Consider the following 55904-nt stretch of genomic DNA (forward strand, 5'->3'; position numbering starts at 1 on the left):
AGCGCGAGTGGGAGGAGACCGAGCTGAAGGCGTCCCGGCTGGTCGCGATAGCGTCGGGCGTCCACGAACCAGGCGCCCCCGAGGCGACCGGAAAGGCCATTTCCCGATGAAACTCTGGGTCAACGGCGGGCTGCACGACGCGGAGACCGCCCGGGTCTCCGTACTGGACCACGGACTGACCGTCGGCGACGGCATCTTCGAGACGGTCAAGGCGGAGCGCGGCGAAACGTTCGCCCTCACCCTCCACCTGGAGCGCCTCACCCGCTCGGCCCGGGGACTCGGCCTGCCCGACCCGGACCTCGACGAGGTCCGCCGCGCCTGCGCCGCCGTCCTGGAGGCCAACCCGATGGAGCTCGGCCGGCTCCGCATCACGTACACCGGCGGTCTCTCCCCGCTCGGTTCGGAGCGCGGCGACGCCGGGGCCAGCCTCGTCGTCGCCCTCGGCGGGACGGGCCGCCGCCCCGACTCCACCGCCGTGATCACCGTGCCCTGGACCCGCAACGAGCGCGGCGCCCTCACCGGGCTCAAGACCACCTCGTACGCCGAGAACGTCGTCGCCCTCGCCAGGGCGCGCGAGCAGGGGGCCTCCGAGGCGCTCTTCGCCAACACGGTGGGGCAGCTCTGCGAGGGCACCGGCTCCAACGTCTTCGTCGTGGTCGACGGCCGGATCCTCACCCCGCCCGTCTCCTCCGGCTGCCTCGCGGGCATCACCCGCGCCCTCGCCGTGCGGTGGACCGGCGCGGAGGAGGCCGATCTGCCGCTGGACGTCCTGGAGAGCGCCGACGAGGTCTTCCTGACCTCCACCCTCCGCGACGTGCAGGCCGTGCACCGGGTCGACGGGCGCGAACTGGCGCCCGCACCCGGCCCGGTCACCGCCAAGGCCATGCGGACCTTCGACGAGCACGCGGCCCGCGACCGCGACCCGCGCCTCGGGTAACGCCCGCCGGACCGCCGCAAAACCCGATGACGGACGGCCCCGGGGTGGGTAGAACACCTCTGATGACCACCACCCTGCGGCCGGTCGAGCCGCTTCAGCAGCTGCCCGACGGCGGCCGTTCCCGCACCTACGACGTGTGTGTGAACAGCCGCCGCGTCGGCTCCGTCCACCTCGCCACCGACCCCGCCTTCGGCGCGGCCTCGGGAGTGATCCAGGACCTCCGGATCGACGGACCGGACCGGGGGAGGGGCCGGGGCACGGTCGCCGCGCTCGCCTCCGAGGAGGTGCTGCGGAGCTGGGGCTGCGTCCAGGTGCGCGTGTCCGTGCCCGCCGACGCCGCGCCCGCGCTGCGCATGGTCCGCTCGCTCGGCTACGTCGAGCGCAGCCGGAACATGGTCAAGGAACTGCCCGACGCCCCTTCCGGCCTGCCCGGGGGCGTCGAGGTCCGGCCGATGACCGGCGCCGAGTACGAGGAGTGGGCGGTACGGGCCCGGGAGGGCTTCGCGCGGGACTGGACCGAGCGGGGCGTCCCCGAGGACCAGGCGCGCGCGAAGGCCGAGAACAGCCACCGCACCCTGCTGCCCGGGGGCCTCGCCACCCCCGGCGCCGCGTTCCACGTGCTGGTCCGGGACGGGCGGTCCGCCGGCGTCCTGTGGACTGGCCGGACCGAGCTCGAACCAGGGCGGTCGGCCGCCTACGTGTACGACATCGAGGTGGACGAGGAGCAGCGCGGGCGCGGCTACGGGCGGGCGCTCATGCTGCTCGCCGAACGGGTCGCGCGGGAGGCCGGGGAGACCCTGCTCGGACTGCACGTCTTCGCGGACAACACCCCGGCGGTCCGGCTCTACGAGTCGCTCGGCTACCGCACGACCCACGTCAACGGCGCCAAGCCGCTGCTGTAGGACCGTCCGGCCGGGCGGATCAGCCCGCGAGGAGGCGGTCGGCGATCGCCTCGATCCGCTCCCGCAGCCCCTCCTGGCTCTGGCCGCCGTCCAGGCGCTCGCCGTCGATGACGTAGGTCGGCGTGCCGGTGACCTTGATCGCCTTGCCCTCGGCCTCGTCCGCGTCGACGGTCAGCAGGTGTCGGCCGTCGATCAGGGCGGTGTCGAACTCCTCGGCGTCCAGGCCCAGTTCGGCCGCCAGCTCCAGGAGGACCGGCTCGCCCCGCTCGCCGAGCTCGGCGGTCCTGGCGAGCAGCGCCTCCGCGTACGGCCAGCCCCGGCCCTGCTCGGTCGCCTCCTCGGCGGCCTGGGCGGCGGCGTACGCGTGCTTGTGCTTCGCCAGCGGGAAGTGGCGCAGCTGCACGTCGAGCCGGTCGCCGTACTTCTCGCGGAGCGCGCGGACGTCGTCGAGGGCCCGGAGGCAGTCGGGGCACTGGAGGTCGAACCAGGCCTCCAGGACGACGGGGGAGACGGGTGCGGTGGTGGAGTCGCTCATGCCAGCAGTCTCCCTCACCGGGACCGGGGGTTCACCGGGACCGGGCGGGGGACCCCTGCCGGGACGACCCGGAGATCTCCCTGAGACCGGCCCGGGGGCATGGCCCGGGCGGAGACGCGGGTGCAGGATGGAAGGGACGCATCACCCGGGGACCTGGAGGACCGCATGCTCGCCGAGACCATCTGCTCCGCGGTGTCCGCGGCGGGCCTGGGCATCGCCGCGATCACGGCGTACCGGAAGCGCTTCCTGTCCGCCGCCCGGATCGCCGCCTACGCCCTGGTGCCCCTCGGCCTGGTGATGACGGGGGCCGTCGCCTGGCTCGCGGACACGGCGTTCAGCCCGATGGCCTGGGCCGGCTTCGGCGTGCTCGGTCTCGCCTGGGTGCTCTTCCTGTCCACCCGGGCCGTGGAGCGGCGCCGGGCCGGTCGCGGGCGGCCCGCCGCCGAGGAGACCGCCCCGAGAGCCGCGGCTCCGGGCGCCCCGGCGGCCCCGCGTGCGGTGACGGGGAAGCCGCGGACCGCCGAGCCCGCGGGCGACGACTTCAGCGACATCGAGGCGATTCTGAAGAAGCACGGAATCTGACCGCTTCTGGCGATTCCGCCGACCGTCCCGGTTCGGCGATCCACGGAAAGGGGTGAACCACCCGGTCAGAAGGCGTTTTCCGTGATGCCGGGCGCACCGCGTGCGCGATCATCCCCCCGAGATGCTGGATACCTCGCGGGACCCCGTCCCCGCCCCCACCGACGCTCCCGCCCACGCCCCCGGCGACATCCCCGGAGAAGAACGGCGCGGCTGTCTGTACGCGCTCTCCCAGCCGCCGCTGATGATCTTCCTCGGCGTCATCGGCTGTCTGCTGCTCCTGGCCGCCGTGCACGACCTCTTCATGCTGTGACGGCCCCGGTCCGGGGCCGTCAGCCCGCCGCCTCCTTGCGACGCGCCCGGTACGCGGCCACGTGCAGCCGGTTGCCGCAGGTCCGGCTGTCGCAGTAGCGGCGCGAGCGGTTGCGGGAGAGGTCGACGAAGGCCCGACCGCAGTCCGGCGCCTCGCAGCGCCGCAGCCGCTCCTGCTCACCCGCCACGACGATGAACGCCAGGGCCATGCCGCAGTCGGCCGCGAGGTGGTCCGCCACCGAGGCGCCCGGCGCGAAGTAGTGCACGTGCCAGTCGTAGCCGTCGTGGTCGGTGAGCTGCGGAGTGGTGCCCGCGCCCGCCACGAGCTGGTTGATCAGGGGGGCCGCGATCCGGGCCTCGGGCGCGGAGAAGACCGCCGCGAACTTCTCGCGCACCCCGCGCACGGCCCGCAGGTCGTCGGCGTCGAGGACGCCCACGTCGCTGATCTTGTGCGCGTGCACGAAGGCGTGGAGGCCCTGGAGGTCGGCGAGCGCGTCGGGGCGGTCGCCCTGGGCCGCGGTGTTCATCAGATCGACGACGGTGTCGAGGGCGATCCGGGTGTCGTGAGGGATCAGCACGATTCGCTCCCTGGCCGGCCGCGGGCGGGCGCCCGCGGAATGGCGCTGACTTTAGCGCGCCCCGGACATGACACCGGCGCCCACCACCGCGCCGGCTGCGCGGTGGTGGGCGCCGGATGACGTGCCTGTGTGGCTGCCCGCGCGGCGCCGTCTCCCCGAGTCGGACGGCGCCGTGCGGATCTCGGCCTGGCTCAGCTGTCGGCCAGGATGTGGGAAAGCTCGGTGTCGAGGTCGAAGTGCCGGTGCTCGGTGCCCGGTGGCACGGCGGCGTCGGTCCGCTTCAGGAACGACTCCAGGGCCCTCGCCGGGGCCTCGAGCAGGGCTTCTCCCTCGGGAGAGCTCAACGCGATGCAGACGACTCCCTGACCGTGACTGCGGGACGGCCAGACGCGGACGTCGCCCGTGCCGGTGGGCCGGTGCAGCCCCTCGGCGAGAAGGTCGCGGGCGAAGACCCACTCGACCGTCTCCTCGGCTCCGGTGTGGAAGGTGGCGTGCACGGCATACGGATCGGCCGTGTCATACCGCAGGCCCGCGGGTACAGGCAGTGAGGACTCGCTCGACACAACGAGGCGCAGGTGCAGCTCGCAGCTGACCGTGGTGTTCATAAGCGCCAGGGCCTTTCGCTCAGTGTGCGCTCGGGGATTCGCACGTCGGCGAAATCGACATGCCACCTACGGTGCCGTTGTAAACCCCTCTGTCGGTTTTGTGGTCGTTCAGGTCCCTCGTACGGACCCGTGTAACTTTGGGTAATACGGCCATTCCGGTGTCGGTCCGTCGTCCGGTAGGTTGGGATCATGAATGCGGAGAGTGACGAGCGCACCGGGGAGTCCGCCGCCGGCCAGGAAGCCGAACTGGGATCCCGCGCGCCGGAGTTCATCAAGTCCCGCCGGACCCTGCACCTGAGCTGGCAGGTCGGCGTCTTCGTCGTGGGACTCGCCGTGGTCGGCGCCGGGGTGGTCATGCTGCCGCTCCCCGGGCCCGGCTGGCTGGTCATCTTCGCCGGCATGGCGATCTGGGCGACCGAGTTCGTCTGGGCGCAGCTCGTGCTCCGCTGGACCAAGCGCAAGGTCACCGAGGCCGCCCAGCGCGCCCTCGACCCCAAGGTCCGCCGCCGCAACATCGTCCTCACCGCCGTCGGCCTGGTGATCATCGCCGCCCTGCTCGGCGTCTACCTCTGGAAGTTCGGCCTCGTCATGCCGTGGAAGATCGACGAGTGACCTCCGCGTGGTGCGGAAGCCCCGCTGACATGGGGTAATGTGTGCGGTGCACCGGGCGATTAGCTCAGCGGGAGAGCACTTCGTTCACACCGAAGGGGTCACTGGTTCGATCCCAGTATCGCCCACCACCCGGACCGAGGGCCCGGAGACGACCACCGTCTCCGGGCCCTCGGCGTTCCCGCGCCGGGCGGCCTCACCGCATCCGCGCCAGCCGCTCCCGCAGCCTGCGGGCGTCCCGCCGCCGCTGCTCGTACGTGGCGCCCACCGCGAGCAGCAGCAGTCCGGCGAGGGCCGGCGGCAGCCAGCGCGGCAGCACGCCCACCACCTGCACCACGTACGGCGCCAGCTCGTGCAGCCCGTCCAGGGCGAGCACCGTGCCACCGAGCAGCAGCAGGGCCTGGAGCCGGAACCGCGCCCCGAGCAGCGTCACCGCGAGGGCCGCCACCCCCAGGACCAGCGGCCGCACCCACTCCGGGTCCGTCCAGGCCGCGCCCAGGCTCGGCACCAGCGTCACCGCGAGACCGGGGCCGTACGCCGTCCAGGACGAGGCCTCCGGGTCCCGGCGCCGCCGCAGGAACCCGACGACGAGCGCCGGAACCGTCACCGGCAGCGTGTACGCCTCCGGGGTCGTCACGCCCCAGGCCCCGAGCCGCACCCAGGCGGCGAGGAGGAACAGCCCCGCCGCCACCCAGGAGGCGAACGGGCGCCGCTCCGGCCGGACCGCCGTCGCCGCCGCGATCACCCCGCCGAGCGCCAGGGTGAGCGCGAGGAACGCGGGCCGCGAACCGGCGAGCCCGAGGGCGCAGAGCCCCACGGCCGCGCCGGTGACCTCGACCGGCAGCGCCACCGGACGCGCCGTGGCGCCGACGGCCGCCGTCGCCGCCGGGACGAGCAGCAGGGCGAGCGCCGTCCAGTGCTCCTCCAGACCGGCCGCCGCCGCTCCCGCGAGCACCAGGCCCGCCGCCGCGAGCACCGCCCCGCAGGCCGACACCGTCCGCCGCGCGCCCGCGCCGAGGACCGCGACGCCCGCGAAGAGCCCGAGGACCACCCCGAGCGCGGCGAACGTGGCCCCCCGCACGTCCAGGGCGAGGGCGACCGCGCCCACGGCGGACAGCAGCCCGCCGGCGTACGCGACCCACCCGAGGACGGCCCCGGGCTCCGCCGCGGGAACCCGCGGCCGGACCGGCGAGGGCGCCCAGCCGGACCAGGGGGCACCGAAACCGGCCGCCGGGACCTGCGGCGGGGCCGAGGGCGGCGCCGGGACGGAACCGGGGGCCGACCGCCCGGTCGGGGCGGCGGTCGTCTTCGTGCCCCGCGCGGTTTCCGCAGCGGTTCCCGCAGGCGTCGCCGGGCCCGGCTCGGCGGTTGCTCCGGACGCCTCCGGGCGGGGCAGGCCGCGGGTCAGCGGGTCCGGGCGGACGGCGGTCCACAGGGCCGCCGCCGTCGTCAGGAGCTGGAGGGCGAGCGTCGCCGCGTACGGCAGGCGCAGGGAGACCGGCAGGGCCGTGAGGAGCGCCCAGGCCAGGACCAGGGTTCCGCAGCGGGCCCACGGTCGGGGGACGGAGGCGAGCGCGGCGGCGGTCGCCGCGAGGACCAGGAGGGCCGTCGCGGGGTACGCGGCCAGGACGGGCCCGGCGTGCTCGCCCGACCAGACCTCCGTCGTCCGGGTCAGCGGCCCCAGCGCGCCCGCCGCGACCGGCGGCAGCGCCCACAGGAGTCCCAGCGCCGCCACCGACGCCCCCGCGCCCGCGAGACCCGCCCGGATCCCGCGCGGCAGCCGGGCGCCCGCGCCCACCCGCCACACCGAGGCCAGGAGCAGCCCGCACAGCACGTATCCCGGAACCGCCCAGTCGACGGGGAGCACCGACCGCGACGGACCGCCGACGGCCGCCACCGCCGCCAGACCCGCGACCGCCGAGACGGCCACCGCCGAAGCGGGCGTCCGCCATGCCACGTACAGGCACGCCGCCGCACCCGCCAGGAGCAGCGGCGCGCCGCTCCACGGCGAGGAGAGGGAGAGCCAGACCCCCGTCAGGAGCGCCCAGCCGCCCAGGGCCACCGCGCCGGCGCCCGCCGTGATCCGCACCGGCAGCGGACGCGCCCACAGGACCGCCGCGCCGTCCGCCGCGGCCGTGACGAGCGCCGCCCACGCGAAGGCCGTCGGCCCGCCCCCGGCCGCGAGCACGCCCAGCGGCAGCGGCAACTGCGCCGCGACCACGGCCGCCGGCGGCGGGACGCGCAGCCGCGACAGCGCCGAGCCGTACGCCGCCCACGTCCCCGCCAGGACCGCCGAGGCCACCGCCGCGTACCCGAGGCCGTCCGTGTCCGACAGCGCCACCCGGTGCAGCGCGTACGCGTCGAGCACCGTCAGGACGAGCCCCAGGACCCCCACCGACTCGGCCGTCGACACGAGGCCTCTGCGCAGCAGCGCCACCGGCGCCGCGAGCGCCGCGCCGGTCACCGCGCACAGCACCGCCGCGCGGCCGCCGATCCCCATGGAGCCCCAGCTCACCAGGGTGAACGCGACCGCCGCGATCGTCAGCAGCGTGCCGCCGAGCGTGAGGAGCACGTTCTGCGCGCTCCGCGGCGTCGAGTCCGTCACCGGCACCGCCGTCCGCGGCGGTGGCGCCGCCGCCCGGGCCGGCTGGTACAGGACCTGGACCAGCCAGGCCCGCCGGGCCAGCAACCGGGTCCGGTGCGCGTCGAGTCGGGCCAGCTCGCGGTCGACGAGCACCAGTTCGTCCGCGGGCGGCAGGGAGTTGTCCATATGCGGAGTGTCGTCCCGGCCCCGGCCGCCGGGAATGGGTGCCCGTACTCAGATTCCCGCCTGAGTACACCCACACTGGGCCCATGGACTGGTACCGGTACCGCTTCCGCTGCGTCTGGCGGCTCGCCGCCCCGCCCGACCGCGTCTACGCCGTCCTCGAACGGGCCGAGGACTACCCCCGCTGGTGGCCCCAGGTCCGCGAGGTCGTCCCCCACGACGAGGCCTCCGGCACCGCCCGCTTCCGCTCCCTCCTCCCGTACGACCTCCTCGTCACCGTCCGCGCCCTGCGCCGCGACCCCGCGGCCCGGGTCCTGGAGATCGGCCTCGGCGGGGACCTGGAGGGCCGGGCCCGCTGGACCCTCGCCCCGGAGGGGGCCGGCACCCGCGTCCTGTACGAGCAGGAGGTCGAGGTCCGCGCCCGGCTCCTGAGGGTCCTCGCCGTCCCCGGCAGGCCCGTCTTCCGCGCCAACCACGCCCTGATGATGCGGGGCGGGCGGCGGGGGCTCGCCGCCCACCTGCGACCGGTTTGAAGGAAGGGCGGAAAGGGCTGTATGGTTCAACCCGTTCCCGGGCGATTAGCTCAGCGGGAGAGCACTTCGTTCACACCGAAGGGGTCACTGGTTCGATCCCAGTATCGCCCACCGGGAGAGGCCGGTCCGTCGAGAGACGGACCGGCCTCTGTCATTGCGCGCACTCCCACGCGTCACGCCGCCGTGCGCAGCTCAGGGCGCAGCGGCCACGACGGGTCCACCGTCTCCGGCGTCCCCTGCCGCGCGAACCACGCCTGGAGCCCCCGGGCCTGGGCCGCGTGCCACACCGCCTGGAGCGTGTGCAGCTCCGCCGGCGTCAGCCGTTCGAGCCGGGACGAGAAGCGCCGCGCCACCGCCCGTACGACGTCCATCGCCGCCGTCGCGTCCGCCGCCGCGTCGTGCGCCCCCGTCAGCTCCACCTCGTAGTGGGCGCACAGGTCCGTCAGCGTCCTGCGCCCCTTGCGGTAGCGGTCCAGGTGCTTGTCCAGGACCCGCGGGTCGAGCACGCACAGGGGCGTGCCCGCCAGGTAGTCGCCCAGCGTCGAGGCCCGGTGCCGCCGCAGCTCCCGGTCCAGGAGCGTCAGGTCGAACGGCGCGTTCATCACCACCAGCGGGCGCCCGGCGGCGGTCTGCTCGGACAGCGCCCGCGCCACCTCCTCCATCACCGGGGACGGCCACCGGCCGTTCCGCTGGAGGTGATCGTCCGTCAGGCCGTGCACGGCGGTGGCCTCCGCGGGCACCGGTATGCCCGGGTTCACCAGCCAGCGCGTCACCCGCGGACGTGCCCCGGCCGTGTCCTGCACGACCAGGGCGGCCGAGACGATCCGGTCGCCCTCGACGTCGATTCCCGTCGTCTCCGTGTCGAAAGCCGCCAGGGGCCCTTCGTACCAGTGCATCGTCATCCCCGAACTCCCTGCACACGTGCGGCAGATGGCCAACCCCCTGCCCCGAAACGGTGATACCCGGACTGTTTGCGCCGTACGCGGACCGGTCACAACAGAAGGGACGGGGAAGGAAGAAGACATGGCGCTCGCCCAGCCCGAGTCGGGAGGGCTGCCGCCCCAGCGGGCAGCACCGACGCGCGGCTCACTCGCCACCACCGCCTGCATGGAGACCCTCCAGGTGGGATACCTGCACGCCGTCGCGGCCGCGGCGGGCTGCTCGCTGTCCCAGCCCTTTCCGGACAACGGCATCGACTGGCACGTGAGCCACAGCGCTCCCGGCCACACCGTCGACGACGAGGTGACCATCAAGGTGCAGCTCAAGTGCACCTACCAGATACCGCCGCGCCCGCAGGGGAGCACGTTCTCCTTCACCCTGGACAACGACCACCTGGTGAAGCTCGCCCGGACCCCCGTGTCCGTGCACAAGATCCTGGTCGTGATGCTCGTCCCGAGGTCGCGCGACGACTGGCTGAGGGCGGGTCACGACCGGCTCGACCTGCGGCACTGCTGCTACTGGACCAACCTGGCCGGACACCCGGTCACGGGACGGCGCCGGACCACGGTGCGCATCCCGACGACACGGATCTTCGACGACCGGGCGCTCTGCGAGATCATGACCCGGGTCGGGGTGGGAGGGAGACCTTGATGCACCGACCGATCGACGACCCCGGATTCGGGGGAGAGGGGGACGGCGCCGGGTACGGTCCCGTCCCCCCGCCCTACCGGCCCCACCCGGCCCCCGGCGACCCCTCGGGGCCCCGGAGTGATGCCTCCGGGTCCCGGAACGGTGCTTCCGGATCCCGGGCCGGCGCCCCCGCGCCCCGGTCCGGGATCCCCGGTCCGTCCGCCGGGCCCTGGACCGGCGCCCACGACGCGCCCGACCCCGGCCGCGTCGACCCCCGGGTCCTCGGCGCCCTGCTCGCCCGCCACGGCTGGCGGCGGCGCGGCGGGGCGGCCGGCCGCTACAGCCGCTGGACCCCGCCCGGCACCGGTGCCGGCACGAGCCTCCTCGTCCCCGAGAGCCGCGCCTTCCCGGACTGCGAGGACCTGCTCGGCGAGGCCCTCGCCGCCCTCGCCCACAGCGCCACGCCCTCCGCCCGCGAGGTCCTCACCGGCCTCGCCGTGCCCAGCGACGAGATCCGCTGGTGGCGCGACGTGCCCCCCGGCCCCGCCGGCACCGTCCCCTGGACCGTGCGGGAACAGCTCGGGTCGGCCGCCCGCCAGCTCCTCCTCGCCGGCGCGCTCGCCGTGCGCGGCCGGGCCGGCTACTACGGCGCCCGGCACCGGCGCCCCGCGCAGGCCTCCCTGGAGAGCGTCCTCGTCGGCGCGTCCCCCGACGGGCGCGGCCTCACCGCCTTCCTGCCCGTCGACCCGGGCCGCCCGATCGCCGTCCGGCTCTACCACGCGCTCCACGCGGCCCGCGAGGCCGTCGACTACCGGCGGGCCACCGGCGGCACCGAGGCCTTCGACGCCGCCGTCGAGGCGGGCGTCAGCCGCGAGCTCACCGAGGCCCTCGTCGCCCTCGTCCGGGGCACCGAGGGCGCCCGCGTCGCCCTGGAGTGGGCCCCGGCCGCCGGACCGCCCGAGGGGTGCGCCGCCCGGCCCGAACCGGTCGAGTTCTCGCCCGGCGACCTGCCCGCCCTGCGCGAGGCGAGCGCCCGCTACCGGACCGGCGAGCCCTCCGTGCCGGTCCGCCTCACCGGCGCCGTCGTCCGCATGCGCCGCTCCGGGCCCCGGGGCGCGGGCACCGTCCGGCTCCGCGTCCTCGGCGGGGCCGAGGTCCCGCACGTCCGCGTCACCCTCGACGAGGAGGCGTACCGCACCGCCGGCCACGCCCATCTCGTCGGACTGCCGATCCGGGTCTCCGGCCGGCTGGAGAGCCGGGGCGGCTTCCGGCGCCTCACCGACGCCTCCGAGGTCGTCCCCGTCCAGGTCGACGAGACGGAGCGGGACCGCCTGATGAAGGCGCTCCACGAGAACCTCGACTTCTTCGAGGAGGCGTGCGGGCCGGAGGACTGAGGCCGGACCGGGCGCGGGCCGGGCCCGGAAACGCCGAGGACGGGCGCCCGGCGGAGCCCGTAAGATCGACGGTGCGCGGCACCTCGTCTCTGTCGCGCACCGCTGACGCCGGCACCTCGTGTCTGCCGGCGCCCCGATGTATGGAGCACCAGTGTCTGATGTCCGTGTGACCGTCCAGTCCGCCTCGGAAGCAGAGGAGAGGGCGGTGAGCGCGGGCACCACCGCCGGCGCCCTGTTCGCCGACGACCGTACGATCGTGGCCGCCCGCGTCGGCGGTGAGCTCAAGGACCTGTCGTACGAGCTCGCCGACGGCGACGTCGTCGAGGGCGTCGAGATCTCCTCCCCGGACGGTCTCGACATCCTGCGCCACTCGACCGCCCACGTCATGGCCCAGGCCGTGCAGGAGCTCTTCCCCGAGGCCAAGCTGGGCATCGGCCCGCCGGTCCGGGACGGCTTCTACTACGACTTCGACGTCGAGCGGCCCTTCACTCCCGAGGACCTCAAGGTCATCGAGAAGAAGATGCAGGAGATCCAGAAGCGCGGGCAGCGCTTCGCCCGCCGCGTGGTGACCGACGAGGCCGCCCGCGAGGAGCTCGCCGACGAGCCGTACAAGCTGGAGCTCATCGGCATCAAGGGCTCCGCGGCTGTGGAGGACGGCGCCGACGGCGCGAACGTCGAGGTGGGCGGCGGCGAGCTGACCATCTACGACAACCTCGACGCCAAGACCGGCGAGCTCTGCTGGAAGGACCTCTGCCGCGGTCCCCACCTGCCGACCACCCGGAACATCCCGGCGTTCAAGCTGATGCGGAACGCGGCCGCCTACTGGCGCGGCAGCGAGAAGAACCCGATGCTCCAGCGCATCTACGGCACCGCCTGGCCGTCCAAGGACGAGCTGAAGGCGCACCTCGACTTCCTCGCCGAGGCCGAGAAGCGCGACCACCGCAAGCTGGGCAACGAGCTGGACCTCTTCTCGGTCCCGGACGAGATCGGCTCCGGCCTCGCGGTCTTCCACCCCAAGGGCGGCATCATCCGCCGGGTCATGGAGGACTACTCGCGCAAGCGGCACGAGGAGGAGGGCTACGAGTTCGTCTACTCGCCGCACGCCACCAAGGGCAAGCTGTTCGAGAAGTCGGGCCACCTGGACTGGTACGCCGAGGGCATGTACCCCCCCATGCAGCTCGACGAGGGCGTGGACTACTACCTCAAGCCCATGAACTGCCCGATGCACAACCTGATCTTCGACGCGCGCGGCCGCTCCTACCGCGAACTGCCGCTGCGCCTGTTCGAGTTCGGCACCGTGTACCGGTACGAGAAGTCCGGCGTCGTCCACGGCCTGACCCGGGCCCGCGGCTTCACCCAGGACGACGCGCACATCTACTGCACCCGCGAGCAGATGGCGGACGAGCTGGACCGGACCCTCACCTTCGTCCTGAACCTGCTCCGCGACTACGGCCTGACCGACTTCTACCTGGAGCTGTCCACCAAGGACCCGGAGAAGTTCGTCGGCTCCGACGAGGTGTGGGAGGAGGCCACCGCGGTCCTCCAGCAGGTCGCCGAGAAGCAGGGCCTCCCGCTGACCCCCGACCCGGGCGGCGCCGCGTTCTACGGCCCGAAGATCTCGGTGCAGGCGAGGGACGCCATCGGCCGTACCTGGCAGATGTCGACCGTGCAGCTCGACTTCAACCTGCCGGAGCGCTTCGACCTGGAGTACACCGCGCCGGACGGCACCAAGCAGCGCCCGGTCATGATCCACCGCGCGCTGTTCGGCTCGATCGAGCGCTTCTTCGCGGTGCTCCTGGAGCACTACGCGGGCGCGATGCCGCCGTGGCTGGCGCCCGTGCAGGCGACCGGCATCCCGATCGGCGACGCGCACGTCGAGTACCTGCAGGAGTTCGCCGCGAAGGCGAAGAGGCAGGGGCTGCGGGTGGAGGTCGACGCCTCCTCGGACCGGATGCAGAAGAAGATCCGCAACGCCCAGAAGCAGAAGGTCCCGTTCATGATCATCGCGGGTGACGAGGACATGGCCGCCGGCGCCGTCTCCTTCCGCTACCGCGACGGTTCGCAGGAGAACGGCGTGCCCGTCGACGAGGCCCTCGCCAAGATCGCCAAGCTGGTCGAGGACCGCGTCCAGGTCTGACGACCGGGGCGTCCGGCGGCCCGTCCGGCCGGAGCGCGTTCAGGAGGCCCCCGGGGAATCCCCCGGGGGCCTTCCCGCGTCCGCCCGCTTCTCGTCCTCCCGCGTGAACGCCTGGATCAGCCAGGACGAGAACGAGCCCGTCACCGCCCCGAGCAGCGCGAGGCCGCAGGCCATCAGGCCCACCGCCGTCACCCGGCCGACCGGGGTCACCGGGGACACGTCCCCGTACCCCACCGTCGCCAGCGTCGCGCACGTCCACCACACCGAGTCGCCGAAGGTGACGATCGTGGCCCCGGGGGCGTCCACCTCGTGGTGGTAGACCGTGAGCGACCCCGCGAAGCCGAGCAGGGAGACGCTGAGGCCCGAGTAGACCATCACGCGCCCGTAGAGGCCGAGCCTCGGACCGTGGCGGCGCTGGACCCGGTCGTACAGCTTCACCATCCGCAGCGGACGCAGCAGGGGGAGGACCACGACCAGGGTGTCGAGGGGGTGGGCGCGCAGGAAGCGGTGCGGAGCGAGGCCGCTCAGCCGGAGCCGTACCAGGTAGTCCACGACGAAGAGGGCCCAGGCGCCGAGGGTGGTCGCGAGGCAGGCGTCGTGCCAGACCTCGGGGAGGTCGCGGGCGAGGACGTGAACGGCGTAGGCGGTGAGGAAGGCGAGGGAGGCCACCGCGAGCGGGACCTCCATGCGGCGGTCCCAGCGCTCCTGCCGGGACGGTGTCGGTGGCCTGTCGCTCATCGCACCAGCATGGACGGCGGACGGATCCCTCGCCCCGGCGACACGTTCCGAACGGACGACGCAATATGCTGCACGGCATGACGACTGAGCCGGAGCAGCAGATCGGAGTGGGGACGCAGGACGCGTTCCAGCGCCTGTGGACGCCTCACCGGATGGCGTACATCCAGGGCGAGAACAAGCCGACCGGGCCGGGTGCCGAGGACGGCTGTCCGTTCTGCTCGATCCCGTCGAAGTCGGACGAGGACGGCCTGGTGATCGCGCGCGGCGAGAGCGTGTACGCGGTCCTCAACCTGTACCCGTACAACGGCGGTCACCTCATGGTCGTCCCCTACCGGCACGTCGCCGACTACACGGACCTGGACGCGGCGGAGACGGCGGAGCTGGGCGACTTCACGAAGCGGGCGATGGTGGCGCTGCGGGCGGCCTCCGGCGCGCACGGCTTCAACATCGGCATGAACCAGGGCGCGGTGGCGGGCGCCGGCATCGCCGCGCACCTGCACCAGCACGTGGTGCCGCGCTGGGGCGGGGACACCAACTTCATGCCGGTCGTCGGACACACGAAGGTGCTGCCGCAACTGCTCGCGGACACCCGCAGGATGCTGGCCGACGCCTGGCCGGCCGGGGTCTGATCCGTACGCACGCGAGGACCCGGCCCCCGATTCCGTACGGGGGCCGGGTCCTCGCGCGCGTGCGGGCCGGTCAGGCGTCGTAGACGTCGGCCTTCCGGGGGCTCGCCTCCTGGACGCCGCCGCTGAGGACGAGCGAGCGGTTGGTGAAGCGCTCGGTGTCGACGTTGTGCTCGTCGAGGACCTTGATGGTGGCGTTGTGGACCGCGCGCAGCACCGGGGTGGCCATGCGGATGGCGTCGTCGGCCATGAAGCGGTTCTTCCAGAGCGGCCCGGCCCAGACGTGGCGCAGGCCGAAGGGCTCCGGCAGGACGAGCTTGCCGCCGAGGAACTCCAGGACCGGCGGGAACCAGGTGAGCGGGGCGCGGACGGCCATCCGGACGATGTCGTGGGTCTCGGTCAGCCGCAGTTTGATCTCGCGGGTCTCCCAGAAGCGGACGGACTTGGAGACCACCTTGGTCTTCGCCGCCGGCTTGCCGCTGAAGAGGCCGTGGACGGGGCCGAGGGCGTGGCCGGTGACCTCGACGCGGAGCGTGTGGTGGAGCGAGGTCACGGTGACCATCATGGTGAGGACCAGGTTCCCGTCCCACAGGGTGAACTGCACGCCCAGGTAGTGGCGGTTGCCGGCGCCGAACTGCTGCTCGTTGCAGATGCGCTGTATCTCGTGGGGCTTCACCTGGTAGTGGACGACGTTGTCGCCCTCGGGGCGGGTGACGGAGTCGGCCCCCTCGCCCACCGGGACGACGATCCAGTGCTTCACCGTCGGCTTGGGGAAGCCGCTCTTGAGCGAGCCGCGCTCCAGGAGGGTGAGCTGCTCGTGGATCTTGCGCACGACGTCCCAGGTGCGGAAGTCGTGGAGCTCCTTGCCGGCCCGGGGGACGAGCTCCTCGGCGAGCGTCCAGCTGCCCCAGCGGGTGCCCAGGCCGAGGATGCCCTTGGGGCCGGCGTAGAACACGACGTTGGACTGCTGCTCGGCGGAGAGCTTCTCCAGGTTCTGCCGGAGCTCCTCGGCGGCCTTCTCGCCGGGGTCGCGGGGGGCCGCCTCGGGGATCTTGGCGCCGATCCCGCCGCCGCCGAGCAGGGCGCTCCAGCGCTCGCGCAGCTCGACGGCGGTCCGCTCGCAGACGCGGCGGGCGAGGAACCAGCCGACGACCGGGGCCACCAGCATGAGGCGCAGATAGGTCGGCAGGACTCCGGCGAAGGGCAGCTTGAACATCACGAGCAGGGCGAGGAATCCGGCGGCGGCGAGCACCGCGTTGCCGAGGAGGCCGGTGCTCCTGTTCGAGGAGCCGGTGGTGAACCGGCGGAGCTGGATGACGGCGAGCCAGAGCAGCAGGCCGGGCAGGAAGAGGACCGCGCAGACGAGGGTGATCAGGGTCAGCTTCACGTCCCGCTGCTTGCGGATGCGGTTGGCGGCGAGGCAGTGCACCACGACCGGCTGGGGCTCCACGCCGAAGGACTGGATGAGCGCGCCGCGGGCCCCGCCGAGCATCCGCGTCTGGACGGCGTGGGAGAAGGCCTCGCCGAGGTCGGGGTGGAAGAGCTTGTGCAATCGGCCCTGGGTGACCTTCGTCTTGTACAGCTCGTTGTCGGCTTCCATGATCTTGTCGACCGGATCGTCGCGGTACGCGGCGGAGGCGAGGGCGTGGGTCGCCGCCGTCTGCCCGTCCGAGCCCTGGAGGGGGACCTGCGCCCCGAGACCGAAACCGTCCATCGCCACTGCCGCCCCCATCGTGCCGAGTCCCTGTGCGGGCTGTTTCCCAACTGCGGTGCCCCGCACACCTTCTGAGCTGGGCACCCCAGCGTAACCGGGTACCCCCCGACGCGTCACCGGACTGCGGGGGGACGGCCGAATGCCGCCCGCCCCGCGACCGCGGAACGGGCGGCTTCGGCCGTCGGGCCGTCAACTAGGAGCTTCTTCCGGCCTCTTGCCGGACCTTCTCCGCCAGGTGGGGCGGCATCGGCTCGTGCCGGGCGTACGTGCGGTCGAACCGGCCGGTGCCGTGCGACACGGACCTCAGGTCGACCGCGTACCGCACGATCTCGGTCTCCGGCACCTCGGCCCGCACGAGGGTCCGCCCCGGGCCCGCCCGGTCGGTGCCGACGACGCGGCCGCGCCGCCCCGACAGGTCGCTCATGACCGGGCCGACGTACTCGTCGGGGACGAGGACCCCGATCTCGTCCACCGGTTCCAGGAGGCGGACGGGGACGTCGGCGGCCGCCTCGCGCAGCGCGAGGGCGCCGGCCGTCTGGAAGGCGGCGTCGGAGGAGTCGACGGAGTGGGCCTTGCCGTCGCGCAGGGTGACCCGGACGTCGACGAGCGGATGGCCGGTGGCGATCCCGCGCGCGGCCTGGGCCCGCACGCCCTTCTCGACGGAGGTGACGAAGGGGCGGGGGACCGCGCCGCCGACCACCTTGTCGACGAACTCGACGCCGCTGCCCGGCGGCAGCGGCTCCACGTCGATCTCGCAGATGGCGTACTGGCCGTGGCCGCCGGACTGCTTGACGTGCCGGCCCCGGCCCGAGGAGGCGCCGCCGAAGGTCTCGCGCAGCGCCACCTCGTACGGCACGGCGTCGACCCGCACGCCGTGGCGCTCGCGGAGGCGTTCCAGGGCGACGTCCTGGTGGGCCTCGCCCAGGCACCACAGGACCATCTGCCGGGTGTCCGGGTTCTGTTCGAGCCGCAGGGCCGGGTCCTCGGCGACCAGCCGGGCGAGGCCCTGGGAGAGCCGGTCCTCGTCGGCCTTGCCGTGGGCCCGCACGGCGAGCGGCAGCAGGGGTTCGGGCAGGGTCCACGGCTCCATCAGGAGCGGGTCGTCCTTGGCGGAGACGGTGTCGCCGGTCTCCGCGTGCCCGAGGCGGGCGACGCAGGCGAGGTCCCCGGCGACGCAGTGCGCCACGGGGCGCTGCTGCTTGCCGAAGGGGGAGGTGAGCCCGCCGATCCGGTCGTCGGCCTCGTGGAGGTCCCGCTCACGGGGACCCCGCCCGTCGGGCTCCGCGCCCGGTTCCGTCCCGTGCGCGTCCGTGAGGCCGTGGCCGCAGACGTGGACGGTCTCGTCGGGGCGCAGGGTGCCGGAGAAGACCCGGACCAGGGAGATCCGGCCCACGTAGGGGTCGGCGGCGGTCTTGACGACCTCGGCCACCAGGGGCCCGTCGGGGTCGCAGACGACCGGGGGCCGGGGCCGCCCGTCGGGGGTGGTGACGGCGCGCGGCCCGTGCTCCAGGGGGGAGGGGAAGCCGCGGGTGACCAGCTCCAGGAGTTCGACGGTGCCGAGGCCCTGGGTGCCGCCCTCGGCGGCGGGGGCGGCCGCGAGGACCGGGTGGAAGGCGCCCCGGGCGACGGCCTTCTCCAGGTCCTCGACGAGGATCTCCGGGGCGATCGGCTCGCCGCCGAGGTAGCGGTCCATGAGGGTCTCGTCCTCGCTCTCGGCGATGATCCCCTCGATGAGCCGGGCGCGGGCCTGCGCGACCTGCTCCCGCCGGCCCTCGTCGGGCGGTTCCTCCCGCCGCACCCCCGTCGAGTAGTCGAGGATCCGCTCCGTGAGCAGGCCGACCAGGCCGGTCGCGGGCGCGTGCCCGTCGGCGCCCTCGGGGCCGTGCACCGGCAGGTAGAGGGGGAGGACGGCGTCCGGGTCGTCGCGGCCGAAGAGCCCGGCGCAGACCTCGGTCAGCTCCGTGAAGCCGGTGCGGGCGGTGTCGAGGTGGGTGACGACGATGGCGCGGGGCATGCCGACGGCGGCGCACTCCTCCCAGATCGCGCGCGTGGAGGCGGCGACGGCGTCGGCCTCCTGGGCGGCCGAGACGACGAAGAGGGCCGCGTCCGCCGCGCGCAGACCGGCCCTCAGCTCCCCGACGAAATCGGCGTACCCGGGGGTGTCGATCAGATTGATCTTGTGTCCGTCCCAGCCGACCGGGACGAGCGAGAGCTGGACGGAGCGGTGGCGGCGCTGCTCGATCTCGTCGTGGTCCGAGACCGTGCCGCCGTCCTCGACGCGTCCGGCCCGGTTGAGCGCGCCCGCGGTCTGCGCGAGGGCCTCGACGAGCGTCGTCTTGCCCGATCCGCTGTGGCCGACCAGCACCACGTTCCGTATGTCCGAGGGCCGGTCGGCCGTCGGAGCCCTGCCGGCGGCCCCGGCGGGTGTCTTCGCCCTGTCACCCATGACGTGTTCCTCCCGACTGCTCGCACGGTGCGGCGGGACGCGGGCGCAGGGGAGTGGTGTGTCGCGGTGGTGCGGCTTCCGCGGTGCCCGCGGTGCCTTGCGGTGGTCCTTCGAGCTTGGCACCGACACCGGGGCGCGGCCATCCGCGCGGGGCGCGGCGCGCGTCCGGTACGCGGAGTCCGCCGGGCCCCGGGGCCCCTCCGGCGGATCACGGCCGGGCAGGCCCGAGGGGGACGCCGACGCGGCGGGGCGGGTACCCGCCGGTAGCCGGGGGCGCGCGTGACTACGATGGGCGGGCCGGTGGTCGCAGGGGCCGCGCGGCCCACCGAACCTCGGGAAGGCCATGCTGAACAAGTACGCGCGTGCCTTTTTCACGCGTGTCCTCACACCGTTCGCCGCGTTTCTGCTCCGCAGGGGCGTCAGCCCCGACGCGGTCACGCTCATCGGCACGGCGGGGGTGATGGCCGGTGCGCTGGTCTTCTTCCCCCGCGGCGAGTTCTTCTGGGGCACGATCGTCATCACCCTGTTCGTCTTCTCCGACCTCGTCGACGGCAACATGGCCCGGCAGGCGGGGATCTCCAGCCGCTGGGGCGCCTTCCTCGACTCGACGCTCGACCGGGTCGCGGACGGCGCGATCTTCGGCGGCTTCGCGCTCTGGTACGCGGGCAAGGGCGACGACAACGTGATGTGCGCCGTGGCGATCTTCTGCCTGGCGAGCGGCCAGGTCGTCTCGTACACCAAGGCCCGCGGCGAGTCGATCGGCCTGCCGGTCGCCGTCAACGGCCTGGTCGAGCGCGCCGAGCGGCTCGTCATCTCGCTCGTCGCCGCCGGCCTGGCCGGGCTGCACGCCTTCGGCGTCCCCGGCATCCAGGTGCTGCTGCCGATCGCGCTGTGGATCGTGGCCGTCGGCAGCGCGGTCACCCTGGGCCAGCGGGTGGTCACCGTACGGCGGGAGTCGGCCGAGGCGGACGCCGCCGCGGCCGGGGGGAGCGGGGCGGCGTCGTGAGCGACCTCAAGGACCGGCTCAGCGACGGCCTGTACGGCCTGGGCTGGGCGACCGTGAAGAAGCTGCCCGAGCCGGTGGCCGCGGGCCTCGGCCGGCGGATCGCCGACCTCGCGTGGAAGCGGCGCGGCAAGGGCGTCCTGCGCCTGGAGTCCAACCTCGCGCGCGTGGTGCCGGACGCCACGCCCGAGCGGCTCGCCGAGCTGTCGAGGGCCGGCATGCGCTCGTACATGCGGTACTGGATGGAGTCCTTCCGGCTGCCGGCCTGGAGCAAGGAACGGGTCGAGCGCGGGGTGGACATCAAGGACATCCACCGTCTGAAGGAGAGCCTCGCCTCCGGGCGCGGCGTCGTCCTGGCACTGCCGCACCTGGCCAACTGGGACCTCGCGGGCGTGTGGGCGACCCGCGTGCTCGGCCTGCCGTTCACCACGGTCGCCGAGCGGCTCGAACCGGAGTCGCTGTACGACCGGTTCGTCGCCTACCGCGAGTCCCTGGGCATGGAGGTCGTGCCGCACACCGGCGGCTCCGCCTTCGGCAGGCTGGCGCGGCGGCTGCGGGCCGGCGGCCTGGTCTGCCTGGTCGCGGACCGGGACCTGTCGGCCTCCGGCACCGAGGTCACGTTCTTCGGGGACACCGCGCGGATGCCGGCCGGCCCGGCGATACTCGCCCAGCAGACGGGCGCCCTGCTGCTGCCGGTGACGCTCTGGTACGACGACACGCCGGTCATGAAGGGCCGGGTCCACCCGCCGGTGGAGGTGCCCGGGGAGGGTACGCGGGCGGAGAAGACGGCCGTCATGACCCAGGCCCTCGCCGACGCCTTCGCCGAGGGCATCGCGGACCACCCGGAGGACTGGCACATGCTGCAACGGCTGTGGCTCGCGGATTTGGAGGAGCGGGGCGCGGAGGAGCAGGGGCCCGGCGCGCGGGTCTCGGAGGAGCGGGGCGCGGCGGGGCGGGACCCCGGCGAGCGGGTCCCGGAGAAGCGGATTCCGGAAGAGCGGGGCGCGGCGGGGCAGGGCCCCGACGAGAGGACCCCGGAGCGGAGAGAGGGCGGGGCGGCGTGAGGATCGGGATCGTCTGCCCGTACTCCTGGGACGTGCCGGGCGGCGTCCAGTTCCACATCCGCGACCTCGCCGAGCACCTGATCCGGCTCGGCCACGAGGTCTCCGTCCTGGCCCCGGCCGACGACGAGACCCCGCTGCCGCCGTACGTGGTCTCGGCCGGGCGGGCCGTCCCCGTGCCGTACAACGGCTCGGTGGCCCGGCTCAACTTCGGCTTCCTGTCGGCCGCGCGGGTGCGCCGCTGGCTGCACGACAACGCCTTCGACGTCGTCCACATCCACGAGCCGACCTCGCCGTCGCTCGGGCTGCTCACCTGCTGGGCGGCGCAGGGGCCGATCGTGGCCACCTTCCACACCTCGAACCCGCGCTCGCGGGCGATGATCGCCGCGTACCCGATCCTCCAGCCCGCCCTGGAGAAGATCAGCGCGCGGATCGCCGTGAGCGAGTACGCGCGGCGCACGCTCGTCGAGCACCTCGGCGGCGACGCCGTCGTCATCCCCAACGGCGTCGACGTGGACTTCTTCGCCCGCGCCGAGCCGAAGGAGGAGTGGCAGGGCGAGACCCTCGGCTTCATCGGCCGGATCGACGAGCCCCGCAAGGGCCTGCCCGTCCTCATGAAGGCCCTGCCCCGCGTCCTCACCGAGCGGCCCGGGGCGCGGCTCCTGGTCGCCGGGCGCGGCGACGAGGAGGAGGCGGTGGCCTCGCTGCCGCCCGGGATGCGCTCCCGGGTGGAGTTCCTCGGCATGGTCAGCGACGAGGACAAGGCGCGGCTGCTGCGCAGCGTCGACGTGTACGTGGCGCCCAACACCGGCGGCGAGAGCTTCGGCATCATCCTCGTCGAGGCGATGTCGGCCGGCGCGCCCGTGCTCGCCGCCGACCTGGACGCCTTCGCGCAGGTCCTCGACCAGGGCGGCGCGGGCGAACTCTTCGCCAACGAGGACGCCGACGCCCTCGCGGACGCGGCGATCCGCCTCCTGGGCGACGAGGAGCGCCGCAAGGAGCTGAGCACCCGCGGCTCGGCCCACGTCCGCCGCTTCGACTGGTCCACCGTCGGCGCGGACGTCCTCGCCGTCTACGAGACCGTCACGGACGGCGCGGCGGCCGTGGACACGGACGAGCGGGTGGGCGGCCTGCGGGCCCGGCTGGGGCTGTAGTTGTAGTCGTAGGGGGCCTGACCGCCCGTGTCCGCCCGTACGGCACGGACGGCGGCCGGAGCCGTACGCCTCCGGCTGAAACCCCCCGCCCGCCGGGCCCCGCGCCGCAGGCTGGGGCGATGAACCCGATCACCGTGCACCGGCTCGACCTCGGGCACTTCACCCGCCCCGCCGAGGAGTGGGGCGGGCCCCACGCGCGCGTGGAGCCCGTCTTCGGCTACCTCGTGCGGCACGCGCGCGGGGCACTCCTCCTCGACACCGGCATGGGCACCGGCTCCCCCGAGACCGACGCCCACTACCGGCCGGTCCGCAAACCGCTCACCGTCCGCCCCGGGGACGTGGACGCCGTCGTCAACTGCCACCTGCACTTCGACCACATCGGCGGCAACCAGCGCTTCCCCGGCACCCCCGTCCTCGTCCAGCGCACCGAACTCGCCCTCGCCCGGGCCGGCGGGCACACCATCGACTCGCTCCTGCCCGGCGTCCGGTACGAGGAACTGGACGGCGAGCACGAGATCGCGCCCGGCGTCCTCGTCGTGCCCACGCCCGGCCACACCGAGGGGCACCAGTCGCTCCTCCTCGACCACGGTGACCGCGTGACCGTCCTCGCGGGCCAGGCGTACGACTTCGCGGGCGAGTTCGGCGTCCCGTACCGCCCCTGGCTCGACCGGCTCGCCGAACTGGCCGCCGGCCGCCCGGCCCGTGTCCTGTTCGCCCACGACCACGCCCTTTGGGAAGGCGTGCTGCCACCGCCCCGGTAGCCTGTGCGCCCGTGACCGAAACCCTGATCTGGACCGTCGTCGCGCTGATCGTCATCGGCGTCTACCTGAGCTGGACCGCCGGGCGGCTCGACCGGCTGCACTCGCGCATCGACGCCGCGCGCGCGGCCCTGGACGCGCAGTTGCTGCGCCGGGCCTCGGTCACCCAGGAGCTGGCCACCTCCGGAGTCCTCGACCCGGCCGCCTCGATCGTCCTGTACGAGGCCGCGCACGCCGCCCGGCAGGCCGAGGAGGACCAGCGGGAGGTCGCCGAGAGCGAGCTCAGCCAGGCGCTGCGGGCCGTCTTCGGCGAGCCCGAGCAGATGGAGCTCGTACGGGAGGCCCCCGGCGGCGAGGAGGCCGCGGGGGAGCTCGCGCAGGCCGTGCGCCGGGTGCCGATGGCCCGCCGCTTCCACAACGACGCCGTACGGGCCGCCCGCGCCCTGCGCCGCCACCGCACGGTCCGCTGGCTCCGGCTCGCGGGCCACGCCCCCTTCCCGCTGGCCTTCGAAATGGACGACGAGCCGCCGGTGGCCCTTGCCGATCGCCCGGCTTGATCCTTTCGACCTGCGAAAACGAGCCACCGGGTCCACATTGGCCCTTGCCGTGGCCCGCAGGTGGACTGTTTCCTCGTGTCTGTCGTCAACCCCCGTTGTCACCAGTGAGGTATCCGTGTCCACCACGCCTTCCACCCCCTCCTCGTCCCCCGAGACCGGCACCGCGCGCGTGAAGCGCGGCATGGCCGAGCAGCTCAAGGGCGGCGTGATCATGGACGTGGTCAACGCCGAGCAGGCGAAGATCGCCGAGGACGCCGGCGCCGTGGCCGTCATGGCCCTGGAGCGGGTCCCCGCGGACATCCGCAAGGACGGCGGCGTGGCCCGCATGTCCGACCCGAACATGATCGAGGAGATCATCGGCGCGGTCTCCATCCCGGTGATGGCCAAGTCCCGCATCGGCCACTTCGTCGAGGCCCAGGTCCTGCAGTCCCTCGGCGTCGACTACATCGACGAGTCCGAGGTCCTCACCCCGGCCGACGAGGTCAACCACTCCGACAAGTGGGCCTTCACCACCCCCTTCGTCTGTGGCGCCACCAACCTGGGCGAGGCCCTGCGCCGCATCGCCGAGGGCGCGGCCATGATCCGCTCCAAGGGCGAGGCCGGCACCGGCAACGTCGTCGAGGCCGTCCGCCACCTGCGCCAGATCAAGAACGAGATCGCCAAGCTGCGCGGCTTCGACAACAACGAGCTGTTCGCCGCCGCCAAGGAGCTGCGCGCCCCGTACGAGCTCGTCAAGGAGGTCTCCGAGCTCGGCAAGCTGCCGGTCGTCCTCTTCTCCGCCGGTGGCGTCGCCACCCCCGCCGACGCCGCGCTCATGCGCCAGCTCGGCGCCGAGGGCGTCTTCGTCGGCTCCGGCATCTTCAAGTCGGGCGACCCGGCCAAGCGCGCCGCCGCCATCGTGAAGGCCACCACCTTCTACGACGACCCGAAGGTCATCGCGGACGCCTCCCGCAACCTGGGCGAGGCCATGGTCGGCATCAACTGCGACACCCTCCCCGAGGCCGAGCGCTACGCCAACCGGGGCTGGTAAGCACCGATGAGCAGCACTCCCGTGATAGGTGTCCTGGCCCTCCAGGGCGACGTACGGGAGCACCTGATCGCCCTGGCCGCGGCGGACGCCGTGGCCAGGCCGGTGAGGCGCCCCGAGGAGCTCGCCGAGGTCGACGGCCTGGTCATCCCCGGTGGTGAGTCCACCACCATCTCCAAGCTGGCCGCGCTCTTCGGCCTCATGGAGCCGCTGCGCGAGCGCATCGCCGCCGGCCTGCCGGTCTACGGCACCTGCGCCGGCCTGATCATGCTCGCCGACAAGATCCTCGACCCGCGCTCGGGCCAGGAGACCTTCGGCGGCATCGACATGATCGTCCGCCGCAACGCCTTCGGCCGGCAGAACGAGTCCTTCGAGGCCGGCGTCACCGTCGCGGGCATCGAGGACGGCCCCGTCGAGGGCGTCTTCATCCGGGCCCCCTGGGTGGAGTCGGTCGGCGCGGACGTCGAGGTCCTCGCCGAGCACGGGGGACACGTCGTCGCCGTACGGCAGGGCCGGGCGCTCGCGACCTCGTTCCACCCCGAACTCACCGGCGACCACCGCCTCCACGCCCTGTTCGTCGACATGGTGCGCGCGGCGGGCTGATCCGATCCCGGTAGGATCTCTGGGGTTCGTTCGGAAAAGGGTTACGCGAAGGAGACAGGCAGATGTCCGGCCACTCTAAATGGGCTACGACGAAGCACAAGAAGGCCGTGATCGACGCCAAGCGCGGCAAGCTCTTCGCGAAGCTGATCAAGAACATCGAGGTCGCGGCCCGCACGGGCGGCGCCGACCCCGAGGGCAACCCGACCCTCTTCGACGCCATCCAGAAGGCGAAGAAGAGCTCGGTCCCCAACAAGAACATCGACTCCGCGGTCAAGCGCGGCGGTGGTCTCGAGGCCGGCGGCGTCGACTACGCCACGATCATGTACGAGGGCTACGGCCCGAACGGCGTCGCGGTGCTCATCGAGTGCCTCACCGACAACCGCAACCGCGCCGCCTCCGACGTGCGCGTGGCCATGACCCGCAACGGCGGCTCCATGGCCGACCCGGGCTCCGTCTCGTACCTGTTCAACCGCAAGGGCGTCGTCGTGCTCCCCAAGGGTGAGCTGACCGAGGACGACGTCCTGGGCGCGGTCCTCGACGCGGGCGCCGAGGAGGTCAACGACCTCGGCGAGTCCTTCGAGGTCGTCAGCGAGGCCACCGACCTGGTCGCGGTCCGCACCGCGCTCCAGGAGGCCGGCATCGACTACGACTCCGCCGACTCCAGCTTCGTCCCGACCATGCAGGTCGAGCTGGACGAGGAGGGCGCGCGCAAGATGTTCAAGCTGATCGACGCGCTGGAGGACAGCGACGACGTGCAGAACGTCTTCGCCAACTTCGACGTCAGCGACGAGGTCATGGCGAAGGTCGACGCCTGACACCTGCTTTCCGCAGCGGGCCGACGGGGACACGCTCCCGTCGGCCCGCTGCGTTGTCGGTGCCAGCCGATAGCCTGCTCAAACAGGAGATCGAAGAGAGGGGGCGACGTGCGCGTACTCGGAGTGGACCCCGGGCTCACCCGGTGCGGCGTCGGCGTCGTCGAGGGCGTCGCCGGACGGCCCCTGACCATGCTCGGCGTCGGCGTGGTGCGGACGCCCGCGGACGCCGACATCGGCATGCGCCTGGTCGGCATCGAGCGGGGCATAGAGGAGTGGATCGACCGCTTCTCGCCCGAACTCGTCGCCGTGGAGCGGGTGTTCAGCCAGCACAACGTACGGACGGTGATGGGCACCGCCCAGGCCAGCGCCGTCGCCATGCTCTGCGCCTCCCGCCGCGGCATCCCCGTCGCCCTGCACACCCCCAGCGAGGTCAAGGCCGCCGTCACCGGCAGCGGCCGCGCCGACAAGGCCCAGGTCGGGACCATGGTGACCCGGCTGCTCCGGCTCGCCGAGCCGCCCAAGCCGGCCGACGCCGCCGACGCCCTCGCCCTCGCCATCTGCCACATCTGGCGGGCCCCCGCCCAGAACCGTCTCCAGCAGGCCGTCGCCGCCCAGAACCGCCTCCAGGAAGCGGCCGCCCGGCACGCGTCCGCAGTGAAAGGCCGAACCCGATGATCGCCTTCGTCAGCGGCCAGGTCGCCGCCCTCGCCCCCACCACGGCCGTCGTCCAGGTCGGCGGCGTGGGCATGGCCCTCCAGTGCACCCCGGCCACCATCGCCGGACTGCGGATCGGCGAGGAGGCCCGGCTCGCCACCTCCCTCGTCGTCCGCGAGGACTCCCTCACCCTCTACGGCTTCGCCGACGACGACGAGCGGCAGGTCTTCGAGCTCCTCCAGACCGCCAGCGGCGTCGGCCCCCGCCTCGCCCAGGCCATGCTCGGCGTGCACAGCCCCGACGCCCTGCGCCTCGCCGTCTCCACCGGGGACGAGAAGGCCCTCACGGCCGTCCCCGGCATCGGGAAGAAGGGCGCGCAGAAGCTCCTCCTCGAACTGAAGGACAAGCTCGGCACCCCCCTCGGCAGCAGCGGCCTCGTCGGAGCGCAGCGCGTCGCCTCCGGGCCCGCCCCGTGGACCGAGCAGCTCGCCGCCGCCCTCATCGGCCTCGGCTACGCGAGCCGCGAGGCCGAGGAGGCCGTCGACGCCGTCACCCCGCAGGCCGAGGCCGCCCTCGCCGAGACCGGCACCGCCCCCGTGCCGCAGCTCCTCCGGGCCGCCCTGCAGACCCTCAACCGCGCCCGCTGACCACCCCCGACCCCGCCCGGCCGGGCCGTACGAACGAGAAGGCATCCACCGTGAACTGGGACGACGACACCACCGCCGAGGCACCCGACGCCGAGGCGCGCATCGTCGACGCCGCCGCCGAGGGCGACGACCAGGCCGTCGAGGCGGCCCTGCGCCCCAAGGACCTCAGCGAGTTCGTCGGCCAGGAGAAGGTCCGCCAGCAGCTCGACCTGGTCCTCAAGGCCGCCCGGCAGCGCGGCGCCACCGCCGACCACGTCCTGCTCTCCGGCGCCCCCGGCCTCGGCAAGACCACCCTCTCGATGATCATCGCGGCCGAGATGAACGCCCCGATCCGCATCACCTCCGGCCCCGCCATCCAGCACGCCGGCGACCTCGCCGCGATCCTCTCCTCCCTCCAGGAGGGCGAGATCCTCTTCCTCGACGAGATCCACCGCATGTCCCGGCCCGCCGAGGAGATGCTCTACATGGCGATGGAGGACTTCCGCGTCGACGTCATCGTCGGCAAGGGCCCCGGCGCCACCGCCATCCCGCTGGAACTGCCGCCCTTCACCCTCGTCGGCGCCACCACCCGGGCCGGGCTCCTGCCGCCCCCGCTGCGCGACCGCTTCGGCTTCACCGCCCACATGGAGTTCTACGACCCGTCCGAACTCCAGCGCGTCATCCACCGCTCCGCCGGACTCCTCGACGTCGTGATCGACCCGGCCGGCGCCGCCGAGATCGCCGGACGCTCCCGCGGCACCCCCCGCATCGCCAACCGCCTGCTGCGCCGGGTCCGCGACTACGCCCAGGTCAAGGCGGACGGGATCATCACCCGGGAGATCTCCGAGGCCGCCCTCAGCGTGTACGAGGTCGACAGCCGCGGCCTCGACCGGCTCGACCGCGCCGTCCTGGAGGCCCTCCTCAAGCTCTTCGGCGGCGGACCGGTCGGCCTCTCCACCCTCGCGGTCGCGGTCGGGGAGGAGCGCGAGACCGTCGAGGAGGTCGCCGAACCCTTCCTCGTGCGCGAGGGTCTGCTGGCCCGTACGCCCCGTGGTCGCGTCGCCACTCCCGCCGCCTGGACCCACCTCGGGCTCGTTCCGCCGCAGGCAGCGGGCCCGGGCGGCGCGGGGAGCGGCACGGGAACGGGACAACAGGGGCTCTTCGGGGCGTGACGGTGCGGATGCTCGCCCGGACCGGAACCGGGGTGCGATGCTGGACGTTGTTCCAGCGATGCGGACTCGCCTAGACTCCGCCGATGCCGCCCTTTCCGGTCGGCGCGCCCACCCCCGAAGATCAGGCCGCGGGTTCTCCGCGACCGTGCGAAGGAAACCCGTCCCGTGAGCATCGTGACCCTCCTCCCCTTCATCGTCCTCATCGGGGCCATGTTCCTGATGACCCGCTCTGCCAAGAAGAAGCAGCAGCAGGCGGCGCAGATGCGCAACGAGATGCAGCCCGGCACCGGCGTACGCACGATCGGGGGGATGTACGCCACCGTCAAGGAGATCTCCGACGAGACCGTTCTCCTCGAGGTCGCCCCGGGCGTGCACGCCGTCTACGCCAAGAACGCGATCGGCGCGGTCCTCGAGGACTCCGAGTACAACCGGATCGTCCACGGCGACGACGACAGCGACGAGGCCGCCGACTCCGCGACCGTGGTCCCGGACGACGCCTCCTCGCTGACCGGCGCCACCGACGTCACGGCCGAGGACGCGCCCAAGGCCGACCTGACGAAGAAGTCGGACGCGGCCGAGGCCGCGACCGAGGGGGAGAAGGACGGCAAGACCGACGGCGAGACCGACGCGAAGTAATCGCGACCGGGGACCGCGCGCACGCCCACCGGCGTGCGCGTCCCCGAACGGTTCCACGTCTGCGGGGGATGGTCCCCACACATACTTCGTGGCCGTCGCGCACACACCCGTCGCGCGACGGTTGGACAGGGAGATACGACAGGTGGCAGCACCGAAGAAGGGCCGAAGGCCGGCGGGGGGACAGAGCCGGCCGGGCCGCGCCCTGGCACTCATTCTGATCGCCATGGTCGCGCTCACCGGCGGCATGTTCTGGTCGGGGCACACCACCCCGCGCCTCGGCATCGACCTCGCCGGCGGCACGTCGATCACGCTCAAGGCCAAGGCCGACCCCGGCCAGGAGTCGGCGGTCAACGAGACCAACATGAACACGGCGGTCGGCATCATCGAGCGCCGCGTCAACGGTCTGGGTGTCTCCGAGGCCGAGGTCCAGACGCAGGGCCGCGAGAACATCATCGTCAACATCCCTCGCGGGACGAACGAGAAGCAGGCCCGGGAGCAGGTCGGCACCACGGCCCAGCTCTACTTCCGGCCCGTCCTTGCCGTCGCGGCCGCCGCGCCGGAGCCGGCCCCGACGGCCACCGGTTCGTCCTCGGCCTCGCCGAAGCCGTCCGCCTCCGCCTCCGCTCCGACCGCGGGCGAGAAGTCGGCCACTCCGTCGGCCACCGCCTCCACCCGGGGCCGCGCGCTCACCGAGGCCCTCAAGGCCCCGAGCCCGACGCCCACCGGCAGCGCCTCGTCCTCGTCCTCCGCGACGCCGAAGGCCACCGGAACCCCGCAGGCGACCCCCACGCCCGACCCCGCCACCGCGGCGCTCGAGCAGAAGTTCACCGCCCTGAACTGCCTCGACCCCAAGCAGCGCACCGCCGCCGGCCAGGGCGTCAAGCCGGACCAGCCCACCGTGGCCTGCGGCAAGAACGCGATCGACCAGTGGGAGAAGTACCTCCTCGGTCCGGCCGCGGTCGAGGGCAAGGACGTCGACGACGCCGGGGCCGCGCTCGACCAGCAGACCGGCCAGTGGATCGTGGACATGGAGTTCACGAGCGCCGGTTCGAAGAAGTTCCAGGCGATCACCAGCAAGCTCTCGCAGCAGAGCGAGCCGCAGAACCAGTTCGCCATCGTCCTGGACGGCGAGGTCGTCTCCGCGCCCCGCGTCCAGACCACGCTGAGCGCCAGCGCCCAGATCTCCGGCAGCTTCAACCAGCAGTCCGCCCAGGACCTCGGCAACATCCTCTCCTACGGCGCCCTGCCGCTCACCTTCCAGACCCAGAGCGTCGACACCGTCACCGCCGCGCTCGGCGGCGACCAGCTGGAGGCCGGTCTGATCGCCGGCGCCATCGGTCTCGGTCTCGTCATCATCTACCTGGTCGTCTACTACCGCGGCCTGTCGCTGATCGCCATCCTCAGCCTCGGCGTCTCCGCGCTCCTCACCTACGTGATCATGGCACTGCTCGGCCCGGCCATCGGCTTCGCGCTGAACCTGCCGGCCGTCTGCGGAGCCATCGTCGCCATCGGCATCACCGCGGACTCGTTCATCGTCTACTTCGAGCGCATCCGCGACGAGCTCCGCGAGGGCCGCACGCTCCGCCCGGCCGTCGAGCGCGCCTGGCCGCGCGCCCGCCGCACCATCCTGGTCTCCGACTTCGTGTCGTTCCTGGCCGCGGCCGTGCTCTTCATCGTCACCGTCGGCAAGGTCCAGGGCTTCGCGTTCACGCTCGGCCTGACCACCCTGCTCGACATCGTCGTGGTGTTCCTCTTCACCAAGCCGGTCATGACGCTGCTCGCGCGGACCGCGTTCTTCGGCAACGGCCACCCGTGGTCCGGCCTGGACCCGAAGCGCCTCGGCGCCAAGCCGCCGCTGCGCCGCACCCGCCGCACCACCGCCCCCGCCGGCCCTGTCGACCCGAAGGAGGCGTGAGATGTCGAAGCTCGGAGATCTCGGCGCCCGACTCCACCGCGGTGAGGTCGGCTACGACTTCATCGGCAACCGCAAGATCTGGTACGGCCTGTCCGTCCTGATCACCATCACCGCCATCGTCGCCCTGGCCGTCCGCGGCCTCAACATGGGCATCGAGTTCCAGGGCGGCGCCGTCTTCACCACCCCGAAGTCGGACGTCTCCGTCAGCCAGGCCCAGGAGTACGCGGAGGAGGCCTCCGGCCACGACGCGATCGTCCAGCAGCTCGGCAACGGCTCGCTGCGCATCCAGGTCGGCGGCCTCGACACCGCGCAGTCCGACCAGGTCCGCGCGGAGCTCGCCAAGGACCTGAACGTCCCCGAGGACAAGATCGCGGCCGAACTGGTCGGCCCCAGCTGGGGCGAGCAGATCGCCAACAAGGCCTGGACCGGTCTCGGGGTCTTCATGATCCTCGTGGTGATCTACCTGGCCATCGCCTTCGAGTGGAGAATGGCGGTCGCGGCGCTCATCGCCCTCATCCACGACCTCACCATCACCGTGGGCATCTACTCCCTGGTCGGCTTCGAGGTCACCGTCGGCACGGTCATCGGCCTCCTGACGATCCTCGGTTACTCGCTGTACGACACGGTGGTCGTCTTCGACTCGCTCAAGGAGCAGACGAAGGACATCACGAAGCAGACCCGCTTCACCTACAGCGAGATGGCCAACCGCTCGATCAACGGCACCCTGGTCCGTTCGATCAACACCACCGTCGTGGCGCTCCTTCCGGTCGCCGGACTGCTCTTCATCGGCGGCGGCGTCCTCGGCGCCGGCATGCTCAACGACATCTCGCTGTCGCTGTTCGTCGGCCTCGCGGCCGGTGCGTACTCGTCGATCTTCATCGCCACCCCGCTCGTCGCCGACCTCAAGGAGCGCGAGCCGTCGATCAAGGCCCTCAGGAAGCGCATCCTGGCCAAGCGGGCCAACGCCGCCGCCAAGGGCGAGCCGCTCGACGGGCCGGAGGACGCGTTCTCCGACGGCTCCGAGGCCGCCGCCGTCGTCGGTCCCCGGGCCGGCCGCCGGGGCCGCGCCCAGGAGCACCGAGGATGACCGCCGACGCCCAGGACGTCACCGGCCTCCTGCTCAGCCGCATCCGCGACGTACCGGACTACCCGAAGCCGGGCGTGCTGTTCAAGGACATCACGCCGCTGCTCGCGGACCCGGAGGCGTTCGGGGCCCTCACCGGCGCCCTCGCCGGGCTGTGCTCCGCGCACGGCGCGACGAAGGTCGTCGGCCTGGAGGCCCGCGGCTTCATCCTGGCCGCCCCGGTGGCCGTCCGCGCGGGCCTGGGCTTCATCCCGGTCCGCAAGGCCGGCAAGCTCCCCGGGGCCACGCTCCGCCAGGCGTACGAGCTGGAGTACGGCACCGCCGAGATCGAGGTGCACGCCGAGGACCTGGCGGCGGGCGACCGCGTCATGATCATCGACGACGTCCTCGCCACCGGCGGCACGGCCGAGGCCTCCATCGAGCTCGTCCGCCGCGCGGGCGCCGAGGTCGCGGGCGTCGCCGTCCTCATGGAACTGGGCTTCCTGCCGGGCCGCGCCCGCCTGGAACCGACCCTGAAGGACGCTCCGCTCACGGCGCTGATCACCGTCTGACACCGGGCTCCGGCCCGTACGGAGGCGCTCCGGGGAATCCCCGGGGCGCCTCCGTCGTTTTCCGGAGTGTCCCGGTTCGGTCGCTCGGGGGCGGGGGGCGTCCGTGGCCGGATCCGTTCACTCCCCGGGCGCGTGAGCAGTGCGGGTCCGGGGTCGATACCATGGCCGTTCCGGGCCTGACCGGGGGACCCGGAACCTTCCCCGGAGTCCGTCCGGGGGGACCCCCAGAGGAGCGCTCTTGCCAGACGAGGCCCAGCCACTCTCCGCCGCGCAGCCCGACCCGAAGGCCGAGAAGGCCGCGCCCGGGACCGGCACGCCCCAGAACGAGCCCGCGGAGACCGCGCCCGCCGCACCGGCCCCGGCGCCCGCCCCCGCCTCGTCCGCACGCCCCGCGCCGGCCGCACCCGCCCGCTCGGGCGGCTCGTCCAACCGCGTCCGCGCCCGCCTCGCCCGCCTCGGCGTGCAGCGCTCCTCCCCGTACAACCCGGTCCTCGAACCGCTCCTGCGGATCGTCCGCTCCAACGATCCCAAGATCGAAACGGCCACTTTGCGCCAGATCGAGCGGGCCTACCAGGTCGCCGAGCGCTGGCACCGCGGCCAGAAGCGCAAGAGCGGCGACCCGTACATCACCCACCCGCTCGCCGTCACCACCATCCTCGCCGAACTCGGCATGGACCCGGCGACCCTGATGGCCGGACTCCTGCACGACACCGTCGAGGACACCGAGTACGGCCTCGACACCCTGCGCCGGGACTTCGGCGACCAGGTCGCGCTCCTCGTCGACGGCGTCACCAAGCTCGACAAGGTCAAGTTCGGCGAGGCCGCCCAGGCCGAGACCGTCCGCAAGATGGTCGTCGCCATGGCCAAGGACCCGCGCGTCCTGGTCATCAAGCTCGCCGACCGCCTGCACAACATGCGCACCATGCGCTACCTCAAGCGGGAGAAGCAGGAGAAGAAGGCCCGCGAGACCCTGGAGATCTACGCCCCGCTGGCCCACCGGCTGGGCATGAACACCATCAAGTGGGAGCTGGAGGACCTCGCCTTCGCGATCCTCTACCCCAAGATGTACGACGAGATCGTCCGGCTCGTCGCCGAGCGCGCCCCCAAGCGGGACGAGTACCTGGCCGTCGTCACCGACGAGGTCCAGACCGACCTGCGCGCCGCCCGCATCAAGGCCACCGTCACCGGCCGGCCCAAGCACTACTACAGCGTCTACCAGAAGATGATCGTCCGCGGCCGTGACTTCGCGGAGATCTACGACCTGGTCGGCATCCGCGTCCTCGTGGACACCGTCCGCGACTGCTACGCGGCCCTCGGCACCGTCCACGCGCGATGGAACCCGGTCCCCGGCCGGTTCAAGGACTACATCGCGATGCCGAAGTTCAACATGTACCAGTCGCTGCACACGACGGTCATCGGACCCAACGGCAAGCCCGTCGAGCTCCAGATCCGCACCTTCGACATGCACCGGCGCGCCGAGTACGGCATCGCCGCGCACTGGAAGTACAAGCAGGAGGCCGTCGCCGGAGCCTCCAAGGTGCGCACCGACGTGCCGAGGAAGACCGGCAAGGACGACCACCTCAACGACATGGCGTGGCTGCGCCAGCTCCTCGACTGGCAGAAGGAGACCGAGGACCCCGGCGAGTTCCTGGAGTCCCTGCGCTTCGACCTCTCCCGCAACGAGGTCTTCGTCTTCACGCCCAAGGGCGACGTCATCGCCCTGCCCGCCGGAGCCACCCCCGTCGACTTCTCCTACGCGGTCCACACCGAGGTCGGCCACCGCACGATAGGGGCCCGGGTCAACGGGCGGCTCGTCCCGCTCGAATCGACCCTCGACAACGGCGACCTGGTCGAGGTCTTCACCTCCAAGGCCGCCGGCGCGGGCCCCTCCCGCGACTGGCTCGGCTTCGTCAAGTCCCCCCGCGCCCGCAACAAGATCCGCGCCTGGTTCTCCAAGGAGCGCCGGGACGAGGCCATCGAGCAGGGCAAGGACGCCATCGCGCGGGCCATGCGCAAGCAGAACCTGCCGATCCAGCGGATCCTCACCGGCGACTCCCTCGTCACCCTCGCCCACGAGATGCGCTACAGCGACATCTCCTCGCTGTACGCGGCGATCGGCGAGGGCCACGTCACCGCCCAGTCCATCGTGCAGAAGCTGGTCCAGGCGCTCGGCGGCGAGGAGGCCGCCACCGAGGACATCGACGAGTCCGCGCCGCCCACCCGCGGCCGCTCCAAACGGCGCTCCAACGCCGACCCCGGCGTCGTCGTCAAGGGCGTCGAGGACGTCTGGGTGAAGCTGGCCCGCTGCTGCACCCCCGTCCCCGGCGACCCGATCATCGGCTTCGTCACCCGGGGCAGCGGGGTGTCGGTCCACCGCAGCGACTGCGTCAACGTCGAGTCGCTGTCCCGGGAGCCGGAGCGGATCCTGGAGGTCGAGTGGGCCCCGACCCAGTCCTCGGTCTTCCTCGTCGCCATCCAGGTCGAGGCCCTGGACCGCTCCCGGCTCCTGTCCGACGTCACCCGGGTCCTCTCGGACCAGCACGTCAACATCCTCTCGGCGGCCGTCCAGACCTCCCGCGACCGGGTGGCCACCTCCCGCTTCACCTTCGAGATGGGCGACCCGAAGCACCTGGGCCACGTCCTGAAGGCCGTGCGGGGCGTGGAGGGCGTCTACGACGTCTACCGCGTGACCTCGGCCCGCCGGCCGTAACGAGGGCGTACGAGAAGGGCGGCCCCGGTACCTGCGTACCGGGGCCGCCCTCCTTTCCGTACGGACGGATCAGCCGCTGAACTCCTCCAGACCCTTCAGGGCCTGGTCGAGCAGGGCCTGGCGGCCCTCCAGCTCGCGCGAGAGCTTGTCGGCCTTGGCGTCGTTGCCGGCGGCGCGGGCCGCGTCGATCTGCTTGCGCAACTTCTCGACCGCGTCCTGGAGCTGACCGGTCAGACCCGCGGCACGCGCGCGCGCCTCCGGGTTCGTCCGGCGCCACTCGGCCTCCTCGGCCTCCTGGATCGCCCGCTCCACCGCGTGCATCCGGCCCTCGACCTTGGGACGGGCGTCCCGCGGGACGTGACCGACGGCCTCCCAGCGCTCGTTGAGGGAGCGGAAGGCCGCGCGGGCCGCCTTCAGGTCCGACACCGGGACGAGCTTCTCGGCCTCGGCCGCCAGCTCCTCCTTCAGCTTGAGGTTCTCGCCCTGCTCCGCGTCCCGCTCGGCGAAGACCTCGCCGCGCGCCGCGAAGAACACGTCCTGGGCGCCGCGGAAGCGGTTCCACAGGTCGTCCTCGTGCTCGCGCTGGGCGCGGCCGGCCGCCTTCCAGTCCGTCATCAGCTCGCGGTAGCGGGCCGCCGTGGTCCCCCAGTCGGTGGAGTTCGAAAGGGACTCCGCCTCCGCGACCAGGCGCTCCTTCACCTTGCGGGCGTCCTCGCGCTGCGCGTCCAGGGACGCGAAGTGGGCCTTGCGGCGCTTCGAGAACGCCGAGCGGGCGTGCGAGAAGCGGTGCCACAGCTCGTCGTCGGACTTGCGGTCGAGCCGGGGGAGGCCCTTCCAGGTGTCCACGAGCGCCCGCAGCCGCTCGCCCGCCGAACGCCACTGCTCGCTCTGGGCCAGCTCCTCGGCCTCCGTGACGAGCTTCTCCTTGGCGGCGCGCGCCTCGTCGGCCTGCTTCGCCTTCTGGGCCCGGCGCTCCTCGCGGCGCGATTCCACCGTCTCGACGAGCTTGTCCAGCCGGGCGGAGAGCGCGGCCAGGTCACCGACGACGTGGTGCTCGTCGACCTGGTGCCGGATGTGCTCGATCGCCGCGGTGGCGTCCTTCGCCGAGAGGTCGGTGGTCCTCACCCGCTTCTCGAGGAGGCCGATCTCGACCACCAGGCCCTCGTACTTGCGCTCGAAGTAGGCCAGGGCCTCCTCGGGGGTGCCGGCCTGCCACGATCCGACGACCTGCTCACCCCCGGCCGTCCGCACGTACACGGTGCCCGTCTCGTCGACGCGGCCCCACGGGTCGCTGCTCACAGCGCCTCCTCACCATGATGCCGTCGCGGGGTCGTACCCCCCGGGCATCGTCCACAGTTTCCCGGCGGGCCTCGCCCGCCTTCCGCAGCGCGGCCGACGGCCCACGCTGCACACCGCCAATCTAGGCGAACGGCGGCCCGGCTGTCCGCACTCAGCGCGACCGAGATTCGACGGTCGGCCCGCCGGTGCGGACGCGCGGGCTCACTTCTTCGTGACGGCGGCCTTCTCGATGGTCACGGCCTTCTTGGGGGCGCCGTCCGTGGCGCCGCCCTCGACACCGGCCGCGCCGACCTCCTGGACCGTCTTGAGGCCGGCCGCGTCGATCTTCCCGAAGGGGGTGTAGGTCGGCGGCAGCTTGGTGTCCTTGTAGACGAGGAAGAACTGCGAGCCGCCGGTGCCCGGCTGCCCGGTGTTGGCCATGGCCACGGTGCCGGCCGGGAAGGTCACCGTGCCGTCCGCGCCGGCCTTGCCGAGGGCGCCCAGGTTCTCGTCCGGGACGGTGTAGCCGGGACCGCCCGAGCCGGTGCCCTCGGGGTCGCCGCACTGGAGCACGAAGATGCCCTTCGTGGTGAGCCGGTGGCACTTCGTCCCGTCGAAGTACTTCTTGTCCGCGAGGTGCTTGAAGGAGTTCACCGTGTGCGGGGTCTTCGACGCGTCCATGGTGATCGTGACGTCGCCCAGGTTGGTCTCGAGCGCCATCGCGTACGTGGCCTTCCGGTCCACGGTGAGCTTCGGCTCCGGGTTCGCGGACTCCTGGGAGGGCGAGGGGGTCGGGGTGGTGGGCGCGTCGCCGGACGCGCTGTCCGAGCCCTTCTTCGAACCGTCCGACAGTGCCACCGAGGCGTACACGGCGCCACCCGAGGCCAGCACCACCGCGAGGACGGCCGCGACGACGGTGTTGCGGCGCTTGTCCTTGCGGCGCTTCTCCTCCCGCCGCTGCTGCTGCCGTACGTACTTCTCCCTGGCAAGCTGCCGCCGCCGCTGATCGCTGCTGACCACCGGTCCGCTCCTTGTCGCTCGTCTGTTCCTGTCCTGGCCGGATGTGCCCGTACCGTATACGGGTTGGCTGTGGAACCGGCACCGCCGGTAGGCTCTGATCTGCTGAATCCCGTCATTCCCGTGATTTCCGCGCCCCGCGCCGGACGACATCCAAGGACGAACGTGCTGATTGCCGGCTTTCCCGCCGGGGCCTGGGGGACCAACTGCTACCTGGTCGCCCCCGCCGCGGGCGAGGAGTGCGTGATCATCGACCCCGGCCACCAGGCCGCGCAGGGTGTCGAGGAGACGCTGAAGAAGCATCGGCTCAAGCCCGTCGCCGTCGTCCTCACCCACGGACACATCGACCACGTCGCCTCCGTCGTCCCGGTGTGCGGCGCCCATGACGTCCCCGCGTGGATCCACCCGTCCGACCGCTACATGATGAGCGACCCGGAGAAGGCCCTCGGCCGCTCCATCGGGATGCCCCTCATGGGCGAGCTGACCGTGGGAGAGCCCGACGACGTGCGCGAGCTCGCCGACGGCTCCGCGCTGCAGCTCGCGGGTCTGGAGTTCTCCGTCGCCCACGCGCCCGGCCATACCAAGGGGTCGGTGACCTTCCGGATGCCCGAGACCACGGAGGTCCCCTCCGTGTTCTTCTCCGGGGACCTGCTGTTCGCCGGCTCCGTCGGACGCACCGACCTGCCCGGCGGTGACATGGACGAGATGCTCGGATCGCTGGCCCGCGTGTGCCTGCCCCTCGACAACTCGACCGTGGTGCTGTCGGGACACGGTCCCCAGACGACCATCGGCCAGGAGCGCGCCACCAACCCCTACCTCAGGCAGGTGGCCTCCGGCCTCGGGAGCCCCGACGCTCCCCGACGAGGAATGTGACGACTCACGTGAGCACCTTCAAGGCCCCCAAGGGCACGTACGACCTCATCCCGCCGGTCTCGGCGACCTACCTCGCCGTCCGCGAGGCCATCGCGGCCCCCCTGCGCCGCTCCGGCTACGGCTACGTCGAGACCCCCGGCTTCGAGGACGTGAACCTCTTCGCCCGCGGCGTCGGCGAGTCCACCGACATCGTGACCAAGGAGATGTACGCCTTCGAGACCAAGGGCGGCGACCGGCTCGCCCTGCGTCCCGAGGGCACCGCCTCCGTGCTCCGCGCCGCCCTGGAGGCCAACCTCCACAAGCAGGGCAACCTGCCGGTCAAGCTCTGGTACTCCGGCTCGTACTACCGCTACGAGCGCCCGCAGAAGGGCCGCTACCGCCACTTCTCGCAGGTCGGCGCCGAGGCGATCGGCGCCGAGGACCCGGCGCTCGACGCCGAGCTGATCATCCTGGCCGACGAGGCCTACCGCTCCCTCGGCCTGCGGAACTTCCGCATCCTGCTGAACTCGCTCGGCGACAAGGAGTGCCGCCCCGTCTACCGGGAGGCCCTCCAGGACTTCCTGCGCGGGCTCGACCTCGACGAGGACACCCTGCGCCGCGCCGAGATCAACCCGCTGCGCGTCCTCGACGACAAGCGCGAGGCCGTGCAGAAGCAGCTCGTCGGCGCCCCGCTCCTGCGCGACTACCTGTGCGACGCGTGCAAGGCGTACCACGAGGAGGTGCGCGCCCTGATCACCGCGGCGGGCGTGGTCTTCGAGGACGACCCCAAGCTGGTGCGCGGCCTCGACTACTACACCCGCACCACCTTCGAGTTCGTCCACGACGGCCTCGGCTCGCAGTCGGCGGTCGGCGGCGGCGGACGCTACGACGGCCTCTCCGAGATGATCGGCGGCCCCGCGCTGCCGTCCGTCGGCTGGGCGCTCGGCGTGGACCGCACGGTCCTGGCCCTGGAGGCCGAAGGCGTCGCGCTCGACCTGCCCTCCGCCACCAGCGTCTTCGCCGTCGCCCTCGGCGAGGAGGCCCGCCGGATCCTCTTCGGCAAGGTCACCGAGCTGCGCAGGGCCGGTGTCGCCGCGGACTTCTCCTTCGGCGGCAAGGGCCTCAAGGGCTCCATGAAGGACGCCAACCGCTCGGGCGCCCGCCTCGCCGTCGTCGCCGGCGAGCGCGACCTCGCCGAGGGCGTCGTCCAGCTCAAGGACATGGAGACCGGCGAGCAGCAGGCCGTCGCCCTGGACGGCCTCCTGGACGCGGTACGGACCAAGCTGGCCTGACGCCCGGTCGTACGCACGGAAACGGGTCCGGTTCGCGCGAGCGGCCGGGCCCCTTCCTTATGTCCGGCGAACGGTGGGCACGGGCCTCCGTACGGCAGAATGTCCGTGACCGGCAGCCCGCGAGCGATGGATCGGAAACATGACGAAAGCAGCGGTGGACGACCCGGCACCCGGCACGATCGGAGCGAGCCGCGCCTTCTCCTGGCTCCTGGTGATCACCGGCGCGGCCGGACTGCTCGCCGCCTGGGTCATCACGCTCGACAAGTTCAAGCTCCTGGAGGACCCCGGCTTCACCCCCGGGTGCAGCCTCAATCCGGTCGTCTCCTGCGGCAACGTCATGAAGAGCGAGCAGGCCTCGGTCTTCGGCTTCCCCAACCCGATGATCGGCCTCGTCGCGTACGGCATGGTGGTCGCGATCGGCGTCGGGCTCCTCGCCGGCGCCCGCTACCGCCGCTGGTACTGGCTCGGCCTCAACGCCGGCACCCTCTTCGGCGTCGGCTTCTGCGCCTGGCTCACCTACCAGTCGCTGTACGAGATCAACGCGCTCTGCCTGTGGTGCTGCCTGGCCTGGGTCGGGACCATCGTCATGTTCTGGTACGTGACCTCGCACAACGTGCGCCACGGCGTGCTCCCCGCCCCGGCATGGCTGAAGACCTTCTTCGGCGAGTTCACCTGGGTCCTGCCCGCCCTGCACATCGGGATCATCGGCATGCTGATCCTGACCCGCTGGTGGGACTTCTGGACGAGCTGATCCCGGCTCCGTTGTCGGCGGCGTGACCTAGGCTTCATGAACGTGGAGCCCGACCTCTTTACCGCAGCCGCCGAAGACCGCCAGGAGAAGGACCCGTCCAGCAGCCCGCTGGCCGTCCGGATGCGCCCCCGCACCCTCGACGAGGTGGTGGGGCAGCAGCACCTGCTCAAGCCCGGGTCGCCGCTGCGCCGGCTCGTGGGGGACGGCGACGGCGGCCCCGCCGGCGCCTCCTCCGTGATCCTCTGGGGCCCGCCGGGCATCGGGAAGACCACCCTGGCGTACGTCGTCTCGAAGGCCACGAACAAGCGGTTCGTGGAGCTGTCCGCGATCACCGCCGGCGTCAAGGAGGTCCGGGCCGTCATCGACGGGGCCCGGCGCGCGGTGGGCGGCTACGGCAAGGAGACCGTCCTCTTCCTCGACGAGATCCACCGCTTCTCCAAGGCCCAGCAGGACTCCCTCCTGCCGGCCGTCGAGAACCGCTGGGTGACGCTGATCGCCGCCACCACCGAGAACCCGTACTTCTCGGTGATCTCCCCGCTCCTCTCCCGCTCGCTGCTCCTCACCCTGGAGCCGCTGACCGACGAGGACCTCAGGGGCCTGCTCGCCCGGGCGCTCACGGACGAGCGCGGACTCGGCGGGGCCGTGACCCTGCCGGAGGACGCCGAGGCCCACCTCCTGCGGGTCGCGGGCGGCGACGCCCGCCGCGCCCTGACCGCCCTGGAGGCCGCCGCCGGCGCGGCGATCGCCAAGGGGGAGGCGGAGATCACCCTCCAGACGGTCGAGGAGACCGTCGACCGGGCGGCCGTGAAGTACGACCGGGACGGCGACCAGCACTACGACGTGGCCAGCGCCCTCATCAAGTCGATCCGGGGCTCGGACGTGGACGCGGCCCTGCACTACCTGGCACGGATGATCGAGGCGGGGGAGGACCCGCGCTTCATCGCGCGGCGCCTGATGATCTCCGCGAGCGAGGACATCGGCCTCGCCGATCCGAACGCCCTGCCGATCGCCGTGGCCGCCGCCCAGGCCGTCGCCATGATCGGCTTCCCCGAGGCGGCGCTGACCCTGAGCCACGCCACCATCGCCCTGGCCCTGGCCCCGAAGTCGAACGCGGCGACGACCGCGATCGGCGCCGCCCTCGCGGACGTGCGGGGCGGCCTCGCGGGCCCGGTCCCGGCGCACCTGCGCGACGGCCACTACAAGGGCGCGGCCAAGCTCGGCCACGCGCAGGGCTACGTCTACCCGCACGACGTGCCGGGCGGCATCGCGGCCCAGCAGTACGCCCCGGACACGATCCACGGCCGCCGGTACTACGAGCCCACCCGCCACGGCGGGGAGGCGAGGTACGCGGACGTGGTGGAGTGGACGCGGGCGCGCCTGAAGGGCGACGAGCGGCAGTAGACGCGCTCAGGCGCGGGCGGCCTCGAAGAGCCGGTGCATCTCGCGGCGCAGCTCCGCGACCTCCCGCACGGGCTCGGGGAAGTCGAAGCGGGCGTCGAAGCAGTCCCCGGGGCCCGCGCTGAAGCGGACCCGCAGGCCGAAGCGGTCGAGGGCGAGCGGGGCCACGTCCCGGGTGGGGACGAGGGCGGCCGAGCGCTCGCCGAGCAGCGAGGTCAGCTCCCGCAGCCGGTCGCCGTGGGCCGCCGCCAGGTGCTGGAGCAGCTCCGTCTCGTGGGCGTGCAGCGGATCGGGCGCAGCGGCGGCGAACTCCTCCGCGTCGATCCCGGCGGTGCCCCACAGGTCGTCCACGCGCGCCTCCCCGACCTCCAGGCGCAGCATCATGCGGCCCTTCTCGGCGACACCGGGCAGACAGGTGAGCCAGCCGGAGACCCAGGCGCGGCCCCGGATGCGGTGGGGGACGGAGACGGGGGCCACGTCCGTGAGCTCCAGGACGACCGGCAGCTCGTCGTCCTGGGCGTGCGTGGCGGCCCGTACGGGCGGGGCGTCGGCGGCGTAGAGCAGGAAGATCTCACCGTCGGGCCCCACGGCCCGCGCCTCGGGCGCGAGCTGCTCGGGCCGGTGCCCCTCGGCCCCCGGAATCAGCAGGACGCCGGAGCATGTACTCTGTACGAGAGTTCGTGTGCGCTCGGCTGCTGACGGCATCCGCGCGATTTCAAGTCCGCTGGGACGCGGCTGACCATGAGCTGATCGGACCTCCGTCGTATCGATGCCATCCAGGGCTTCATCCATGGAATGGGCGTCGTTCTTTGTGTTGCCGTCCGTGATGCGCGTGGTGTTCCCCGGGCGAGACATGCGATCTCCTTGAGTAAGGTGAGCCTAACCTAACCTACAACGGAGGTCTGGAGAACGTGCCTAACCAGTCGCGTCCCAAGGTCAAGAAGTCCCGTGCGCTCGGTATCGCGCTGACGCCGAAGGCCGTCAAGTACTTCGAGGCCCGCCCGTACCCGCCGGGCGAGCACGGCCGTGGTCGCAAGCAGAACTCGGACTACAAGGTCCGTCTGCTCGAGAAGCAGCGCCTGCGCGCCCAGTACGACATCAGCGAGCGCCAGATGGCCCGCGCCTACGACCGCGCCAAGAAGGCCGAGGGCAAGACGGGCGAGGCGCTGGTCGTCGAGCTCGAGCGTCGCCTCGACGCCCTGGTCCTGCGTTCGGGCATCGCCCGCACCATCTACCAGGCCCGCCAGATGGTCGTCCACGGCCACATCCAGGTCAACGGCCAGAAGGTCGACAAGCCGTCCTTCCGCGTCCGTCCGGACGACGTCGTCATGGTCCGCGAGCGCAGCCGCACCAAGCCGCTGTTCGAGGTCGCCCGTGAGGGTGGCTTCGCCGCCGACGGCGAGACCCCCCGCTACCTCCAGGTCAACCTGAAGGCGCTGGCGTTCCGCCTCGACCGCGACCCGAACCGCAAGGAGATCCCGGTCATCTGCGACGAGCAGCTGGTCGTCGAGTACTACGCCCGCTGACGCAGGCGCGGTACCACCCACGCGGTGTTCAGCCCGCCGCTTCCCCGCCCTTTCCGGTGGGGGAGCCGGCGGGCTTCCGCGTTCCCGGGACCTCCGCCGACCGGCCCGTACGGAACGGGCGCGGCGCCGCGGGGCCGCCCGCGGCCGGATCCCGGCGCCCGGCCAGCGCACGCTCCACCACCGCGTCCGGCGAGAGCCCCCGGCCCTCCCGGAACGCCTCCTCGTACGCCCGCGGACCCAGCGCCTCGCGCGCCCGCCCCTCGCACAGCTCCCTCGGGCCGCCGAACGACTCCGAGCCGAAGAGCCGGACGCCCACCGTGTCCCACATCGGCACCGCCGCCCCCTGGAGCACCGCCGCCTCCACCGGATCCCCCTCGCTCGCCGTCACGAGCGCGAGCAGCTCGACCGCCAGGACGAGCCCCACCAGGTCGTGGAAGGCGTGGTTGATCGAGACGCACGCGGTCAGCAGCTCCCGCGCCTCCCCGTACGCGTCCCGGGTCCACGCCGCGTACGCCAGGACGTAGAGCGCGTACGCCCGCGTCCACAGCTCCCCGCGCTCCTCGCAGATCTCCCGGACCTCCCGGCAGAGGGCGACCGCCCCCTCCAGATCACCCCGGAAGGCCCGCGCCATCGCCACCTCGACCCGGCCCATCAGCACGTTGCTGTTCAGCTCGCCCAGCTCCCGGTAGGAATCGAGCGCCCGCCCGATCAGCTCCTCCGCACGCGCCGTGTCGTCCGTGAGCAGCGCCAGACAGCCCATCCGGTGCGTCGCGTACGCCTCCGCCAGCGCGTTCCCCGAGGACCCGGCCCGCTCCCCGCACTCGTGGAGCGCCGCCACCGCCGCCGTGCCGTCCCCCTGGAGGATCGCCACGTACCCGAGCACCCACAGCGCCTTCAACCGCGCCTCCTGGTGCCCGGGTTCGAGCGCCAGAGCCCGGTCCAGCCAGTACCGGCCCTCCGAGAGGCGCCCGCAGCCCGCCCAGGCGAACCAGAGCGTGCCCGCCAGGTGCTGGGCGAGGTGCGCGTCCTCCGGCAGCTCCAGACACAGCTCCAGGGCGGCCCGCAGATCGGGCAGCGCCACGTCCGTGCGCGCCGCCACCTCCGCCTGGCGCGGACTGAACCACTCCAGCTCGCACCAGGTGGCCAGGCCCATGTACCAGTCGCGGTGCCGGCGCCGCATCCGCTCCGTGTCGCCGAGCGCCGCCAGCCACTCCGCCCCGTACGCGGCGACCGTGCCCAGCATCCGGTAGGCGGGGCCCGCCGGCGTGTCCTCCCGCGACACGAGGGACTGCGCGAGCAACCCCCCGAGCAGGTCCAGGATCCGCTCCGGCGGCAGCTCGCGGCCCCCGCACACGTACTCCACCGCCTCCAGGTCGAAGGGCCCGGCGAACACCGAGAGCCGCGCCCAGAGCAGCCGCTCCCTCGGCGTGCACAGCTCGTGGCTCCAGCCGATCGCCGTCCGCAGCGCCCGGTGGCGGGGGAGCGCCCCGCGCTCGCCGTCCGCGAGGAGCCGGAAGCGGTCGTCGAGCCGGAGCAGCACCTGCTCGGGGGAGAGCAGGGGCAGCCGCCCGGCGGCCAGTTCGAGGGCGAGCGGAATCCCGTCGAGCCGACGGCACAACTCCCTGACGACTTCGGTGACTTCGGATGCTACGGGCGCTGCGGGTGCTACGGCTTCTACGGGGATCGCGAGGCCGGAGCCCGCGACCGCGCCGCTCGTGTACGTCGGCGTGCCCTCCGGGAGCGCCGCGCCCGCCTCCGCCGCCCGTTCCGCGAGGAGCGCCACCGCGTCCGCCTCGTCCATCGGGGCCAGCGGGAACACCGTCTCGCCCGCCACCCGCAGGGGCCTGCGCCCGGCCGCGAGGACGGTGAGCCCGGGCGCGTGCGCGAGCAGCTCCCGCACCAGCGGGGCGCAGCTCTCCACCAGGTGCTCGAAGCCGTCGAGCACCAGCAGGACGTGCCGCTCCGCGAGGTGCTCCACCAGGGCCTCGCGCGGCGGCCTCGGCGTGTGGTCCGTCAGACCGAGCGCCTCGGCCAGGGCGTGCGCCACCAGGTCCGGATCGCGCAGCGGCGCCAGATCGGCGAGCCGCACCCCGTCGCCGTAGCGTTTCTGCGCCCCCGCGGCCGTCCGCAGCGCGAGCCGCGTCTTGCCGACCCCGCCCACACCCACGACCGTGACCAGGCGGGACGTCCCGAGGAGCGCCGCCAGTGCGGCCTGCTCGGCGGCCCGTCCGACGAACCGGTTCAGCTCCGCCGGGAGATTGCTCCGTCGCATGGGACACGGAGCGTACTCACCCGCGCGCACCGCGTACAACCGGATCCCGTGACGGGCGCTTCGCGCACGGTAATGCGGTACGGCGCGACGGCCCGGGCGCGATAGGGTCGGGGGACGACTTTTCACAAGGCCCAACGACAGCAGAGAGCGGTGCAGCGTGACCGGTGGAGAGGTTGCCGGGATCCTGGTGGCCGTCTTCTGGGCGATCCTCGTCTCCTTCCTCGCCGTGGCGTTGGCGAGACTGGCGCAGACGCTCAGGGCGACCACCAAGCTCGTGGCGGACGTGACGGAGCAGGCCGTTCCCCTGCTCGCCGAGGCCTCCGCGACCGTGCGCTCGGCGCAGACCCAGCTCGACCGGGTCGACGCCATCGCCTCGGACGTCCAGGAGGTCACCTCCAACGCCTCCGCGCTCTCCACCACCGTCGCCTCCACCTTCGGCGGCCCGCTCGTCAAGGTGGCCGCCTTCGGCTACGGCGTGCGCCGGGCGCTCGGCCGGAGCCGGGACGGGGAGGAGGCGCCGCGCGCCTCCGCGCGCCGCACTGTGATCGTCGGCCGCACCGTGCCGTCCGCGCGACGGCGGAAGCAGAAGGGCTGAGCCGCGATGTTCCGCCGCACGTTCTGGTTCACGGCCGGCGCAGCCGCCGGCGTGTGGGCCACCAGCAAGGTCAACCGGAAGCTGAAGCAGCTGACCCCCGAGAGCCTCGCGGCCCAGGCCGCGAACAAGGCCGTCGAAGCCGGCCACCGGCTCAAGGACTTCGCCCTCGACGTGAGGGCGGGCATGGTCCAGCGGGAGGCCGAACTGGGGGAGGCGCTCGGACTCGACGCCTCCGCCGACCCGGCCGCCGCACAGGGCCGGGAGCTTCCGGAGCCCCGCCGCAGGACCGAGCTCGGTCCCGTCACACCTTCGTACTTCACCCCGCCTACGCGTTCGTACAACCGGAATGAGGACCACTGATGGAGTCGGCTGAAATCCGCCGCCGCTGGCTGAGCTTCTTCGAGGAGCGCGGGCACACCGTCGTCCCTTCGGCGTCGCTCATCGCGGACGACCCGACTCTGCTCCTCGTCCCCGCCGGCATGGTGCCCTTCAAGCCCTACTTCCTGGGCGAGGTCAAGCCGCCCTTCTCGCGCGCCTCCAGCGTGCAGAAGTGCGTGCGCACCCCCGACATCGAAGAGGTCGGCAAGACCACCCGCCACGGCACGTTCTTCCAGATGTGCGGCAACTTCTCCTTCGGCGACTACTTCAAGGAAGGCGCCATCAAGCTCGCCTGGGAGCTGCTGACCACCCCGGTGGAGCACGGCGGCTACGGGCTGGAGCCGGAGAAGCTCTGGATCACCGTCTACCAGGAGGACGACGAGGCCGAGCAGATCTGGCGCGACGTCGTCGGCGTCCCCGCCGAGCGCATCCAGCGCCTCGGCAAGAAGGACAACTACTGGTCCATGGGCGTCCCCGGCCCCTGCGGCCCCTGCTCCGAGATCAACTACGACCGCGGCCCCGAGTTCGGCGTCGAGGGCGGCCCGGCCGTCAACGACGAGCGGTACGTGGAGATCTGGAACCTGGTCTTCATGCAGTACGAGCGCGGGGAGGGCTCCGACAAGGAGGACTTCCCGATCCTCGGCGAGCTGCCGTCGAAGAACATCGACACGGGTCTCGGCCTGGAGCGCCTGGCGATGATCCTCCAGGGCGTCCAGAACATGTACGAGACGGACACCCTCAAGGTCGTCATCGACAAGGCCACCGAGCTGACCGGCGTCCAGTACGGCAGGAGCCACGAGAGCGACGTCTCGCTCCGCGTGGTCGCCGACCACATGCGCACCTCCGTCATGCTCATCGGCGACGGCGTCACCCCCGGCAACGAGGGCCGCGGCTACGTGCTGCGCCGCATCATGCGCCGCGCCGTCCGCAACATGCGCCTGCTCGGCGCCACCGGCCCGGTCGTCCAGGACCTCGTCGACACCGTGATCGACACGATGGGCGAGCAGTACCCGGAGCTGGTCACCGACCGCAAGCGCATCGAGACCGTCGCCCTCGCCGAAGAGGCCGCCTTCCTGAAGGCCCTCAAGGGCGGCACCAACATCCTCGACACCGCCGTCACCGAGACCAGGGCCTCCGGCGGCACGGTCCTCTCCGGCGACAAGGCGTTCCTGCTCCACGACACCTGGGGCTTCCCGATCGACCTCACCCTGGAGATGGCCGCCGAGCAGGGCCTCTCCGTGGACGAGGACGGCTTCCGCCGCCTGATGAAGGAGCAGCGGGACCGGGCCAAGGCCGACGCCAAGGCCAAGAAGACCGGCCACGCCGACATGACCGCGTACCGGGAGATCGCCGACACCAGCGGCGCCACCCGGTTCACCGGCTACACCAACACCGAGGGCGAGACCACGGTCGTCGGCCTCCTCGTCAACGGCGTCCCCTCGCCGGCCGCCACCGAGGGCGACGAGGTCGAGGTGGTCCTCGACCGCACCCCGTTCTACGCCGAGGGCGGCGGCCAGATCGCCGACCAGGGCCGCATCAAGCTGCACAGCGGCGCCGTCATCGACATCCGCGACGTGCAGCAGCCGGTCCCGGGCGTCTCGGTGCACAAGGGCTCCGTCCAGGTCGGCGAGGTGACCGTGGGCGCCACCGCCTACGCCGCCATCGACGTGCGCCGCCGCCGGGCCATCGCCCGCGCCCACTCGGCCACCCACCTCACCCACCAGGCCCTGCGCGACGCCCTCGGCCCGACGGCCGCCCAGGCCGGTTCCGAGAACCAGCCCGGCCGCTTCCGCTTCGACTTCGGCTCGCCGAACGCCGTCCCCGGCACCGTCCTCACCGACGTCGAGCAGAAGATCAACGAGGTCCTCTCGCGCGAGCTGGAGGTCCACGCCGAGGTCATGCCGATCGACGAGGCCAAGCGCCAGGGCGCCATCGCCGAGTTCGGCGAGAAGTACGGCGAGCAGGTCCGCGTCGTCACCATCGGCGACTTCTCCAAGGAGCTGTGCGGCGGCACCCACGTCCACAACACCGCCCAGCTCGGTCTGGTGAAGCTGCTCGGCGAGTCCTCCATCGGCTCCGGCGTGCGCCGCATCGAGGCCCTCGTCGGCGTCGACGCGTACAACTTCCTCGCCAAGGAGCACACGGTCGTCGCCCAGCTCCAGGAGCTGGTCAAGGGCCGCCCCGAGGAGCTGCCGGAGAAGATCTCCGCCATGCTCGGCAAGCTGAAGGACGCCGAGAAGGAGATCGAGAAGTTCCGCGCGGAGAAGGTCCTCCAGGCCGCCGCCGGCCTCGTCGACTCCGCCCGCGACGTCCGCGGCGTCGCCCTGGTCACCGGCCGGGTCCCGGACGGCACCACCGCCGACGACCTGCGCAGGCTGGTCCTCGACGTGCGCGGCCGCGTCTCGGGCGGCCGCCCGGCCGTCGTCGCCCTGTTCACCACCGTCAACGGCAAGCCGCTGACGGTCATCGCCACCAACGAGGCCGCCCGCGAGCGCGGCCTCAAGGCCGGCGAGCTGGTCCGCACGGCCGCCAAGACCCTCGGCGGCGGTGGCGGCGGCAAGCCGGACGTCGCCCAGGGCGGCGGCCAGAACCCGGAGGCCGTCGGCGAGGCCATCGCCGCCGTCGAGCGCCTCGTGGTGGAGACGGCGTGACGATGCGCCGCGGCCGCCGCATCGCGGTGGACGTCGGGGACGCCCGGATCGGGGTCGCCTCGTGCGACCCCGACGGGGTCCTCGCCACGCCGGTGGAGACCGTGCCGGGACGCGACGTCCCGGCCGCCCACCGGCGCCTCCGCCAGATCGTCGAGGAGTACGAGCCGATCGAGGTCGTCGTGGGCCTGCCCCGCTCGCTCAGCGGGCGGGAGGGCCCGGCCGCGACCAAGGTCCGCGCCTTCGCCCGGGAGATGGCGAAGGGCATCGCCCCCGTGCCGGTCCGGCTGGTCGACGAGCGGATGACGACGGTCACCGCCACCCAGGGCCTGCGGGCCTCCGGGGTGAAGTCGAAGAAGGGCCGGTCGGTCATCGACCAGGCCGCCGCCGTGATCATCCTTCAGAACGCCCTTGAGTCCGAACGGGTATCGGGTAATCCTCCCGGTGAGGGCGTCGAAGTGGTCATCTGATCGCGATACGGTAACGTTCCGCGCGATGCGGCGGTGTTCGAACAGCTGCCGTACTACGTAGAGGCGGATCGTCCGGAAGCCTCGCGGCTGTTTGGGGATCGATGACTGAGTATGGCCGGGGCCCGGGCTCCGAACCGTGGCACCCCGAGGACCCGCTCTACGGGGACCAGGGGTGGGAGGGCCGACAGCAGTACCCGCATCCGCAGCAGGCGAGCCCGTACGAGCAGGGCGGCCACGGTCACCAGGACCCGTACGCGCAGGGCGGCCAGGGGTACGGGGGCGACCCGTACCAGCAGCACGAGCCGCAGGCCTACGCAGATCCGCAGTACCAGCAGCAGCACTACCAGCCGCAGTACCGGCAGCAGCAGCCGTACGACCAGCAGCAGTACCAGCAGCAGTACGGGGCGGAGCACCAGGGCGGTTACGACACGCCCGAGCACCTCGGACAGCAGTACGACGGGAGCTGGGAGTCCGGCCAGGCGGCGATGGCGTACGGCGCGCCCCCGGCCGATCCGTACGGCGGCCAGAACCCGGACCTGTACGGCACGCCCGAGGCCTACCCGCCGCCCCGGCCCCCCGGCCACCGGCAGGACCCGCCGGAGCCGGTGGCCGACTGGGCGCCGGAGGAGGAGCCGCGCCGGGAACCGGAACCGGAGGAGGAGAATCATCCCTTCTTCACCGGCGGGGACGACCGCGGCGCCGGGCGTGGCGGAAGAGACGACCGCGACGACGACTACGACGACGCGTACGACGAGGAGCCGGCGCGCGGCCGGGGCTCCCGCGGCGACGACCGCGACCGCCGTGGCAAGGACAAGAAGCGCAAGGGCAAGAACGGCGTGGCCTGTCTGGTCGTCGCCGTCGTCCTGGTCGGCGGCGTCGGCGGCGTCGGCTACTTCGGCTACCAGTTCTGGCAGGGCCGGTTCGCCGAGGTGCCGGACTACGCGGGCAGCGGCAGCGGCGAGGTCCAGGTCGAGATCCCGAAGGGGTCGTACGGCTCCGACATCGGCAACATCCTGAAGAAGGCCGGCGTCGTCAAGAGCGTCGACGCCTTCACCTCGGCGCAGCTCAAGAACCCCAAGGGCAATTCGATCCAGGCCGGCGTCTACACGCTGAAGAAGGAGATGTCGGCGGAGAGCGCCGTCACCCTGATGCTCGACCCGGCGAGCCAGGCCAACCTCGTCATCCCCGAGGGCAAGCGGAACGTCTGGGTCTACGAGACGCTCGACCAGCGCCTGGACCTCAAGCCCGGCACCACCAAGGAGGTCGCGCTCGCGAAGGCGGACTCCCTGGGCCTGCCCGAGTGGGCCAAGCAGCACCCCGACATCAAGGACCCGCTGGAAGGATTCCTCTTCCCGGCGAGCTATCCGGTCGCGAAGGGCGGCAAGCCCGAGGACGCCCTGCGCAAGATGGTGGCCCGCGCGAACCAGGAGTACGGGAAGCTGGGCCTGGACGGGAAGGCGAAGGCGGTCGGCCTCAAGGGGCCCTGGGAACTGCTGACGGTGGCGAGCCTCGTGCAGGTCGAGGGCAAGTACAAGCACGACTTCGACAAGGTCGCGCGGGTGGTCTACAACCGGCTCAAGCCCGGCAACATGGAGACCGTGGGCCGCCTGGAGTTCGACTCGACGGTGAACTACCTCAAGGGGCAGAGCACCCTCGACGTCGGCACGGTCGAGGACATGCGCAAGATCGACGACCCGTACAACACGTACAAGGTGACCGGACTCGTCCCCGGGCCCATCAGCAACCCCGGCATGGAGGCGCTCCAGTCCGCGATCAGCCCCGCGGCCGGCCCGTGGTACTACTTCGTCTCGATCAACGAGGACAAGACCGTCTTCTCCGTGACGAACGAGGAGCACAACCGGAACGTCGCGGAGTACGAGAAGCAACGGAAGCAGGGACAGTGAGCAAGCAGCGCCGCGCGGCGGTCCTGGGATCGCCCATCGCCCACTCCCTCTCCCCGGTCCTGCACCGCGCCGCGTACGCCGAACTCGGCCTCCACGACTGGTCGTACGAGCGCTTCGAGGTCGACGAGGCGGCCCTTCCGGGGTTCGTGGGCGAGCTGGACGGCAGCTGGGCCGGGCTCTCGCTGACCATGCCGCTCAAGCGGGCGATCATCCCGCTGCTCGACGAGGTCGGCGACACGGCCGCGTCCGTGGAGGCCGTCAACACCGTCGTCCTCCACGAGGACGGACGGCGGACCGGCGACAACACCGACGTCCCCGGCATGATCGCCGCCCTGCGCGAGCGGGGCGTCGAGAAGGTGGAGGCCGCCGCCGTCCTCGGCGCCGGCGCCACCGCCTCCTCCGCGCTCGCCGCCCTCGCCCGCATCTGCGCCGGTCCCGTCACCGCGTACGTACGGAGCGAGGCGCGGGCCGAGGAGATGCGCGGCTGGGGCGAGCGGCTCGGCGTGGACGTGCGCACCGCCGACTGGGAGCGCGCGGCGGAGGCCTTCGATGCCCCGCTGGTCATCGCGACCACCCCCGCCGGCACGACGAACGCCCTGGCCACCGCCGTCCCGGACGCCGTCGGCACCCTCTTCGACGTCCTCTACGACCCCTGGCCGACCCCGCTGGCCGCCGCCTGGTCCGACCGCGGCGGCGAGGTCGTCGGCGGCCTCGACCTCCTCGTCCACCAGGCCGTCCTCCAGGTCGAGCTGATGACGGGCCGCGCGCCCGCCCCGCTCGCGGCCATGAGGGCGGCGGGGGAGCGGGCGCTGGCCGCCCGGTAGGCTCCCGTCGGCGCCGGGGACCGACCGGCGCCCAAGGGGGGACATGAACGGGGACACACTGCTGGCGTCCAGGTGGGACGCGGCCTTCGACCTGGCGCGCTTTCTGTACGTGGGGTTCTTCAGCGACCTGCCCGCGTGGGTGCGGTACACCGTCCTCGGGCTCGGCGGCTCGACCGCCGCGTACAGCCTCCTCTCCCGGCTGCGAAACAGGTCCGTCGATCCGGACGCTGGAGAAACCGTCCCGGAGTCCGAGACTCCCGTCCGATAGCTGGACGGGGGTCCAAGGGGGCGCTCCGGACGTGGGAGGATCGGGGGTGGCGGGCCAGGGCCGCGCACCCGGGCGCGCCGTCGCAGTGCCAGGCGCGAGCATGAGGAGCATCGTTGAGCAGGTTGCGTTGGCTGACGGCCGGCGAATCCCACGGACCCGCGCTGGTCGCGACCCTTGAGGGTCTGCCCGCCGGTGTCCCGGTCACCACGGAGCTGGTGGCGGACCACCTCGCGCGGCGACGCCTCGGCTACGGACGCGGCGCCCGCATGAAGTTCGAGCAGGACGAGATCACCTTCCTCGGCGGCGTCCGGCACGGACTCTCCCTCGGCTCCCCGATCGCCGTCATGGTCGGCAACACCGAGTGGCCCAAGTGGGAGAAGGTCATGTCGGCCGACCCGGTCGACCCCTCGGAGCTCAAGGAGACGGGCCGCAACGCGCCCCTGACCCGGCCCCGGCCCGGCCACGCCGACCTCGCCGGCATGCAGAAGTACGGCTTCGACGAGGCCCGGCCGATCCTGGAGCGCGCCAGCGCCCGCGAGACCGCCGCCCGCGTCGCCCTCGGCGCCGTCGCCCGCTCCTTCCTCAAGGAGGCCGCCGGCATCGAGATCGTCTCCCACGTGGTCGAGCTCGCCGCCGCCAAGGCCCCGTACGGCGTCTACCCGACCCCGGCGGACGTGGAGAAGCTCGACGCCGACCCGGTCCGCTGCCTCGACGCCGACGCGTCGAAGGCGATGGTCGCCGAGATCGACCAGGCCCACAAGGACGGCGACACCCTCGGCGGCGTCGTCGAGGTCCTCTCCTACGGCGTGCCCGTCGGCCTCGGCTCGCACGTCCACTGGGACCGGCGCCTCGACGCCCGGCTCGCCGCCGCCCTCATGGGCATCCAGGCCATCAAGGGCGTCGAGGTCGGCGACGGCTTCGAGCTCGCCCGCGTGCCCGGATCCAAGGCCCACGACGAGATCGTCAGGACCGACGAGGGCATCCGCCGCTCCTCCGGCCGCTCCGGCGGCACCGAGGGCGGCCTCACCACCGGCGAGCTGCTGCGCGTCCGCGCCGCGATGAAGCCGATCGCGACCGTCCCGCGCGCCCTGGCCACCGTCGACGTCGCCACCGGCGAGGCCGCGGCCGCCCACCACCAGCGCTCCGACGTCTGCGCCGTCCCCGCCGCCGGCATCGTCGCCGAGGCCATGGTCGCGCTCGTCCTCGCGGACGCCGTCCTGGAGAAGTTCGGCGGCGACAGCGTCCCCGAGACCCGGCGCAACGTGCGCTCGTACCTCGACAACCTGCGCATCCGGTGACCGCCGGACCCCTGGTCGTCCTCGTCGGACCGATGGGCTCCGGCAAGTCCACGGTGGGCGCGCTCCTGGCCGAACGCCTCGGCGCGCCCTACCGGGACACCGACGCCGACATCGTCGCCGCCGAGGGACGCGAGATCTCCGACATCTTCGTCGAGGACGGCGAGGAGCACTTCCGCGCCCTGGAGCGGGCCGCCGTCGCCCGGGCCGTCGCCGAGCACGAGGGCGTCCTCGCCCTCGGCGGCGGCGCGGTCCTCGACGCCGGCACCCGCGAACTGCTCGCCGGGCTGCCCGTCGCGTACCTCTCCATGGACGTCGAGGAGGCGGTCCGCCGCGTCGGCCTCAACACCGCGCGGCCGCTGCTCGCCGTCAACCCGCGCCGCCAGTGGCGCGAGCTGATGGAGGCGCGCCGCCACCTCTACACCGAAGTCGCCCGGGCCGTCGTCGCCACCGACGACCGCACCCCCGAAGAGGTCGCGGACGCGGTCCTCTCGGCACTGGAAATCAAGAAGGAAGCATGACGACGGACCAGGACGTGACCCGCATCCACGTGGCCGGCAGCGCGGGCACGGATCCGTACGAGGTGCTCGTCGGCCGGCAGCTCCTCGGCGAGCTCCCCACCCTGATCGGCGACCGGGCCAAGCGGGTCGCCGTGATCCACCCCGAGGCGCTCGCCGACACCGGCGAGGCGCTGCGCGCCGACCTCGCGGACCAGGGCTACGAGGCGGTCGCCATCCAGGTGCCGAACGCCGAGGAGGCCAAGACCGCCGAGGTCGCCGCCTACTGCTGGAAGGCCCTGGGCCAGACCGGCTTCACCCGTACCGACGTCGTCGTCGGCGTCGGCGGCGGCGCCACCACCGACCTGGCCGGCTTCGTCGCCGCGACCTGGCTGCGGGGCGTGCGCTGGATCGCCGTGCCGACCACCGTCCTCGCGATGGTCGACGCGGCCGTCGGCGGCAAGACGGGCATCAACACCGCCGAGGGCAAGAACCTCGTCGGCGCCTTCCACCCGCCCGCCGGGGTCCTCTGCGACCTCGCGGCCCTCGACTCGCTCCCGGTCCACGACTACGTCAGCGGCCTCGCGGAGATCATCAAGGCCGGCTTCATCGTCGACCCGGTGATCCTCGACCTCATCGAGGAGGACCCGCAGGCCGCCCGCACCCCGGCCGGACCGCACACCGCCGAACTGCTCGTCCGCTCGATCAAGGTCAAGGCCGAGGTCGTCTCCGGCGACCTCAAGGAGTCCGGCCGCCGCGAGATCCTCAACTACGGCCACACCCTCGCCCACGCCATCGAGAAGAACGAGCGCTACAAGTGGCGCCACGGCGCCGCCGTCTCCGTCGGCATGGTCTTCGCCGCCGAACTCGGCCGCCTCGCCGGGCGCCTCGACGACGCCACCGCCGACCGGCACCGCGCGATCCTGGAGTCCGTCGGCCTGCCGCTCAGCTACCGCGGCGACCAGTGGCCCAAGCTCCTGGAGACCATGAAGGTCGACAAGAAGTCCCGCGGCGACCTGCTGCGGTTCATCGTGCTCGACGGGCTCGCCAAGCCCACCGTCCTGGAGGGCCCCGACCCGGCCGTCCTCATCGCGGCCTACGGCGAGGTGTCGGCGTGAGCGAGCCGCGTCCGGTACTGGTGCTCAACGGCCCCAACCTGGGCCGTCTCGGCTCCCGCGAGCCCGACATCTACGGCGCCACCTCCTACAAGGGACTCGTCGAGTCCTGCCGCACCCTCGGCGCGGAGCTCGGCTTCGACGTCGAGGTGCGGGAGACCAACGACGAGGGCGAGATGATCCGCTGGCTCCACGAGGCGGCCGACGGCTCGGTCCC

At 72.8% G+C, this 55904-nt stretch carries 55 protein-coding genes and 2 tRNA genes (2 of these 57 running past the window's edge); 45 read left to right on the plus strand and 12 right to left on the minus strand.

The features are described 5' to 3' along the window. The 3 genes from ACIP5O_RS28555 to ACIP5O_RS28565 all read left to right on the plus strand — a co-directional run. Positions 1–110: the final stretch of a chorismate-binding protein gene (locus ACIP5O_RS28555; RefSeq protein ID WP_356548417.1), read on the plus strand. The gene continues 958 nt to the left of window position 1, outside the view; 110 of the gene's 1068 nt are visible here — the last part of the coding sequence; its start codon lies off the left edge, out of view; the stop codon is at positions 108–110. Further along, on the plus strand, positions 107–937 hold the full coding sequence (locus tag ACIP5O_RS28560; protein WP_401298126.1) for an aminotransferase class IV: 831 nt from the start codon (positions 107–109) through the stop codon (positions 935–937). Before ACIP5O_RS28555 ends, ACIP5O_RS28560 begins: the two co-directional genes overlap by 4 nt. A 62-nt stretch (positions 938–999) precedes the next feature. Further along, the gene (locus ACIP5O_RS28565) at positions 1000–1839 is read left to right on the plus strand and encodes a GNAT family N-acetyltransferase (protein ID WP_401298129.1); all 840 of its coding nucleotides are present in this window, start codon (positions 1000–1002) and stop codon (positions 1837–1839) included. Between the two features lie 19 nt (positions 1840–1858). Here ACIP5O_RS28565 and ACIP5O_RS28570 read toward each other — a convergent pair whose 3' ends face one another. Next, the gene (locus ACIP5O_RS28570) at positions 1859–2374 is read right to left on the minus strand and encodes a DsbA family protein (protein WP_401298132.1); all 516 of its coding nucleotides are present in this window, start codon (positions 2372–2374) and stop codon (positions 1859–1861) included. Between the two features lie 165 nt (positions 2375–2539). Between ACIP5O_RS28570 and ACIP5O_RS28575 the strand changes: the two genes are divergently transcribed. After that, on the plus strand, positions 2540–2956 hold the full coding sequence (locus ACIP5O_RS28575) for a hypothetical protein (protein ID WP_401298135.1): 417 nt from the start codon (positions 2540–2542) through the stop codon (positions 2954–2956). 121 nt (positions 2957–3077) lie between these two features. Then, a complete protein-coding gene (locus tag ACIP5O_RS28580; protein ID WP_401298138.1) occupies positions 3078–3266 on the plus strand; it encodes a hypothetical protein in 189 nt (62 codons plus the stop codon). 19 nt (positions 3267–3285) lie between these two features. On the opposite strand, the gene ACIP5O_RS28585 is transcribed toward ACIP5O_RS28580, so the two are convergent. Both ACIP5O_RS28585 and ACIP5O_RS28590 read right to left on the minus strand, forming a co-directional pair. Then, on the minus strand, positions 3286–3843 hold the full coding sequence (locus ACIP5O_RS28585; RefSeq protein ID WP_401298141.1) for a CGNR zinc finger domain-containing protein: 558 nt from the start codon (positions 3841–3843) through the stop codon (positions 3286–3288). 191 nt (positions 3844–4034) lie between these two features. Beyond that, positions 4035–4448 (minus strand): SsgA family sporulation/cell division regulator, encoded by a 414-nt coding sequence (locus tag ACIP5O_RS28590; RefSeq protein ID WP_015032345.1) that lies wholly within the window; start codon positions 4446–4448, stop codon positions 4035–4037. 189 nt (positions 4449–4637) lie between these two features. On the opposite strand from ACIP5O_RS28590, the gene ACIP5O_RS28595 reads away from it, so the two are divergent. Continuing rightward, a complete protein-coding gene (locus ACIP5O_RS28595; RefSeq protein WP_401298144.1) occupies positions 4638–5060 on the plus strand; it encodes a TIGR02611 family protein in 423 nt (140 codons plus the stop codon). A gap of 53 nt (positions 5061–5113) precedes the next feature. Beyond that, positions 5114–5188, plus strand: a tRNA-Val gene (locus ACIP5O_RS28600). Between the two features lie 65 nt (positions 5189–5253). On the opposite strand, the gene ACIP5O_RS28605 is transcribed toward ACIP5O_RS28600, so the two are convergent. Beyond that, positions 5254–7827 carry an SCO7613 C-terminal domain-containing membrane protein gene (locus ACIP5O_RS28605; protein ID WP_401298146.1) on the minus strand — a complete coding sequence of 858 codons (2574 nt, stop codon included), beginning with the start codon at positions 7825–7827 and terminating at the stop codon, positions 5254–5256. 83 nt (positions 7828–7910) lie between these two features. Between ACIP5O_RS28605 and ACIP5O_RS28610 the strand changes: the two genes are divergently transcribed. Together ACIP5O_RS28610 and ACIP5O_RS28615 are read left to right on the plus strand one after the other, a co-directional pair. Beyond that, positions 7911–8357: an SRPBCC family protein gene (locus tag ACIP5O_RS28610; RefSeq protein WP_401298149.1), complete on the plus strand. Its 447-nt coding sequence runs from the start codon at positions 7911–7913 to the stop codon at positions 8355–8357. A 39-nt stretch (positions 8358–8396) separates the two neighbouring features. Further along, a tRNA-Val gene (locus ACIP5O_RS28615) sits at positions 8397–8468 on the plus strand. Between the two features lie 62 nt (positions 8469–8530). Here ACIP5O_RS28615 and ACIP5O_RS28620 read toward each other — a convergent pair. Beyond that, a complete protein-coding gene (locus ACIP5O_RS28620) occupies positions 8531–9259 on the minus strand; it encodes a 3'-5' exonuclease (protein WP_356548407.1) in 729 nt (242 codons plus the stop codon). 121 nt (positions 9260–9380) lie between these two features. On the opposite strand from ACIP5O_RS28620, the gene ACIP5O_RS28625 reads away from it, so the two are divergent. The 3 genes from ACIP5O_RS28625 (at position 9381) to thrS (ending at position 13457) form a co-directional block, all read left to right on the plus strand. Beyond that, positions 9381–9947, plus strand: a complete 567-nt coding sequence (locus tag ACIP5O_RS28625; protein WP_062758507.1) for a DUF4365 domain-containing protein — start codon at positions 9381–9383, stop codon at positions 9945–9947. After that, positions 9947–11320: a hypothetical protein gene (locus ACIP5O_RS28630; protein WP_401298153.1), complete on the plus strand. Its 1374-nt coding sequence runs from the start codon at positions 9947–9949 to the stop codon at positions 11318–11320. Before ACIP5O_RS28625 ends, ACIP5O_RS28630 begins: the two co-directional genes overlap by 1 nt. Positions 11321–11471: 151 nt before the next feature. Next, on the plus strand, positions 11472–13457 hold the full coding sequence (thrS, locus tag ACIP5O_RS28635) for a threonine--tRNA ligase (RefSeq protein ID WP_401298156.1): 1986 nt from the start codon (positions 11472–11474) through the stop codon (positions 13455–13457). 39 nt (positions 13458–13496) lie between these two features. On the opposite strand, the gene ACIP5O_RS28640 is transcribed toward thrS, so the two are convergent. Further along, positions 13497–14195 carry a potassium channel family protein gene (locus ACIP5O_RS28640; protein WP_401298158.1) on the minus strand — a complete coding sequence of 233 codons (699 nt, stop codon included), beginning with the start codon at positions 14193–14195 and terminating at the stop codon, positions 13497–13499. Between the two features lie 65 nt (positions 14196–14260). On the opposite strand from ACIP5O_RS28640, the gene ACIP5O_RS28645 reads away from it, so the two are divergent. After that, the gene (locus ACIP5O_RS28645; protein WP_401298161.1) at positions 14261–14824 is read left to right on the plus strand and encodes an HIT family protein; all 564 of its coding nucleotides are present in this window, start codon (positions 14261–14263) and stop codon (positions 14822–14824) included. Between the two features lie 70 nt (positions 14825–14894). On the opposite strand, the gene ACIP5O_RS28650 is transcribed toward ACIP5O_RS28645, so the two are convergent. Beyond that, positions 14895–16553 (minus strand): hypothetical protein, encoded by a 1659-nt coding sequence (locus ACIP5O_RS28650; RefSeq protein WP_401298164.1) that lies wholly within the window; start codon positions 16551–16553, stop codon positions 14895–14897. A 175-nt stretch (positions 16554–16728) separates the two neighbouring features. Next, positions 16729–18981, minus strand: a complete 2253-nt coding sequence (locus ACIP5O_RS28655) for an elongation factor G-like protein EF-G2 (protein WP_401298167.1) — start codon at positions 18979–18981, stop codon at positions 16729–16731. 343 nt (positions 18982–19324) lie between these two features. Here ACIP5O_RS28655 and pgsA point away from each other — a divergent pair, with 343 nt between their 5' ends. From pgsA to ACIP5O_RS28735, 16 genes are all read left to right on the plus strand, one after another. Further along, positions 19325–19987, plus strand: coding sequence for a phosphatidylinositol phosphate synthase (gene pgsA / locus ACIP5O_RS28660; RefSeq protein ID WP_401298170.1), 663 nt, complete (start codon positions 19325–19327; stop codon positions 19985–19987). Further along, on the plus strand, positions 19984–21048 hold the full coding sequence (locus tag ACIP5O_RS28665; protein ID WP_401298173.1) for a phosphatidylinositol mannoside acyltransferase: 1065 nt from the start codon (positions 19984–19986) through the stop codon (positions 21046–21048). The genes pgsA and ACIP5O_RS28665 overlap by 4 nt, the downstream gene beginning before the upstream one ends. Beyond that, complete coding sequence (locus ACIP5O_RS28670; RefSeq protein ID WP_401298176.1) at positions 21045–22199, plus strand: glycosyltransferase family 4 protein; 1155 nt, start codon at positions 21045–21047, stop codon at positions 22197–22199. The genes ACIP5O_RS28665 and ACIP5O_RS28670 overlap by 4 nt, the downstream gene beginning before the upstream one ends. Positions 22200–22318: 119 nt before the next feature. Beyond that, positions 22319–22960, plus strand: coding sequence for an N-acyl homoserine lactonase family protein (locus tag ACIP5O_RS28675; RefSeq protein ID WP_401298178.1), 642 nt, complete (start codon positions 22319–22321; stop codon positions 22958–22960). Between the two features lie 11 nt (positions 22961–22971). After that, positions 22972–23514: a hypothetical protein gene (locus tag ACIP5O_RS28680; RefSeq protein WP_125659606.1), complete on the plus strand. Its 543-nt coding sequence runs from the start codon at positions 22972–22974 to the stop codon at positions 23512–23514. Positions 23515–23629: 115 nt separating this feature from the next. Then, entirely contained in the window at positions 23630–24544 is a 915-nt protein-coding gene (gene pdxS / locus ACIP5O_RS28685) for a pyridoxal 5'-phosphate synthase lyase subunit PdxS (protein WP_356549004.1), read from the plus strand. Positions 24545–24550: 6 nt separating this feature from the next. Then, complete coding sequence (gene pdxT / locus ACIP5O_RS28690) at positions 24551–25144, plus strand: pyridoxal 5'-phosphate synthase glutaminase subunit PdxT (RefSeq protein WP_125659609.1); 594 nt, start codon at positions 24551–24553, stop codon at positions 25142–25144. 62 nt (positions 25145–25206) lie between these two features. Continuing rightward, positions 25207–25959, plus strand: coding sequence for a YebC/PmpR family DNA-binding transcriptional regulator (locus tag ACIP5O_RS28695; protein WP_383440429.1), 753 nt, complete (start codon positions 25207–25209; stop codon positions 25957–25959). Positions 25960–26067: 108 nt separating this feature from the next. Then, positions 26068–26634, plus strand: coding sequence for a crossover junction endodeoxyribonuclease RuvC (gene ruvC / locus ACIP5O_RS28700; RefSeq protein WP_125659616.1), 567 nt, complete (start codon positions 26068–26070; stop codon positions 26632–26634). Next, positions 26631–27260: a Holliday junction branch migration protein RuvA gene (ruvA, locus tag ACIP5O_RS28705; RefSeq protein WP_365539909.1), complete on the plus strand. Its 630-nt coding sequence runs from the start codon at positions 26631–26633 to the stop codon at positions 27258–27260. The genes ruvC and ruvA overlap by 4 nt, the downstream gene beginning before the upstream one ends. A gap of 50 nt (positions 27261–27310) precedes the next feature. Further along, a complete protein-coding gene (gene ruvB, locus ACIP5O_RS28710) occupies positions 27311–28411 on the plus strand; it encodes a Holliday junction branch migration DNA helicase RuvB (RefSeq protein WP_356549001.1) in 1101 nt (366 codons plus the stop codon). Positions 28412–28576: 165 nt separating this feature from the next. Then, on the plus strand, positions 28577–29047 hold the full coding sequence (gene yajC, locus ACIP5O_RS28715; protein WP_401298185.1) for a preprotein translocase subunit YajC: 471 nt from the start codon (positions 28577–28579) through the stop codon (positions 29045–29047). Between the two features lie 142 nt (positions 29048–29189). Further along, entirely contained in the window at positions 29190–30962 is a 1773-nt protein-coding gene (secD, locus tag ACIP5O_RS28720) for a protein translocase subunit SecD (protein ID WP_401298188.1), read from the plus strand. A 1-nt stretch (position 30963) separates the two neighbouring features. Then, a complete protein-coding gene (secF, locus tag ACIP5O_RS28725; protein ID WP_356548998.1) occupies positions 30964–32049 on the plus strand; it encodes a protein translocase subunit SecF in 1086 nt (361 codons plus the stop codon). Further along, positions 32046–32597, plus strand: coding sequence for an adenine phosphoribosyltransferase (locus ACIP5O_RS28730; protein WP_401298192.1), 552 nt, complete (start codon positions 32046–32048; stop codon positions 32595–32597). Before secF ends, ACIP5O_RS28730 begins: the two co-directional genes overlap by 4 nt. Before the next feature lie 238 nt (positions 32598–32835). Continuing rightward, on the plus strand, positions 32836–35307 hold the full coding sequence (locus ACIP5O_RS28735; protein WP_401298193.1) for a RelA/SpoT family protein: 2472 nt from the start codon (positions 32836–32838) through the stop codon (positions 35305–35307). A 69-nt stretch (positions 35308–35376) separates the two neighbouring features. On the opposite strand, the gene ACIP5O_RS28740 is transcribed toward ACIP5O_RS28735, so the two are convergent. After that, positions 35377–36606: a DUF349 domain-containing protein gene (locus ACIP5O_RS28740; protein ID WP_401298196.1), complete on the minus strand. Its 1230-nt coding sequence runs from the start codon at positions 36604–36606 to the stop codon at positions 35377–35379. Positions 36607–36807: 201 nt separating this feature from the next. Beyond that, a complete protein-coding gene (locus tag ACIP5O_RS28745; RefSeq protein ID WP_401298198.1) occupies positions 36808–37605 on the minus strand; it encodes a peptidylprolyl isomerase in 798 nt (265 codons plus the stop codon). A 162-nt stretch (positions 37606–37767) separates the two neighbouring features. On the opposite strand from ACIP5O_RS28745, the gene ACIP5O_RS28750 reads away from it, so the two are divergent. The 4 genes from ACIP5O_RS28750 to ACIP5O_RS28765 all read left to right on the plus strand — a co-directional run bounded on the left by ACIP5O_RS28750 (position 37768) and on the right by ACIP5O_RS28765 (position 41898). Further along, on the plus strand, positions 37768–38475 hold the full coding sequence (locus ACIP5O_RS28750; protein ID WP_401298201.1) for an MBL fold metallo-hydrolase: 708 nt from the start codon (positions 37768–37770) through the stop codon (positions 38473–38475). Between the two features lie 8 nt (positions 38476–38483). Then, positions 38484–39746 carry a histidine--tRNA ligase gene (gene hisS / locus ACIP5O_RS28755; protein WP_401298204.1) on the plus strand — a complete coding sequence of 421 codons (1263 nt, stop codon included), beginning with the start codon at positions 38484–38486 and terminating at the stop codon, positions 39744–39746. Between the two features lie 139 nt (positions 39747–39885). Then, positions 39886–40497, plus strand: coding sequence for a vitamin K epoxide reductase family protein (locus ACIP5O_RS28760; RefSeq protein ID WP_401298206.1), 612 nt, complete (start codon positions 39886–39888; stop codon positions 40495–40497). 42 nt (positions 40498–40539) lie between these two features. Beyond that, a complete protein-coding gene (locus ACIP5O_RS28765; protein WP_401298274.1) occupies positions 40540–41898 on the plus strand; it encodes a replication-associated recombination protein A in 1359 nt (452 codons plus the stop codon). A gap of 6 nt (positions 41899–41904) precedes the next feature. Here ACIP5O_RS28765 and ACIP5O_RS28770 read toward each other — a convergent pair whose 3' ends face one another. Beyond that, positions 41905–42600, minus strand: a complete 696-nt coding sequence (locus ACIP5O_RS28770) for a DUF2470 domain-containing protein (protein WP_401298209.1) — start codon at positions 42598–42600, stop codon at positions 41905–41907. A gap of 206 nt (positions 42601–42806) precedes the next feature. On the opposite strand from ACIP5O_RS28770, the gene rpsD reads away from it, so the two are divergent. Continuing rightward, positions 42807–43421 (plus strand): 30S ribosomal protein S4, encoded by a 615-nt coding sequence (rpsD, locus tag ACIP5O_RS28775; protein ID WP_030214918.1) that lies wholly within the window; start codon positions 42807–42809, stop codon positions 43419–43421. A gap of 28 nt (positions 43422–43449) precedes the next feature. Here rpsD and ACIP5O_RS28780 read toward each other — a convergent pair whose 3' ends face one another. Then, positions 43450–45693, minus strand: a complete 2244-nt coding sequence (locus tag ACIP5O_RS28780) for an ATP-binding protein (protein ID WP_401298213.1) — start codon at positions 45691–45693, stop codon at positions 43450–43452. A 157-nt stretch (positions 45694–45850) separates the two neighbouring features. Between ACIP5O_RS28780 and ACIP5O_RS28785 the strand changes: the two genes are divergently transcribed. The 11 genes from ACIP5O_RS28785 to aroQ form a co-directional block, all read left to right on the plus strand. Next, complete coding sequence (locus ACIP5O_RS28785; RefSeq protein WP_356548988.1) at positions 45851–46288, plus strand: DUF948 domain-containing protein; 438 nt, start codon at positions 45851–45853, stop codon at positions 46286–46288. Positions 46289–46294: 6 nt separating this feature from the next. Further along, the gene (locus tag ACIP5O_RS28790; RefSeq protein ID WP_401298216.1) at positions 46295–46648 is read left to right on the plus strand and encodes a DUF6167 family protein; all 354 of its coding nucleotides are present in this window, start codon (positions 46295–46297) and stop codon (positions 46646–46648) included. Beyond that, positions 46648–49317 carry an alanine--tRNA ligase gene (gene alaS / locus ACIP5O_RS28795; protein WP_401298219.1) on the plus strand — a complete coding sequence of 890 codons (2670 nt, stop codon included), beginning with the start codon at positions 46648–46650 and terminating at the stop codon, positions 49315–49317. The genes ACIP5O_RS28790 and alaS overlap by 1 nt, the downstream gene beginning before the upstream one ends. Positions 49318–49319: 2 nt before the next feature. Beyond that, a complete protein-coding gene (gene ruvX, locus ACIP5O_RS28800; RefSeq protein ID WP_123954413.1) occupies positions 49320–49784 on the plus strand; it encodes a Holliday junction resolvase RuvX in 465 nt (154 codons plus the stop codon). Between the two features lie 101 nt (positions 49785–49885). Then, entirely contained in the window at positions 49886–51688 is a 1803-nt protein-coding gene (gene mltG, locus ACIP5O_RS28805; protein WP_401298222.1) for an endolytic transglycosylase MltG, read from the plus strand. Beyond that, a complete protein-coding gene (locus ACIP5O_RS28810) occupies positions 51685–52512 on the plus strand; it encodes a shikimate dehydrogenase (protein WP_401298224.1) in 828 nt (275 codons plus the stop codon). Before mltG ends, ACIP5O_RS28810 begins: the two co-directional genes overlap by 4 nt. 43 nt (positions 52513–52555) lie before the next feature. Then, positions 52556–52780 (plus strand): hypothetical protein, encoded by a 225-nt coding sequence (locus tag ACIP5O_RS28815; RefSeq protein WP_401298227.1) that lies wholly within the window; start codon positions 52556–52558, stop codon positions 52778–52780. 113 nt (positions 52781–52893) lie between these two features. Further along, positions 52894–54078: a chorismate synthase gene (aroC, locus tag ACIP5O_RS28820; protein ID WP_401298229.1), complete on the plus strand. Its 1185-nt coding sequence runs from the start codon at positions 52894–52896 to the stop codon at positions 54076–54078. Beyond that, positions 54075–54596, plus strand: a complete 522-nt coding sequence (locus tag ACIP5O_RS28825) for a shikimate kinase (RefSeq protein ID WP_401298231.1) — start codon at positions 54075–54077, stop codon at positions 54594–54596. Before aroC ends, ACIP5O_RS28825 begins: the two co-directional genes overlap by 4 nt. Continuing rightward, positions 54593–55690 (plus strand): 3-dehydroquinate synthase, encoded by a 1098-nt coding sequence (aroB, locus tag ACIP5O_RS28830; RefSeq protein ID WP_401298233.1) that lies wholly within the window; start codon positions 54593–54595, stop codon positions 55688–55690. The genes ACIP5O_RS28825 and aroB overlap by 4 nt, the downstream gene beginning before the upstream one ends. After that, positions 55687–55904, plus strand: partial view of a type II 3-dehydroquinate dehydratase gene (gene aroQ, locus ACIP5O_RS28835; protein WP_356548980.1) — the start only. 229 nt of this gene lie beyond the right edge of the window; the window shows 218 of its 447 coding nt (coding positions 1–218); it begins with the start codon at positions 55687–55689; its stop codon lies off the right edge, out of view. The genes aroB and aroQ overlap by 4 nt, the downstream gene beginning before the upstream one ends.

It is taken from the genome of Streptomyces sp. NPDC088915 (assembly GCF_044749825.1).
GTDB lineage: Bacteria > Actinomycetota > Actinomycetes > Streptomycetales > Streptomycetaceae > Streptomyces.

What these genes read in the sequence shown, in the direction of transcription:
- ACIP5O_RS28730 (WP_401298192.1), top strand. Translation starts at nt 32,046, where the DNA reads ATGACCGCCGACGCCCAGGACGTCACCGGCCTCCTGCTCAGCCGCATC.
- ACIP5O_RS28620 (WP_356548407.1), bottom strand. Translation starts at nt 9,259, where the DNA reads ATGACGATGCACTGGTACGAAGGGCCCCTGGCGGCTTTCGACACGGAG.
- ruvX (WP_123954413.1), top strand. Translation starts at nt 49,320, where the DNA reads ATGCGCCGCGGCCGCCGCATCGCGGTGGACGTCGGGGACGCCCGGATC.
- ruvA (WP_365539909.1), top strand. Translation starts at nt 26,631, where the DNA reads ATGATCGCCTTCGTCAGCGGCCAGGTCGCCGCCCTCGCCCCCACCACG.
- ACIP5O_RS28560 (WP_401298126.1), top strand. Translation starts at nt 107, where the DNA reads ATGAAACTCTGGGTCAACGGCGGGCTGCACGACGCGGAGACCGCCCGG.
- ACIP5O_RS28610 (WP_401298149.1), top strand. Translation starts at nt 7,911, where the DNA reads ATGGACTGGTACCGGTACCGCTTCCGCTGCGTCTGGCGGCTCGCCGCC.
- ACIP5O_RS28625 (WP_062758507.1), top strand. Translation starts at nt 9,381, where the DNA reads ATGGCGCTCGCCCAGCCCGAGTCGGGAGGGCTGCCGCCCCAGCGGGCA.
- ACIP5O_RS28815 (WP_401298227.1), top strand. Translation starts at nt 52,556, where the DNA reads ATGAACGGGGACACACTGCTGGCGTCCAGGTGGGACGCGGCCTTCGAC.
- ACIP5O_RS28570 (WP_401298132.1), bottom strand. Translation starts at nt 2,374, where the DNA reads ATGAGCGACTCCACCACCGCACCCGTCTCCCCCGTCGTCCTGGAGGCC.
- pdxT (WP_125659609.1), top strand. Translation starts at nt 24,551, where the DNA reads ATGAGCAGCACTCCCGTGATAGGTGTCCTGGCCCTCCAGGGCGACGTA.
- alaS (WP_401298219.1), top strand. Translation starts at nt 46,648, where the DNA reads ATGGAGTCGGCTGAAATCCGCCGCCGCTGGCTGAGCTTCTTCGAGGAG.
- secF (WP_356548998.1), top strand. Translation starts at nt 30,964, where the DNA reads ATGTCGAAGCTCGGAGATCTCGGCGCCCGACTCCACCGCGGTGAGGTC.
- ACIP5O_RS28655 (WP_401298167.1), bottom strand. Translation starts at nt 18,981, where the DNA reads ATGGGTGACAGGGCGAAGACACCCGCCGGGGCCGCCGGCAGGGCTCCG.
- ACIP5O_RS28675 (WP_401298178.1), top strand. Translation starts at nt 22,319, where the DNA reads ATGAACCCGATCACCGTGCACCGGCTCGACCTCGGGCACTTCACCCGC.
- ACIP5O_RS28575 (WP_401298135.1), top strand. Translation starts at nt 2,540, where the DNA reads ATGCTCGCCGAGACCATCTGCTCCGCGGTGTCCGCGGCGGGCCTGGGC.
- ACIP5O_RS28790 (WP_401298216.1), top strand. Translation starts at nt 46,295, where the DNA reads ATGTTCCGCCGCACGTTCTGGTTCACGGCCGGCGCAGCCGCCGGCGTG.
- ACIP5O_RS28590 (WP_015032345.1), bottom strand. Translation starts at nt 4,448, where the DNA reads ATGAACACCACGGTCAGCTGCGAGCTGCACCTGCGCCTCGTTGTGTCG.
- ACIP5O_RS28580 (WP_401298138.1), top strand. Translation starts at nt 3,078, where the DNA reads ATGCTGGATACCTCGCGGGACCCCGTCCCCGCCCCCACCGACGCTCCC.
- ACIP5O_RS28760 (WP_401298206.1), top strand. Translation starts at nt 39,886, where the DNA reads ATGACGAAAGCAGCGGTGGACGACCCGGCACCCGGCACGATCGGAGCG.
- ACIP5O_RS28695 (WP_383440429.1), top strand. Translation starts at nt 25,207, where the DNA reads ATGTCCGGCCACTCTAAATGGGCTACGACGAAGCACAAGAAGGCCGTG.
- ACIP5O_RS28645 (WP_401298161.1), top strand. Translation starts at nt 14,261, where the DNA reads ATGCTGCACGGCATGACGACTGAGCCGGAGCAGCAGATCGGAGTGGGG.
- pgsA (WP_401298170.1), top strand. Translation starts at nt 19,325, where the DNA reads ATGCTGAACAAGTACGCGCGTGCCTTTTTCACGCGTGTCCTCACACCG.
- ACIP5O_RS28640 (WP_401298158.1), bottom strand. Translation starts at nt 14,195, where the DNA reads ATGAGCGACAGGCCACCGACACCGTCCCGGCAGGAGCGCTGGGACCGC.
- aroB (WP_401298233.1), top strand. Translation starts at nt 54,593, where the DNA reads ATGACGACGGACCAGGACGTGACCCGCATCCACGTGGCCGGCAGCGCG.
- ACIP5O_RS28630 (WP_401298153.1), top strand. Translation starts at nt 9,947, where the DNA reads ATGCACCGACCGATCGACGACCCCGGATTCGGGGGAGAGGGGGACGGC.
- ACIP5O_RS28650 (WP_401298164.1), bottom strand. Translation starts at nt 16,553, where the DNA reads ATGGGGGCGGCAGTGGCGATGGACGGTTTCGGTCTCGGGGCGCAGGTC.
- ACIP5O_RS28780 (WP_401298213.1), bottom strand. Translation starts at nt 45,693, where the DNA reads ATGCGACGGAGCAATCTCCCGGCGGAGCTGAACCGGTTCGTCGGACGG.
- ACIP5O_RS28565 (WP_401298129.1), top strand. Translation starts at nt 1,000, where the DNA reads ATGACCACCACCCTGCGGCCGGTCGAGCCGCTTCAGCAGCTGCCCGAC.
- ACIP5O_RS28605 (WP_401298146.1), bottom strand. Translation starts at nt 7,827, where the DNA reads ATGGACAACTCCCTGCCGCCCGCGGACGAACTGGTGCTCGTCGACCGC.
- ACIP5O_RS28595 (WP_401298144.1), top strand. Translation starts at nt 4,638, where the DNA reads ATGAATGCGGAGAGTGACGAGCGCACCGGGGAGTCCGCCGCCGGCCAG.
- mltG (WP_401298222.1), top strand. Translation starts at nt 49,886, where the DNA reads ATGACTGAGTATGGCCGGGGCCCGGGCTCCGAACCGTGGCACCCCGAG.
- ACIP5O_RS28770 (WP_401298209.1), bottom strand. Translation starts at nt 42,600, where the DNA reads ATGCCGTCAGCAGCCGAGCGCACACGAACTCTCGTACAGAGTACATGC.